At 62.9% G+C, this 55,661-nt stretch carries 56 protein-coding genes and 1 pseudogene (1 of these 57 cut by a window edge); 19 read left to right on the plus strand and 38 right to left on the minus strand.

The features are described from left to right. Positions 1 to 181, minus strand: partial view of a D-glycerate dehydrogenase gene (locus tag ASD63_RS07435; protein ID WP_034794191.1) — the 5' portion only. 794 nt of this gene lie to the left of the window's left edge; 181 of the gene's 975 nt are visible here — the first part of the coding sequence; it begins with the start codon at positions 179 to 181; its stop codon lies beyond the left edge, outside the window. Positions 182 to 321: 140 nt separating this feature from the next. After that, positions 322 to 1,313: pseudogene (locus ASD63_RS07440) on the minus strand (alpha/beta hydrolase). On the opposite strand from ASD63_RS07440, the gene ASD63_RS35410 reads away from it, so the two are divergent. Together ASD63_RS35410 and ASD63_RS07450 are read left to right on the plus strand one after the other, a co-directional pair. Further along, positions 1,237 to 1,593 (plus strand): hypothetical protein, encoded by a 357-nt coding sequence (locus ASD63_RS35410; protein ID WP_060528927.1) that lies wholly within the window; start codon positions 1,237 to 1,239, stop codon positions 1,591 to 1,593. The pseudogene ASD63_RS07440 and the gene ASD63_RS35410 overlap by 77 nt on opposite strands. A 12-nt stretch (positions 1,594 to 1,605) precedes the next feature. After that, on the plus strand, positions 1,606 to 2,058 hold the full coding sequence (locus ASD63_RS07450) for a MarR family transcriptional regulator (RefSeq protein ID WP_060528928.1): 453 nt from the start codon (positions 1,606 to 1,608) through the stop codon (positions 2,056 to 2,058). Between the two features lie 89 nt (positions 2,059 to 2,147). Here ASD63_RS07450 and ASD63_RS07455 read toward each other — a convergent pair whose 3' ends face one another. The 11 genes from ASD63_RS07455 to ASD63_RS07505 form a co-directional block, all read right to left on the minus strand. Continuing rightward, the gene (locus ASD63_RS07455; RefSeq protein WP_034798823.1) at positions 2,148 to 3,266 is read right to left on the minus strand and encodes a branched-chain amino acid ABC transporter substrate-binding protein; all 1,119 of its coding nucleotides are present in this window, start codon (positions 3,264 to 3,266) and stop codon (positions 2,148 to 2,150) included. Between the two features lie 114 nt (positions 3,267 to 3,380). Further along, positions 3,381 to 3,725, minus strand: coding sequence for a DUF6867 family protein (locus ASD63_RS07460; RefSeq protein WP_034798825.1), 345 nt, complete (start codon positions 3,723 to 3,725; stop codon positions 3,381 to 3,383). A gap of 24 nt (positions 3,726 to 3,749) precedes the next feature. Beyond that, the gene (locus tag ASD63_RS07465; protein WP_034798827.1) at positions 3,750 to 4,475 is read right to left on the minus strand and encodes an ABC transporter ATP-binding protein; all 726 of its coding nucleotides are present in this window, start codon (positions 4,473 to 4,475) and stop codon (positions 3,750 to 3,752) included. Beyond that, positions 4,475 to 5,359: an ABC transporter ATP-binding protein gene (locus ASD63_RS07470; RefSeq protein WP_034798829.1), complete on the minus strand. Its 885-nt coding sequence runs from the start codon at positions 5,357 to 5,359 to the stop codon at positions 4,475 to 4,477. The genes ASD63_RS07465 and ASD63_RS07470 overlap by 1 nt, the downstream gene beginning before the upstream one ends. After that, the gene (gene livM, locus ASD63_RS07475) at positions 5,359 to 6,744 is read right to left on the minus strand and encodes a high-affinity branched-chain amino acid ABC transporter permease LivM (RefSeq protein ID WP_034798831.1); all 1,386 of its coding nucleotides are present in this window, start codon (positions 6,742 to 6,744) and stop codon (positions 5,359 to 5,361) included. The genes ASD63_RS07470 and livM overlap by 1 nt, the downstream gene beginning before the upstream one ends. A gap of 4 nt (positions 6,745 to 6,748) precedes the next feature. Beyond that, on the minus strand, positions 6,749 to 7,651 hold the full coding sequence (locus tag ASD63_RS07480) for a branched-chain amino acid ABC transporter permease (RefSeq protein WP_034798833.1): 903 nt from the start codon (positions 7,649 to 7,651) through the stop codon (positions 6,749 to 6,751). 287 nt (positions 7,652 to 7,938) lie between these two features. Beyond that, entirely contained in the window at positions 7,939 to 10,365 is a 2,427-nt protein-coding gene (locus tag ASD63_RS07485; RefSeq protein ID WP_034798835.1) for an FAD-dependent oxidoreductase, read from the minus strand. A 253-nt stretch (positions 10,366 to 10,618) separates the two neighbouring features. Next, a complete protein-coding gene (locus ASD63_RS07490; RefSeq protein ID WP_060528929.1) occupies positions 10,619 to 11,173 on the minus strand; it encodes a sarcosine oxidase subunit gamma family protein in 555 nt (184 codons plus the stop codon). A gap of 10 nt (positions 11,174 to 11,183) precedes the next feature. Beyond that, entirely contained in the window at positions 11,184 to 14,141 is a 2,958-nt protein-coding gene (locus ASD63_RS07495) for a sarcosine oxidase subunit alpha family protein (RefSeq protein WP_034798840.1), read from the minus strand. After that, positions 14,138 to 14,416: a sarcosine oxidase subunit delta gene (locus tag ASD63_RS07500; protein WP_034798842.1), complete on the minus strand. Its 279-nt coding sequence runs from the start codon at positions 14,414 to 14,416 to the stop codon at positions 14,138 to 14,140. The genes ASD63_RS07495 and ASD63_RS07500 overlap by 4 nt, the downstream gene beginning before the upstream one ends. A gap of 74 nt (positions 14,417 to 14,490) precedes the next feature. Then, entirely contained in the window at positions 14,491 to 15,741 is a 1,251-nt protein-coding gene (locus ASD63_RS07505) for a sarcosine oxidase subunit beta family protein (RefSeq protein ID WP_034798844.1), read from the minus strand. A 214-nt stretch (positions 15,742 to 15,955) separates the two neighbouring features. On the opposite strand from ASD63_RS07505, the gene cysQ reads away from it, so the two are divergent. Then, positions 15,956 to 16,732, plus strand: coding sequence for a 3'(2'),5'-bisphosphate nucleotidase CysQ (cysQ, locus tag ASD63_RS07510; RefSeq protein WP_034798846.1), 777 nt, complete (start codon positions 15,956 to 15,958; stop codon positions 16,730 to 16,732). A 28-nt stretch (positions 16,733 to 16,760) separates the two neighbouring features. Here cysQ and ASD63_RS07515 read toward each other — a convergent pair whose 3' ends face one another. Beyond that, a complete protein-coding gene (locus tag ASD63_RS07515) occupies positions 16,761 to 17,147 on the minus strand; it encodes a response regulator (RefSeq protein ID WP_034798951.1) in 387 nt (128 codons plus the stop codon). 265 nt (positions 17,148 to 17,412) lie between these two features. Here ASD63_RS07515 and ASD63_RS07520 point away from each other — a divergent pair, with 265 nt between their 5' ends. Continuing rightward, positions 17,413 to 17,925, plus strand: a complete 513-nt coding sequence (locus tag ASD63_RS07520) for a DNA starvation/stationary phase protection protein (protein WP_034798847.1) — start codon at positions 17,413 to 17,415, stop codon at positions 17,923 to 17,925. 62 nt (positions 17,926 to 17,987) lie between these two features. On the opposite strand, the gene ASD63_RS07525 is transcribed toward ASD63_RS07520, so the two are convergent. Further along, on the minus strand, positions 17,988 to 18,743 hold the full coding sequence (locus ASD63_RS07525; protein WP_034798848.1) for a Crp/Fnr family transcriptional regulator: 756 nt from the start codon (positions 18,741 to 18,743) through the stop codon (positions 17,988 to 17,990). A 189-nt stretch (positions 18,744 to 18,932) separates the two neighbouring features. On the opposite strand from ASD63_RS07525, the gene ASD63_RS07530 reads away from it, so the two are divergent. Further along, on the plus strand, positions 18,933 to 19,790 hold the full coding sequence (locus ASD63_RS07530; RefSeq protein ID WP_034798849.1) for an SDR family NAD(P)-dependent oxidoreductase: 858 nt from the start codon (positions 18,933 to 18,935) through the stop codon (positions 19,788 to 19,790). A gap of 92 nt (positions 19,791 to 19,882) precedes the next feature. Next, on the plus strand, positions 19,883 to 21,439 hold the full coding sequence (locus ASD63_RS07535) for a VOC family protein (RefSeq protein WP_034798850.1): 1,557 nt from the start codon (positions 19,883 to 19,885) through the stop codon (positions 21,437 to 21,439). A gap of 148 nt (positions 21,440 to 21,587) precedes the next feature. On the opposite strand, the gene ASD63_RS07540 is transcribed toward ASD63_RS07535, so the two are convergent. The 11 genes from ASD63_RS07540 to speB all read right to left on the minus strand — a co-directional run bounded on the left by ASD63_RS07540 (position 21,588) and on the right by speB (position 31,504). Continuing rightward, a complete protein-coding gene (locus tag ASD63_RS07540; RefSeq protein ID WP_034798852.1) occupies positions 21,588 to 22,151 on the minus strand; it encodes an NADPH-dependent FMN reductase in 564 nt (187 codons plus the stop codon). Between the two features lie 182 nt (positions 22,152 to 22,333). Then, positions 22,334 to 23,287: a ring-cleaving dioxygenase gene (locus tag ASD63_RS07545; protein WP_034798853.1), complete on the minus strand. Its 954-nt coding sequence runs from the start codon at positions 23,285 to 23,287 to the stop codon at positions 22,334 to 22,336. 159 nt (positions 23,288 to 23,446) lie between these two features. Continuing rightward, positions 23,447 to 24,226 (minus strand): carbon-nitrogen hydrolase family protein, encoded by a 780-nt coding sequence (locus ASD63_RS07550; protein WP_034798855.1) that lies wholly within the window; start codon positions 24,224 to 24,226, stop codon positions 23,447 to 23,449. After that, the gene (locus ASD63_RS07555; protein ID WP_034798857.1) at positions 24,223 to 25,023 is read right to left on the minus strand and encodes an ABC transporter permease; all 801 of its coding nucleotides are present in this window, start codon (positions 25,021 to 25,023) and stop codon (positions 24,223 to 24,225) included. Before ASD63_RS07555 ends, ASD63_RS07550 begins: the two co-directional genes overlap by 4 nt. Beyond that, the gene (locus ASD63_RS07560; RefSeq protein WP_034798859.1) at positions 25,020 to 25,874 is read right to left on the minus strand and encodes an ABC transporter permease; all 855 of its coding nucleotides are present in this window, start codon (positions 25,872 to 25,874) and stop codon (positions 25,020 to 25,022) included. The genes ASD63_RS07555 and ASD63_RS07560 overlap by 4 nt, the downstream gene beginning before the upstream one ends. Next, positions 25,871 to 26,908 carry an ABC transporter ATP-binding protein gene (locus ASD63_RS07565; RefSeq protein WP_034798860.1) on the minus strand — a complete coding sequence of 346 codons (1,038 nt, stop codon included), beginning with the start codon at positions 26,906 to 26,908 and terminating at the stop codon, positions 25,871 to 25,873. Before ASD63_RS07565 ends, ASD63_RS07560 begins: the two co-directional genes overlap by 4 nt. A gap of 121 nt (positions 26,909 to 27,029) precedes the next feature. Continuing rightward, positions 27,030 to 28,109 carry an ABC transporter substrate-binding protein gene (locus ASD63_RS07570; protein WP_034798862.1) on the minus strand — a complete coding sequence of 360 codons (1,080 nt, stop codon included), beginning with the start codon at positions 28,107 to 28,109 and terminating at the stop codon, positions 27,030 to 27,032. A 73-nt stretch (positions 28,110 to 28,182) separates the two neighbouring features. Beyond that, the gene (locus ASD63_RS07575; RefSeq protein WP_034798864.1) at positions 28,183 to 28,830 is read right to left on the minus strand and encodes an amino acid ABC transporter permease; all 648 of its coding nucleotides are present in this window, start codon (positions 28,828 to 28,830) and stop codon (positions 28,183 to 28,185) included. Continuing rightward, positions 28,827 to 29,495: an amino acid ABC transporter permease gene (locus ASD63_RS07580; protein ID WP_060528930.1), complete on the minus strand. Its 669-nt coding sequence runs from the start codon at positions 29,493 to 29,495 to the stop codon at positions 28,827 to 28,829. The genes ASD63_RS07575 and ASD63_RS07580 overlap by 4 nt, the downstream gene beginning before the upstream one ends. 60 nt (positions 29,496 to 29,555) lie before the next feature. Continuing rightward, entirely contained in the window at positions 29,556 to 30,350 is a 795-nt protein-coding gene (locus tag ASD63_RS07585; RefSeq protein ID WP_034798868.1) for a transporter substrate-binding domain-containing protein, read from the minus strand. 92 nt (positions 30,351 to 30,442) lie between these two features. Continuing rightward, positions 30,443 to 31,504 carry an agmatinase gene (gene speB, locus ASD63_RS07590; protein WP_034798870.1) on the minus strand — a complete coding sequence of 354 codons (1,062 nt, stop codon included), beginning with the start codon at positions 31,502 to 31,504 and terminating at the stop codon, positions 30,443 to 30,445. Between the two features lie 224 nt (positions 31,505 to 31,728). On the opposite strand from speB, the gene ASD63_RS07595 reads away from it, so the two are divergent. Both ASD63_RS07595 and ASD63_RS07600 read left to right on the plus strand, forming a co-directional pair. Next, positions 31,729 to 32,775, plus strand: a complete 1,047-nt coding sequence (locus ASD63_RS07595) for a LysR substrate-binding domain-containing protein (RefSeq protein ID WP_034798872.1) — start codon at positions 31,729 to 31,731, stop codon at positions 32,773 to 32,775. 18 nt (positions 32,776 to 32,793) lie between these two features. Beyond that, positions 32,794 to 33,972 (plus strand): aminotransferase, encoded by a 1,179-nt coding sequence (locus ASD63_RS07600; RefSeq protein WP_060528931.1) that lies wholly within the window; start codon positions 32,794 to 32,796, stop codon positions 33,970 to 33,972. A 21-nt stretch (positions 33,973 to 33,993) separates the two neighbouring features. Here the strand turns inward: ASD63_RS07600 and ASD63_RS07605 are convergent, their stop codons facing one another. After that, a complete protein-coding gene (locus ASD63_RS07605) occupies positions 33,994 to 34,839 on the minus strand; it encodes a DMT family transporter (protein WP_082572801.1) in 846 nt (281 codons plus the stop codon). Between ASD63_RS07605 and ASD63_RS36570 the strand changes: the two genes are divergently transcribed. Further along, entirely contained in the window at positions 34,838 to 34,972 is a 135-nt protein-coding gene (locus ASD63_RS36570) for a hypothetical protein (protein ID WP_256385289.1), read from the plus strand. The genes ASD63_RS07605 and ASD63_RS36570 overlap by 2 nt on opposite strands. A gap of 58 nt (positions 34,973 to 35,030) precedes the next feature. Here the strand turns inward: ASD63_RS36570 and ASD63_RS07610 are convergent, their stop codons facing one another. From ASD63_RS07610 to ASD63_RS07635, 6 genes are all read right to left on the minus strand, one after another. After that, positions 35,031 to 36,464: an aldehyde dehydrogenase family protein gene (locus tag ASD63_RS07610; RefSeq protein ID WP_034798879.1), complete on the minus strand. Its 1,434-nt coding sequence runs from the start codon at positions 36,462 to 36,464 to the stop codon at positions 35,031 to 35,033. 16 nt (positions 36,465 to 36,480) lie between these two features. Next, the gene (locus ASD63_RS07615; RefSeq protein WP_034798954.1) at positions 36,481 to 37,215 is read right to left on the minus strand and encodes an MBL fold metallo-hydrolase; all 735 of its coding nucleotides are present in this window, start codon (positions 37,213 to 37,215) and stop codon (positions 36,481 to 36,483) included. A gap of 4 nt (positions 37,216 to 37,219) precedes the next feature. After that, on the minus strand, positions 37,220 to 38,320 hold the full coding sequence (locus ASD63_RS07620; RefSeq protein ID WP_034798880.1) for an ABC transporter ATP-binding protein: 1,101 nt from the start codon (positions 38,318 to 38,320) through the stop codon (positions 37,220 to 37,222). Next, positions 38,317 to 39,108: an ABC transporter permease gene (locus ASD63_RS07625; RefSeq protein ID WP_034798882.1), complete on the minus strand. Its 792-nt coding sequence runs from the start codon at positions 39,106 to 39,108 to the stop codon at positions 38,317 to 38,319. The genes ASD63_RS07620 and ASD63_RS07625 overlap by 4 nt, the downstream gene beginning before the upstream one ends. A 2-nt stretch (positions 39,109 to 39,110) precedes the next feature. Continuing rightward, a complete protein-coding gene (locus ASD63_RS07630) occupies positions 39,111 to 39,992 on the minus strand; it encodes an ABC transporter permease (protein ID WP_034798883.1) in 882 nt (293 codons plus the stop codon). 74 nt (positions 39,993 to 40,066) lie between these two features. Then, complete coding sequence (locus ASD63_RS07635) at positions 40,067 to 41,164, minus strand: extracellular solute-binding protein (RefSeq protein WP_177235715.1); 1,098 nt, start codon at positions 41,162 to 41,164, stop codon at positions 40,067 to 40,069. Between the two features lie 116 nt (positions 41,165 to 41,280). Between ASD63_RS07635 and ASD63_RS07640 the strand changes: the two genes are divergently transcribed. Then, positions 41,281 to 41,898 (plus strand): TetR/AcrR family transcriptional regulator, encoded by a 618-nt coding sequence (locus ASD63_RS07640; RefSeq protein WP_034798885.1) that lies wholly within the window; start codon positions 41,281 to 41,283, stop codon positions 41,896 to 41,898. Between the two features lie 51 nt (positions 41,899 to 41,949). Beyond that, positions 41,950 to 42,342, plus strand: a complete 393-nt coding sequence (locus ASD63_RS07645) for a nuclear transport factor 2 family protein (RefSeq protein ID WP_034798887.1) — start codon at positions 41,950 to 41,952, stop codon at positions 42,340 to 42,342. An 8-nt stretch (positions 42,343 to 42,350) separates the two neighbouring features. On the opposite strand, the gene ASD63_RS35610 is transcribed toward ASD63_RS07645, so the two are convergent. The 4 genes from ASD63_RS35610 to ASD63_RS07660 form a co-directional block, all read right to left on the minus strand. Next, a complete protein-coding gene (locus ASD63_RS35610; RefSeq protein ID WP_034798890.1) occupies positions 42,351 to 42,500 on the minus strand; it encodes a hypothetical protein in 150 nt (49 codons plus the stop codon). A gap of 134 nt (positions 42,501 to 42,634) precedes the next feature. Further along, positions 42,635 to 43,549: a transglutaminase family protein gene (locus ASD63_RS07650; protein WP_034798891.1), complete on the minus strand. Its 915-nt coding sequence runs from the start codon at positions 43,547 to 43,549 to the stop codon at positions 42,635 to 42,637. Between the two features lie 284 nt (positions 43,550 to 43,833). After that, on the minus strand, positions 43,834 to 45,147 hold the full coding sequence (locus ASD63_RS07655; RefSeq protein ID WP_034798961.1) for an FAD-binding oxidoreductase: 1,314 nt from the start codon (positions 45,145 to 45,147) through the stop codon (positions 43,834 to 43,836). Then, positions 45,144 to 46,511, minus strand: coding sequence for a glutamine synthetase family protein (locus tag ASD63_RS07660; protein WP_034798892.1), 1,368 nt, complete (start codon positions 46,509 to 46,511; stop codon positions 45,144 to 45,146). Before ASD63_RS07660 ends, ASD63_RS07655 begins: the two co-directional genes overlap by 4 nt. Positions 46,512 to 46,700: 189 nt before the next feature. Between ASD63_RS07660 and ASD63_RS07665 the strand changes: the two genes are divergently transcribed. After that, positions 46,701 to 47,393 carry a GntR family transcriptional regulator gene (locus tag ASD63_RS07665; RefSeq protein WP_034798895.1) on the plus strand — a complete coding sequence of 231 codons (693 nt, stop codon included), beginning with the start codon at positions 46,701 to 46,703 and terminating at the stop codon, positions 47,391 to 47,393. Positions 47,394 to 47,711: 318 nt separating this feature from the next. Further along, positions 47,712 to 48,815: an aminopeptidase P family protein gene (locus ASD63_RS07670; RefSeq protein ID WP_034798896.1), complete on the plus strand. Its 1,104-nt coding sequence runs from the start codon at positions 47,712 to 47,714 to the stop codon at positions 48,813 to 48,815. 59 nt (positions 48,816 to 48,874) lie between these two features. On the opposite strand, the gene ASD63_RS07675 is transcribed toward ASD63_RS07670, so the two are convergent. After that, positions 48,875 to 49,126: a hypothetical protein gene (locus tag ASD63_RS07675; protein WP_034798899.1), complete on the minus strand. Its 252-nt coding sequence runs from the start codon at positions 49,124 to 49,126 to the stop codon at positions 48,875 to 48,877. A 146-nt stretch (positions 49,127 to 49,272) separates the two neighbouring features. Here ASD63_RS07675 and ASD63_RS07680 point away from each other — a divergent pair, with 146 nt between their 5' ends. The 6 genes from ASD63_RS07680 to ugpC all read left to right on the plus strand — a co-directional run bounded on the left by ASD63_RS07680 (position 49,273) and on the right by ugpC (position 55,489). After that, positions 49,273 to 49,989 carry a FadR/GntR family transcriptional regulator gene (locus ASD63_RS07680; RefSeq protein ID WP_034798900.1) on the plus strand — a complete coding sequence of 239 codons (717 nt, stop codon included), beginning with the start codon at positions 49,273 to 49,275 and terminating at the stop codon, positions 49,987 to 49,989. After that, complete coding sequence (locus tag ASD63_RS07685) at positions 49,986 to 51,158, plus strand: PLP-dependent transferase (protein ID WP_034798903.1); 1,173 nt, start codon at positions 49,986 to 49,988, stop codon at positions 51,156 to 51,158. Before ASD63_RS07680 ends, ASD63_RS07685 begins: the two co-directional genes overlap by 4 nt. A 69-nt stretch (positions 51,159 to 51,227) precedes the next feature. After that, positions 51,228 to 52,490 (plus strand): sugar ABC transporter substrate-binding protein, encoded by a 1,263-nt coding sequence (locus ASD63_RS07690; RefSeq protein ID WP_034798905.1) that lies wholly within the window; start codon positions 51,228 to 51,230, stop codon positions 52,488 to 52,490. Between the two features lie 146 nt (positions 52,491 to 52,636). Beyond that, positions 52,637 to 53,572, plus strand: a complete 936-nt coding sequence (locus tag ASD63_RS07695) for a sugar ABC transporter permease (RefSeq protein WP_051659467.1) — start codon at positions 52,637 to 52,639, stop codon at positions 53,570 to 53,572. 4 nt (positions 53,573 to 53,576) lie between these two features. After that, complete coding sequence (locus ASD63_RS07700) at positions 53,577 to 54,410, plus strand: carbohydrate ABC transporter permease (RefSeq protein WP_034798907.1); 834 nt, start codon at positions 53,577 to 53,579, stop codon at positions 54,408 to 54,410. A gap of 11 nt (positions 54,411 to 54,421) precedes the next feature. Next, on the plus strand, positions 54,422 to 55,489 hold the full coding sequence (gene ugpC, locus ASD63_RS07705; RefSeq protein ID WP_034798909.1) for a sn-glycerol-3-phosphate ABC transporter ATP-binding protein UgpC: 1,068 nt from the start codon (positions 54,422 to 54,424) through the stop codon (positions 55,487 to 55,489). Positions 55,490 to 55,661 lie beyond the last annotated feature (172 nt).

Genomic DNA, 55,661 nt, shown 5'->3' on the forward strand with positions numbered 1-55,661 from the left:
CCGGAAGTCGATCAGAAACTGTCGGAAGAACGGCGTCATAGGTCCGGAGTGCTTCAGCCAGTTCTGCAGCCGTCAGAGGCACGTCCCCTTCGTTCAAGGTGACGTCGAAGCGTTCGGCAAGCACCTGCTCCACCGCCGCCGGCCAACGACGGGTGAGGAGAATGCGGGGTTTCGAGCTCATGCCTGCCTCCGGATCAGAATCGCTGCGAGATAGTGCACGAAACGGCGCGACGCGACAGCTATCTCGACAAGCGAAACACCTATCACGAAAAGCAAAAAAGAGGCGCCGTTGCGGGCGCCTCTTCTCGGGCTTCGGACATGTCAGGCCTTGGCGAAGGCGAGCAGGTCGGCGTTGAGCTGGTCCTTGTGGGTGTCGGTAATGCCGTGCGGTGCGCCGGCATAGACCTTGAGCTCCGCATGCGGCACCAGCGTCTTCGAGGCCCGTGCAGCCGCATCGATCGGCACGATCTGATCGTCGTCGCCATGGATGATCAAGGTCGGCACGTCGAACTTCTTCAGGTCCTCGGTAAAGTCGGTCTGCGAGAAGGCGACGATCGAGTCATAAGTGTTCTTGTGTCCCCCCATCATGCCCTGCAGCCAGAAACTGTCGATCATGCCCTGAGAGGCGATCGCGCCCGGGCGGTTGAAGCCGAAGAACGGACCGGACGCGATGTCGCGGTAGAGCTTCGAGCGATCCTTCAGGCTTGCCGCCTGCAGGCCGTCGAAGACTTCCTTCGGCAGGCCGCCGGGGTTCCTGTCGGTCTTGACCATCAGCGGCGGCACGGCCGAGATCAAACCGGCCCTGGCGATCCGGCTGGTGCCGTGGCGGCCGATATAGCGGCTGATTTCGCCGCCGCCAGTCGAAAACCCGGCAAGGAAGACACCCTTGAGATCGAGCGCGTTGATCAGATCCGCGAGGTCGTCGGCATAGTGGTCCATGTCGTTGCCGTCCCACGGCTGCGACGAGCGGCCGTGGCCGCGGCGGTCATGGGTGACGACGCGGAAGCCGTTGGCGGCAAGGTGGAAGGCCTGCGCCTCCCAGCTGTCGGACGACAGCGGCCAGCCGTGGCTGAGCACGACGACCGGGCCATCCTTCGGACCCCAGTCCTTGTAATAGATCTCGACGCCATCGCGGGTGATGATGCGCCGTGGCTGAGCACGACGACCGGGCCATCCTTCGGACCCCAGTCCTTGTAATAGATCTCGACGCCATCGCGGGTGATGATGCGGCTGCCCATGGTGTTTTCTCCCTTAGTGCCGGAGGCGCCGGCGGTTGCTGCGGTGGTGGATGCGGCCTTGGCCGACGTGTTCATGGCATTGACCGCGGCTGCGGTGGCGGCAGCGCCAAAGGCGGCCGAGAGAACCGTGCGGCGGGAGATGCCGTTGGCTTCGGTCTTGCTGATTGCCTTGCTCATGGAAACGCTCCTTCTTCCCTGCGGTCACACCGCTGTTAAATACTTAGCGTTTAAATCGTGCGCGACTTATGTGGATTTATGTCGCTACCGATTAGATCGTGCACAATATTTATACCGTAGCCGCGCTATAGTCAATGTCTTGCGATTATATCGTGAACGATTTATTTTGAGAGCATGACAGGAGAAAGCGATGATTGACACCGATCCCAAGGGCGATGAGGCAATGCTGGCGCTCGATAGTTTCCTGTGCTTTGCGGTCTATTCCGCAAACCACGCCTTCACGCGCATCTACAAGCCGCTGCTGGAAGAGCTCGATCTCACCTATCCGCAATATCTGGTGATGGTGCTGTTGTGGGAAAAGGACGACCAGACGGTCGGCAGCCTCGGCGAGCGGCTCTTCCTGGAATCGAGCACTTTGACCCCGATGCAGAAGCGCCTGGAGGCCGCCGGCTACATCGCCCGCGTGCGCGATAAGGCGGACGAGCGGCAGGTCCGGGTACAATTGACCGAGATGGGCAAGGCGCTGCGGCAGAAGGCAATCGACGTACCCCGCAACCTTGGCGAAGCGACAAAGCTCGGCCCCGACGATCTCGAGCGACTGCGCGCCGAAGTCTCGTCGCTCAGAGACACGCTATTGAAATAATAGACCGCTGCGCCGAGCATCACCAAAAGAAAAGCCCGGCGATTGCTCGCCGGGCCCCAACCACTCGGACACAAGGTCCGAAATCAGAACTACTCGTTCTGGAAGTAGTTGTACTTGCCGTCGTCACCCTTCTTCCAGGTGTACATGACGTAGTCCGGACGCGTGATGTCGCCCTTTTCGTCATAGCCGAGTTCGCCGATTGCGGTCTTGAACGGACCCTTTGCCTTGATGGCTTCGGCAACTGCCTGCGGGTCGTTGCCACCGGAAGCCTTGGCAGCTTCGGCGATGACCTGGAGAGCGGCGTAGGCGTAGAGCGTGTAGGCTTCCGGTTCGAAGCCGGCAGAGCGGAACTTCTCGACGAGGTCCTTGGCAGCCGGGTTCTTGCGCGGATCCGGAGCGAACGTCATCAGCGTGCCGTCAACGGCGTCGCCGGCGATCGAGGCCAGTTCGTTCGAAACGATACCGTCGCCCGACATCAGGGTAGCCTTGAGGCCCTGGTCCTTCATCTGGCGCATGATCAGGCCGGCTTCGGTGTGCAGACCGCCGTAGTAGACGATCGAAACGCCGGCTTCCTTCATCTTGGCGATCAGAGCCGAGAAGTCCTTGTCGCCGGTGTTGATGCCTTCATAGAGGGCTTCGGTGAGGCCGGCTTCGTTCATCGACTTCTTGGTTTCGTCGGCAAGGCCCTGACCATAGGGGGTCTTGTCGTGAATGACGGCGATCTTCGCGTCCTTGAAGTTGGCAGCGAGGTAGGCACCGGCAACCGCACCCTGCTGGTCGTCACGGCCGCAGGTACGGAACGTGTTCCAGAGACCGCGCTCGGTGAACTGCGGGTTGGTGGAGGCCGGGGTTACCTGCAGGATACCGTTTTCGGCGTAAACTTCAGAAGCCGGGATGGACACGCCCGAGTTGAAGTGACCGACAACGAACTTCACACCGTCAGCAACGAACTTGTTGGCGACCGAAACGCCCTGCTTGGCATCCGAAACGTCGTCGCCGAGCACAACCTTGATCTGTTCCCCATTGATACCGCCAGCGGCATTGATGTCAGCGGCGGCCTGCTCTGCACCTTTCTGGAGCTGTGCACCGAAAGCGGCGTTCGGGCCAGTCAGCGGGCCGGCGACACCAACGAGAATATCAGCCCAGGCGCTGCCGCTGAAGGCAACCATAGCCGTCAGCGCGACCGCCGACAGAAGAGACTTTTTCATCTTGTTACTCCCAATTATTCGAGCGGGTCTCGTTACCAACCTGCGCAATGCCCACCATAGTTGCGCCGGTGTTTCTTTCGCACCGGCCGCGGCGGCCGGCGCGCGCTGTTCCCTTTATTTGGCTTTCCAGGAGAAAGGCGAAGCCTTCTCATAGAGCCAATAGTAGTTATTGGTCATTTGCTTGGTCCGGTAGTACCGGAAACCTGCGGTAGCAAACAACAAAAGTACGATCGTGTCCACGATATAGTATTGCAGGCTGAACATGGTGCCTTCGAACAGCGCATGGTGGACGAAACGGATGCCCAGTCCCAGCAACGCCACGTAGAGGATGAGCCGCGGCATGCCTTCCCAGCTTTCAGCCACGCTCTTGCCCGTGCGCCAGGCGGTCCAGCCGCCGAGCACGCAGCTTATGAAAAGAAACTGCCAGATCGACACTTCTTCGTAGAGAATTCCCTGCATGTCACTTGCTCCAGATGCGGCCGGTCAATGACGGCCGCCTTCGAGATAGGCCGCGCGCACTTCCGGATTGGCGAGGAGTTCCTTGCCGGAACCGCTCATCGTCACCCGGCCGTTCACCATCACGTAGCCGCGGTCCGAAAGCTTGAGCGCGCCGAAGGCGTTCTGCTCGACGAGGAAGACCGTCAGCCCCTCCTCCTTGTTGAGTTTCTTGATCGCTTCGAAGATGCCCTTGACGATCAGCGGTGCGAGACCGAGCGACGGCTCGTCGAGAAGCAAAAGCTTCGGCCGGGCCATCAGCGCGCGGCCGATCGACAGCATCTGCTGCTCACCGCCCGAAAGCGTGCCGCCGCGCTGCGCCTGGCGCTCCTTCAGGCGCGGGAAAAGCGTAAACACCTTTTCCACGTCCTGGTCGAAGTGCTTCAGGTTGTCGAGGCTGGCGCCCATCTGCAGATTTTCGAACACGGTCATGCGCGGGAAGATGCGCCGACCCTCAGGCGATTGCGCAATGCGCAGCCGGGCGATCTCGTGCGTCGGCATGCGGGTGATGTCCTGGCCTTCGAAGAAGACCGAACCGGTGCGCGCCTGCGGGCTGCCGCAGATGGTCATCATCAGCGTCGACTTGCCGGCACCGTTGGCACCGATCAGGCAGACGATTTCACCACGGTGAACTTCGACATCGACCCCGCTGAGCGCCCGGATGTTGCCGTAGTAGGTCTCGACGGCTTTGACTTGGAGAAGTGGCGCCGTCATCAGTGGGTGCCCCCCTGCCCGCCTTCGATTTCCTCGATTTGTTCGATCACCTCTTCAACCTCTTCATCCTCGACACCCAGATAGGCCGCAATGACCCTCGGATCGTTCTTCACGAAATCCGGTGTGCCGTCGGAAATCTTCTGTCCATATTCCAGGACCACCACGTGGTCGGAGATCTCCATGACCACGGACATGTCGTGTTCGATCAAAAGAATCGACGTGCCGGTATCGGCGCGAATGCTTTTCAGCAATTCGTTGAGCGCCAGAGACTCGCGCGGATTGAGACCGGCGGCCGGCTCGTCCAGGCAGAGAAGCTCGGGCCCGGTGCACATGGCACGCGCGATCTCGAGACGGCGCTGGGCGCCATAGGAGAGATCGCCGGCCGGATCGTCCGCACGGTCGATCAGCGACGCCTTTTCCAGCCAGTGCTTGGCAAGTTCGATCGCCTCGTGCGACGCCTGGCGATAGGCCGGGAAGCCGAGCAGACCGAGGAAGGTGTAGCCGGATGCCTGCATCAGCTTGTTGTGCTGCGCGACGAGCAGGTTTTCGAGCACCGTCAGACCGGAGAACATCCGGATGTTCTGGAAGGTACGCGCTACCTTGGCGAGCTTGGTGATCTCGAAGTCGGGCAGACGCTCCAGCAGGTATTCCTTGCCGGCCTTCTGCTTCATCGTGATCATGCCCATCGTCGGCTTGTAGAAGCCGGTGATGCAGTTGAACACCGTGGTCTTGCCCGCTCCGTTCGGGCCGATCAGCGCGGTGATGTCACCGCGATAGGCTTCGAAGGAGAAGTCGTTGATGGCCATGAGACCGCCGAAGCGCATCGACAGGTGCTCAACCTTGAGAATGGGGTCTTTTGTCATTGTCGTTGTCTCGCGGGCCATCAACCGTGCCCTTCCTTGGTGAAGCTGCCGGAGACTGCCTTGCGTTCGTGCAGGAAGGCTGTCGGTTCGCGTGATCCGACGAAGCCGCGCGGCTTCCAGACCATGACGACGACCATGGCCAGGCCAAAGATCAGCATACGGTAGAGTTCAGGTGTGAAGTCCGGTCCGAAGACCATCTTCAGGAAGGAAAGCTCACGCAGGATTTCGGTGCCGCCGATCATGACGGCCGCAGCGACTGCGATGCCGGTAAGCGAGCCCATGCCGCCGAGAACCACGATCGCGAGAATGACCGCGGATTCCAGGAAGACGAAGGATTCGGGCGACACGAAGCCCTGGCGCACCGCGAAGAACGAGCCGGCGATACCGCCGAACATGGCGCCCGTCGCAAATGCGGTGAGCTTGGTCGTCACCGTGTTGATACCGAGCGAGCGGCAGGCGATCTCGTCCTCGCGCAACGCTTCCCAGGCGCGGCCGATCGGCATGCGGCGCAGCCGGATCGTCACATAAGCCGTGAGCAGCGCAAGTGCCAGGATCAGATAGAACAGGAAGATCTTGTAATAGGCCGACGACATCGGCAGGCCCATCATTGCTGCAAAACCGTCCTTCGAGGCATCGAACTTGATGCCGAACAGCGTCGCCTTGGCGATACCGGAGACGCCGAAGGTACCCTTCGTCACTTCGGTCCAGTTGATCAACACCAGTCGGATGATTTCACCGAAGGCGAGCGTCACGATCGCCAGATAGTCACCGCGAAGACGCAAGACCGGGAAGCCGAGAATCATGCCCCAGAAGGCGGCGAGAATGCCGGCGACCGGAAGAAGAACCCAGAAGGACAGGCCGAAATAGGTCGACAGCAGGGCGTAGGAATAGGCGCCGACCGCGTAGAAGGCGACGTAACCCAAGTCCAGCAGGCCAGCGAGGCCGACGACGATGTTGAGCCCCCAGGCCAGCATCACGTAGATCAGGATCTGGATGCCGAAATTGTCGACCCACTTCAGCGAGCCCTGGACGCCGAAGATCGCGACGACGAGCGGCGGATAGATGAGCAGGAACGCAATCGCGAGCTTGGAGAAGTTGCGGCTGAAGAAGGTCTCCTCCTTCACCGCATCGTCGGCCTCGGCCTTGGCGGCCTTGCGCCGAGCCATGGCCGGCTGGACATAGGCAACCATCAGGAAGCGGCCGACGGCAGCGACAATCACGAAGATCGCCAGCAGTCCCCAGCGCTGGTTGAGGATCAGCTCGTTGCGGATGTTCTGGTCGGACTTGAGACCGACGAACAGCACGAAAAGGCCGAGCGAAATCAGGCCCGCGAAGACAGCCTCGCGCAGGGCCCGCGCCGTCACGTCAGTGCCGGCGCTTGCAGTCGTAGAAGCAATGTTTGCCATGGAATTATACCTTCTCGACTTCCGGTCGTCCGAGAATGCCAGACGGCTTGAAGATCAGGACGATGGCGAGAATGGAGAAGGTCGCGACGTCCTTGTAGTCGATGGTGAAATAGGCCGACCAGAGGGACTCGATGAGCCCGATCAACAGTCCGCCGAGAACGGCGCCCGGCAGCGATCCGATGCCGCCGAGAACGGCCGCGGTGAACGCTTTGACGCCAGGCACGAAACCGTCGGTGAAGACGACGACGCCATAATACATCAGATACATCGTGCCGGCGACGGCAGCGAGTGCTGCGCCCATGATGAAGGTCACCGAGATGGTGCGGTCGACGTCAACACCCAGCAGCGCCGCCATCTTCCGGTCCTGTTCGGTCGCGCGCTGGGCGCGGCCGAGCGGCGTCTTGTTGACGATGTACCAGAAGATCGAAAGCAGAGCCGCCGTGATGACGATGATGATGATCTGCTTCAGCGAGATGGTGATGCCGAAGACTTCGTAGACCGAGGAGACGAGCGGCGGGATCGGCTTGTTGCGCGGGCCCTGCGTCACCTGGATGAAGTTCGACAACGCAATCGACATGCCGATCGCCGTGATCAGCGGCGCAAGCCGGAACGAACCGCGCAGCGGCCGATAGGCCACTTTCTCGATCGTCCAGTTCCAGAGACCTGCGGTCAGCATGCCGACGATCATCATCAGCAGGAGAGCAAGTACAACCGGGACGCCCCCGATGAATGTTGTGAGAATAAGAAAGACAATCAAAGCAGCAAAGCCGCCGAGCATGAAGATATCGCCGTGGGCGAAGTTGATCATGCCAATGATGCCGTAGACCATGGTATAACCGATTGCGATCATACCATAAATAGACCCAAGAGTCAGCCCGTTGACGAGCTGCTGGACGAAATACTCCATCAATCTTCCCCTGGACCAGATCCATTACGGTCCGGTCTCTTGTTTTTTGAGCTCATTGTTGAGCGCTGTGTTTGCTCGATTCCATACCTCTTTCAAACGAAAAGGAAAGCTAAAAAACGCGACTTCGCCAAAAACTTCCTCGATAAAATCGATTTGACGCTTTTACAGCCAGAAAAATCAAATCTTTCGCAGCTTTCGCCCGCGAAAGCATCAACTTTAGTCGTAAAAGCGTCGGGTATTCTATGAAGCTTCGACAGCCACTTCGGTCTGCATTACACCTCGAATGCTTAGGCGCGCATGCGCTGACCGTTCGAATCGAACAGCGGATGCGGCTGAAGACGGGCCGGCAGGATCTCACCCAAGAGTTCGATCGACCAGCCATCGCTTCGGTCGGCGATCTCCTTGGGCACGTAGCCCATGGCGACCGAAACCCCACTTGCATGCGCATAGCCGCCCGATGTCACCCAGCCGCGCACGACACCGTCGAGATAGATGGGCTCGTCGCCGATGACGTCCGCATCCCTCGCATCGAGCACGAAGGTCCGCAGCCGCATCGCGCCGCCATCCGCCTTCTCCTTCAAGGCCGCCGCCTTGCCAATGAAATCCGCATCCTTGCCGGTCGCGACGAAACGGCCGAGCCCAGCCTCGACCGGGCCATAGAGCGGACGATATTCGCGCGCCCAGCTGCCGAAGGATTTTTCGACGCGCAATGCATTCAGCGCCCTCAGGCCGAACAAACGGATCCCGGAAGCCGCCCCCTTCTCCATCAGCAGTTCGAAGAGATAACGCTGGTACTCCGGTTTCATCCAGATCTCGTAGCCGAGATCGCCGGTGTAGCTGACGCGGCCGACGAGCGCGGGCGCCATGCCGAGATCCATCCGGCGGATGTCCATGAACGGGAAATCGGCGTCGGAGACATCGAGATGGGTCAGGCTTTCAAGCACATCGCGCGCCTTCGGCCCGGCGATCGACAGGCCGGCCAGCTCCAGCTTCAACGCCTTCAGCGTCACCGAGCCGTCCGCCGGCAGATGCGCCTCGAACCAGCGCATGTGGTAGTCCTCGGCTATGCCGGATCCAACAAGCAGGAAATCCCCCTCTTCGAGCTTGGCAAGGGTGAAGTCGCCGATCAGCTTGCCGTCCTCCTTCAGCATCGGTGCCAATGCCATGCGCCCGACCTCAGGGATGCGGCAGGCAAGCATGCGGTCGAGCCAGGCTTCAGCGCCCTTGCCGGTGATCGCATATTTGGCAAAGCCCGATGTCTCCATCAGGCCGACGCCTTCGCGCACGGCCCGGGCCTCCGCGCCCACCGTCTCAAAGTCGGTCGAACGGCGCCACGAGAAGGCGTCCTTCACGCCTTCGGGTGCAAACCACAGCGGCGTTTCAAGCCCGTAGGACGCGCCGAAGACGGCGCCCGCAGCCTTCAGCCGGTCGTAGATCGGCGTCGTCAACAGAGGCCTTGCCGCCGGCAGCTCCTCGTTCGGATAACGGATCGAGAAGCGACGCGAGTAGTTCTCGCGCACCTTGGCATTGGTATAGGCAAGCGTGGCGAAATCGCCGTAGCGCGAAACGTCCATGGCAAAGACGTCGAAGCCGGGGTCGCCATGGATCATCCAGTTGGCAAGCGCCAGGCCGACGCCGCCACCCTGGCTGAATCCGGCCATGACGGCGCAGGCCGACCAGAAATTCCTCAAGCCCCGCACCGGGCCGACCAGCGGGTTACCGTCCGGCGAGAAGGTGAAAGGACCGTTGATGATCTTCTTGATGCCGGCCTTGTTGAAGGCCGGGAAGTGCCGGAAGCCGACCTCGAGTTCGGGCGAGATACGGTCGATGTCCTCGGCGAGAAGTTCATGGCCGAAGTCCCAGGGCGTCGTGACGGGCGACCACGGACGACACGCCTTCTCATAGGTGCCCATCAGCATGCCGTTCCGCTCCTGGCGGAGATAAATCTCGCCGTCGAAATCGACACAGTGCATCAGCTCCTTGCCGCGCGTCTGGTTGAACTCGATGACCTCGGGCATGTCCTCGGTGATGAGATACATGTGCTCCATAGCGAGCACAGGCAGCTCCAGCCCCACCATGCGCCCCACCTCGCGGGCCCAGAGGCCGGCGGCGTTGACGACGTGTTCGGCGACAATTTCGCCCTGGTTGGTGATCACCCGCCAGCAACCGTCGTCCCGCTGCACCAGGTCCTCGACCTTGGTGTGCAGATAGATCTCCGCACCGTTCTTCTTCGCCGATTTGGCATAGGCATGCGTCGTGCCATAGGGATCGAGATGCCCCTCGACCGGATCGAACACCGCGCCGACGAATTGGTCGGGATCGAGCAGCGGCATCAGGTCGTGCGCTTCCCTGGGTGTCAAAAGCTCGGCTTCGAGCCCCATGTAGCGGCCCTTGGCAAGGATCGATTTCATCCAGTCGAAACGTTCCTTGGTGGCGGCGAGCATCATGCCGGAGGTCATGTGCAGGCCGACATCGTGGCCGGAATACGCCTCGATCTCCTTGTAGAGCTCGACCGTATATTTCTGCAGCTTGGCGACGTTCGGGTCACCGTTGATCGTGTGCATGCCACCGGCCGCGTGCCAGGTGGAGCCGGAGGTGAGTTCCGATCGTTCGAGCAGCACGGCGTCGGTCCAGCCGAATTTCGTCAGGTGATAGAGCACCGAACAACCGACGACACCGCCTCCGATAACGACGACCTTGGCATGGCTTTTCATGCGTACACTCCGTCTCCCCATGCTCCTGTCGGAGGCATGGCCAAATTGTCAGGAAGAAACTCAGGCACGGCGACCGCTTGCTTCAGAGACAGAAGTGCAAGCGGCGAATGATGAAAGCCTAGTCAGAAAGACGGCGCCGATAAAGACACGGCTGCGAAGGACGCTTGTCCATTTCCGCCGTTTGTTGGTGGATGGGCGACCTGTTTGCGGCATTTCATGCCGCATTTGATTTCGACCTGTTGAAGGGGCCGTTTCAATCCGAGAAGGCGGCGGTGAGATCGAAGGCCCGCCCCATCTTCATCAGGTCATCGAAGAGCGATACCGCATAGCTCCGCGGCACGATCAGCTCGAACGTGTCCTCGTCCGTCCGGGCGAGATTGACCGGGATGTGACCGCACAGCGCATTGGTGCTGCCGCCAACCGTGAAGGCTGAGGGATGAAGATCAAGGCCGATGCCCTTGACGAGGATGCTGCGCACGTTCGGGCCGGCGATCCGGAAGACGACGCGCCCATCGCTTTGGTCGACAACATAGGCACCGCCGTCGCAAAGCTCTTCGAGCCAACGTACGAGCCCGCTCGGCGCTTCCACCTCGGAGACGACAAGCCATTCCCCCGGTGCCGAAAACCGCATGGACAAGTCGGACTGTGCGGCGATCGCCTCACGCACGGTCTCCTCCCGGCCGGCGCGCGCAAGAACCGTCGCCATCGTGCGCCAATGCCCGACCATCAGGTGGTCGGCCGCCGGCGACGTGGGTGCCGATCGAAGTTTCTGCTCCAGTGCGTGGCGGTTGTTGTAGTCGCGAACCATCACCGCCTCCTCAGGCCTTCAGCTTTGCATTTTGCGGATCGACGAAGACCGGGTCGCAGACCTCGGCGACGATCTCCTGATCACGCAGCTTGTCGAACACCACGACCTTCTCGCCATAGCGTTCGCGCCCGGATTTCAGGAAGGCGAGCGCGATGGCGTGCCCCAGGACCGGCGAGAAACCGGCCGAGCTGACCCAACCCTGATCGTTCAGCGTCGAGGGCTTGGTCCCCTCCTTCAGAAGATGCGCTCCGGCCCGCATGTCCTTGTCGGCATCGACGGGCTTCAGACCAACGAGCTGCATGCGATCCGCCGCCGTCAGGCCGTAGCGCGTCGACAGGCGCTTGCCGATGAAGTCGGTCTTCTGCATCGAGAGCATTCGGCCGAGGCCGGCATCGTCTGGCGTCACGCGACCGTCGAATTCGGCATGCGTCAGCAGACCCTTCTCCAGCCGCAGCACGTTCAAGGCTTCGACGCCATAGGCACAGATTTCATGCGGCCGGCCGGCCTCCATGATCTGGTCGGCCACCGCCTCGCCATAACCTGCCGGCACCGCCAGTTCGAAAGCCAGCTCCCCGGAGAAGGAAATGCGGAAGAGCCGCGCCGACACGCCGCTTTTCAGGACGATCTTGCGGGCGGACAGGAACGGAAACGCGCCATCGGAAATATCGCCATCGACGATCTGCTGCAGCACCGCGCGCGCTTTCGGACCAGCGATCGCCATCTGCGCCCATTGGTCGGTCGACGAGGTGAAGCGGACTTCGAGTTCCGGCCAGAGCGTCTGGGCGCAATATTCCAGGTGCGCCATGACGGGACCGGCCATCGCCGTCGTCGTGGTGACGAAGAAATGCTCCTCGTCGAAGCGGCTGACCGTACCGTCGTCGAAGACGAAACCGTCTTCGCGCAGCATCAGGCCGTAACGCGCCTTGCCGATCGGCAGCTTCAGGACCGGGTTGCAATAGAGACGGTTGAGGAACTCCGCAGCGTCGGGGCCTAAGACCTCGATCTTGCCGAGGGTCGAGACGTCACAGAGGCCGACATTGGCCCGCACGTTCAAGACTTCGCGATCGACGCTGTCGCGCCAGGTCTTTTCGCCGGCGCGCGGGAACCAGGCGGAACGATGCCAGAGCCCGGCCTCGACGAAGGTCGCGCCATTTTTCATCGCCCAGCCATGCAGCGGCGACTTGCGCGCCGGTGCTGCATGCTCATCGCGCGCCGTGCCGGCAAGTGCACCGAAGGAGACCGGGGTGTAGAACGGCCTGAAGGTGGTGGTGCCGACCTCTGCCGGGCTGACGCCGCGCATGCCGGCAAGGATGCCGACGGCATTGATGTTGGAAAGCTTGCCCTGATCGGTCGCCATGCCGCTGGTCGTGTAGCGCTTGGCGTGCTCGACATGGCCGAAACCTTCGCGCAGCGCCAGGCCGAGATCCTTCGCATGCACGTCGTTCTGGAAATCGACAAAGGCCTTCGATTTGGCGCCCGGCACATACCAGAGCGCTGAAAAGGACGTGGCCTCTTCGCCATCGACGACCGGTGCTGCGGCCGAGCTGGCGCTGAAACCGAGGTCGGCCGCAATCGCTGCGGCCTTCTCCGCACCATCGGACAGGCAGCCCGAGAGCGTGTAGACACCGTTTGCAGCGCCCACGGGACGCAGCCCGCCACCGACATCAGGTGCGACGAAGGCCTTCAATTCCTCCGACCAGACCGGTCTTGCGCCGCGCTGGCAGGCAAGATGCACGACCGGGCTCCAGCCACCGGACATCCCCAGCGCATCGCAGGCGATCAGTTCCTCGAAGCCGGAGCGTTCGACGACGATGCCCTTGAGGCGCTGCCTGCCCTTGGTGTCGACGACGGAAGCCGAGCGGATGACCCGGATGCCATCAGGCGCCTGATCGGCGGATTCCGCTCGGGCGTCGACGATCGCCGCGATGGCGACGCCCTTGGACGCAAGGGCCCGCGCCGTGCGGTACCCGGCGCTGCCGCTGGTAAAGATCGTGATCTGCTTGCCGGCGGCCACACCATAGCGCTCGGCATAGGTGGTCATGGCTCCCGCCATCATCACGCCGGGCCTATCATTGCCGCCGAACACCAGCGGGCGTTCCTCGGCACCGGTTGCCATCAGCGCGCGCTTGGCAACGATGCGCCAGACACGCTCGCTCACGAGCTTCGAAGACGGTTCAGCGACGTGTTTCTGCACGCGTTCAACCGCGCCGAAGACGTTGTCGTCATACCAGCCGAAGACAGTGGTGCGCGAAAGCAGCGTGACATTGGGCAGCGCTTGCAGTTCGGCGACGGTGCGGTCGGCAAAGACCGATGCCGGCGCGCCGTCGACGGTCTCGCCGGTCGCAAGCAGGGAGCCGCCGAGCCGGAAATCCTCGTCGGCGACGATGACCCGAAGGCCGGCGCGGCCGGCCGTCAGTGCTGCCATCAGGCCGGCGGGACCGGCACCGACGACGAGCAGGTCGCAGAACGCCCAGGACTTCTCGTAGCTCTCGGGGTCGCGCTCCAGCACCGCCCGGCCGAGGCCGGCGGCGCGGCGGATGAAGGGTTCGTAGACGCGCTCCCAGAACTGCTTCGGCCACATGAAGGTCTTGTAGTAGAAGCCGGCGCCGAGGAACGGCGAAAGGACGCCGTTGACCGCCCCGACATCGAAGCCGAGAGACGGCCAGCGGTTCTGGCTTTTGGCAGTCAGCCCGCCATAGAGCTCGGCGACGGTCGCCTTGGTGTTGGCATCGGTGCGAGCACCAGAGCCGAGGGTGACGAGCGCGTTGGGTTCGGAGGGCCCGGCGCTGACGATGCCGCGCGGCCGGTGGTATTTGAAGCTGCGGCCGACGAGCAGCTGGTCATTGGCAAGAAGTGCGGAGGCGAGCGTATCGCCGGAAAATCCGCGCAGCGGCCGGCCGTCGAAGGTGAAGCTCAACGTTTTGCTGCGATCGACGAGACCGCCGGAGGAAAGACGATAACTGGTCATCGCGCTGCCCTCCGCGCAAACTCGGCCGCATCGACGACGGAATAGACCTCGTGGGTGGCCGTATCGCGCTCGACCACCAGGAAGCGGCGACAGCCGGCGATGTGATGCCAATGCTCCAACGTGCGCCCACGCGGGTTGGCGCGCACATAGACGTAATCATGCCAGGCCTCGTCCGAATCCATCGGCTCGGGACGGCCGCGCGAGGCGTCGCCGCGGATCACGAATTCTTCCTTCGGTCGGACCCCGCAATGCGGGCAGGTAATCAGGCTTGCCATCGTCTTCCGTGTCCTGAAGCCGCACTCCGGCTTCCTGTTCATTCCATACGAGCCGGCGGGCCGGCCGTGTCCTGTCAGTGAAGGTTGGGCTGCGGGCCGGCGCCGGCCTCGTCGACGGCATAGCCGCGGGCGAAGCGATCGAGCCTCAAGGCGCGCGCCACCGGATGGGTGTCGTTCTTGGCGATCAGGTGGGCGAAGCAGTAGCCGGAAGCCGGCGTCGCCTTGAAACCGCCGTAGCACCAGCCGCAGTTCAAGTAGAGATTGTCGATCGAGGTGCGGTCGATGATCGGCGAGCCGTCCATGCTCATGTCCATGACGCCCCCCCAGGCGCGCAGCACCCGAACGCGCGACAGGCCGGGGATCATCGTCACCCCCTCCTCCATCACGTGCTCGGCGGTCGCCAGATTGCCGCGCTGGGCATAGGACGAATAGCCGTCGATCTCGGCGCCGAAGACGAGGCCGCCCTTGTCCGATTGCGAGATGTAGAAGTGGCCGCCACCATAGACGATCACGTGATCGATGCAGGGCTTCAGCCCCTCGGTCACGAAGGCCTGCAGCACATGGCTTTCCAGCGGCAGCTTCAGATCCGCCATTTCGCCGACGCGCGAGGTGTTGCCGGCCGCCGCCAGCGCCAGCTTGCCGCAGCCGATGAACCCCTTGGTCGTTTCGACGCCGGTGACGACACCGTTTTCGCGGCGAATGCCGGTCACTTCGCAATGCTCGATGATGTCGACACCATGCTGGTCGGCGCCGCGGGCATAGCCCCAAGCGACCGCATCATGCCGCGCGGTACCGGCGCGGCGCTGCAGCAGGCCACCGAGGATCGGATAGCGGGCGTGATCGTAGTTGAGGAAGGGGATCATCTTCTTCAACTGCTCACGCTCGATGAGCTCCGCTGCCACACCTTCCATCCACATGGCATTGCCGCGGCGCACATAGGCATCGCGCTGGCCGTCGCTGTGGTAGAGCATGATGACGCCGCGCTGCGACAGCATCACATTGTAGTTGAGATCCTGCTCCAGCCCCTCCCAGAGCTTCATCGAGAACTCGTAGAAGGGTTCGTTGCCGGGCAGCATGTAGTTGGAGCGCACGATCGTCGTGTTGCGGCCGACATTACCCGAGCCGAGATAGCCCTTTTCCAGGACCGCGACGTTCTTCACGCCGAATTCCTTGGCGAGATAATAGGCGGTCGAGAGCCCATGGCCGCCGCCGCCGACGATGATCACGTCATAGTGGGATTTCGGCTGTGGCTGGCGCCAATGCGGTTTCCAGTTCAGGTTTCCGGAAAGGGCGTTCCTGACAAGCGAGAAGGCGGAATAACGCATGAAGGCATCCAGTTCAGTTGCGCCGGCACATTTGCACAGCCGGAACGCGGAAGCAAAGACGCAAAGCCTCTCGCAATTGCAAAAAGCTTGAGATGCTCCGCCCCGCAGATCAGTTGCGACCACGCGTAAAGAGCCGCCTGCCATGTCAAAAGCATGGCTATAATCTTCCTCTCAATATGCTATGGGCCTGATGACGGACCGAAAGACAGGGCGAATGCTGGAGATACTGCAACAATCGGCAATAACGGCGGGTCGGGCCATTCTCGACATCTACAATGCCGGGCCGGAGGTCACGCACAAGCCTGACTGCTCGCCGGTCACCGATGCCGACACGACGGCCGAACGCATCATCCTGGCAGACCTCGCCTCCGCCTTTCCGGACATCCCCGTGGTCGCCGAGGAAGCGGTGTCCGCCGGCTTCGTGCCGGAGATTTCCGGCAAGTCGTTTTTCCTTGTCGATCCGCTCGACGGCACCAAGGAATTCATCAGCCGCAACGACGACTTCACCGTCAACATCGCGCTGATCGAAAACGGCGCGCCCGTCGCGGGCGTCGTCTACGCCCCGGCGCTTGGAATCCTCTATGCGGCACACCATGGCAAGGCGGTAAAGTCGGTTATTGATGGCAGCTTTCGCCTGACCGAAGAAACGATCATCGGCTGCCGCAGCTGCGGGGATCGCATGGTGGGGCTCGCCAGCCGCTGGCACAACAGCGCCGAGACGATCGACTACCTCGAAAAACACGGCATCGCCGATTACCGGACGGTCGGCTCGTCCTTGAAATTCTGCCTGCTCGCCGAAGGCGTGGCCGACGTCTATCCCCGCTTCAGCCGGACGATGGAATGGGACACCGCCGCTGGCGACGCGATCCTGAGGGCCGCCGGTGGCGAAACGCTGACGATGGATGGCACGCCGCTTACCTACGGCAAGCGCAACCAGAAGGACGACAGCGACTTCGCCAATCCCTGGTTCGTATCGCGCGGCAAGCCCTGAGCAGGTCGCGCAAGGGCTGAGCCGGTTCCTAAGCCTCTCTCGTCTGGATCCCAGCGGCGATCAGCTGGCCGATCGATTTCTCGTTAAAGGGTTTGTCGATCCGCGGAACGTGCCTGAGATAGGTCGGGAAGTGCTCGGCATCGCCGTAGCCGCTGGTGAAGCCGAACGGCATTCCGCGGGCAAGCATGGCATCGGCAACCACGAAACTCGTGTGATCGCCGAGATTGACGTCGAGGATCGCAAAATCGAAGGCCTGGAGCGCCAGCAGCTCCAATGCCTGGTTCGCATTTCCGGCGATCGTAACCTGCAATATTCCGAGAGAAGCGAGGATTTCCTCGACGTCCATGGCGATGATGAAGTTGTCCTCGAGAACGAGGACCGTCCGGACGGACGGTGAAAGCTCGGCCATGTCAATGCACTCCATTTTTCACGCACAGCGACGGCAGTCATCGTCGCTGCAGGCGCATTTCCAGGCGGAATGCCGTCCAGAGTCCCGGAACCTCCACTGAGGCAACGGCAACGACTGAGCTTAGGCTCCAATGGCCTGACCTGGCATTTAAAAAAGACATGTGAGCGTCATGACGGGATCGGGAACAACCCTTTCGTCGCGGCGTTCAGTTCATGCGGCGTGGCCTCGGCCGCCTCCGCTCGACATTCCAAGACAGAACTGGAGCAGAAGAATGAAACAGACTGCCGCCGTGCTGAAGCCCAAGGTCAGGGACGAAGAATTCGACATCGGCCTGACGAAGGCCTATCGCCAGCAGATGGCAACCGCGCTTTCCGATATCCTTGCCGATACCTACAAGCTGGTGATCAAGAGCCACATCTACCACTGGAACGTGGTCGGGCCCCTGTTCAAGCCGCTGCACGAACTGACCGAAGAGCACTACAACGCGCTGTTCAAGGCAACCGACATCATTGCCGAGCGCATTCGCGCCCTTGGCCACCTGGCGCCGGCGAAGCTCGCCGAAGCAAAAACCTTCGCCCCCAGCGCCGCCTCGGTCAACCACACGACGGCGGCCGAGATGGTGGCAGACCTGATCACCGATCACGAAGCGGCGGCGCGACGCATACGCGAGGCCGGCACCAAGGCCGATGAAAACGGCGACCTGGTCACGACGGACATGCTGACCGATCGCCTCAACTTCCATGAAAAGGCTCTGTGGATGCTGCGGGCGACCGTTGCCGCCTGATCTCCCCCACCTTGACATCGATGCGGCCCCGGCGCCGCATCGATCGGCTTCGACTGGGCACGTCAGATGAACGGCCGCTTGGGTTCGCGGAGCCCTTCCCAGCCTGAAACCGCAAGCAGGCCGTCGATGTCGCGGACATTGCAGCCCTTCTCCGCCCAGCGGATCAGGCCCCGTTCGGCAAGTTTCTTCAACGTCTTGTTGGTGTGAACGATCGAAAGGCCGAGCGTGTCGGCTACATGCTGCTGGCTGATCGGAATGGCGACGCGGCTGTTGCTGAAGAGGTCGAGTACCTCCGCGCGCTGATAGAGGAAGGCGATGAGATAGGCCGCCCGCTCCAGCGCGGATCGGCGGCCGATGCTCAAGAGGTTTTCATCCAGAATGCGCTCCTCGCGTGCAGCGATCCAGGTGAGATCATAGGCAAGCTCAGGGTAGTTCTCGAACAGGCGGTTGAGCTTGCCGCGCTCGAAGACGCACAGAGTGACGGGCGACAGCGCTTCGATCGAATGCTGCATCTCCCCCATCAGGCTGCCCTGCAGTCCGATCAGATCGCCGGGCATCACATAGTTGAGGATCTGGCGGCGGCCGTCATCGAGCATTTTGTAGCGGAAGCCCCAGCCGGAAAGCACGGTGAAAAGGTGCGCACTGTGCGCGCCTTCGACGAGTATGGTCGCGCCACCATCGACCGCCAGTTCGCCAGTCTTGAACTGCGAAACGAAGGCAAGTTCTTCGCCGGTAAAGGCACGAAAATGATCGAGCTTGCGCAAGGGACAGCTTTCGCAAGGGGTGCGCTTTTCGTTGCGGGCTGTCATTTCGTTCATCGTTCCATCCACCGCATGCGTTCGTTCAGGCTTTTGCGTCCAAAACTGCAAGTAGCGCCGGCATCGCAGGTGACAAGATACAACCCTGAAAACACTTGGTTTTCCGAAGCGCCATCGTTGCCATGATCATGGACAGCCAGCCCTTGGCGCCCTATCTCTTGCACTCGACCCCGCCACAGGAGCTTCACCATGTCCCACCCTGCCTTCGCCCCCGGCAATGTCGCCGTCGTTACCGGTGCTGCTTCCGGCATCGGCCTTGCGGCTGCCAGACACTTCGCGACGCTCGGCATGTACGTCGTGCTCACCGACCTCGCGGGCGACAAGCTGGAGAAGGCGGCCGCCGAAGTCGCAGCCGCCTCGCCCGGCGGGGCGCGGCACGTCACGGCCATCGCGACAGACGTCTCGCGGCTCGACACGCTGGAAGCGCTCGAGCGGGAGGTTCATCAGCGGCTCGGCGACGTGCATGTACTCATGAACAATGCCGGCATTCAGCCCGGCAGCGCGATCCTCGGCCCCATGGCCGCCTGGGAGGCGACGCTCGGGGTCAATCTCTGGGGCGTCATCAACGGTTCGCGCGTCTTTGCATCCCGGATGATCGCCCACGGCAAACCGGCCGTCATCATCAACACCGGCTCGAAACAGGGCATCACCACGCCGCCCGGCGACCCGGCTTACAACGTCTCCAAGGCGGCCGTGAAGGTCTTTACCGAGGCGCTGGAGCACGAGCTGCGCAACACCGCCGGAAGCCAGGTCCACGCGCACCTGCTGATCCCCGGTTTCGTCTACACCGGGCTGACGGCTGGCGGCCGCACGGAAAAGCCCGCCGGCGCCTGGACGTCGGAACAGACGGTCGGCTTCATGATGGAGAGCCTGGCGCGCGGGGATTTCTACATCCTCTGCCCTGATAACGACGTGTCACGCGCGACCGACGAACGGCGTATCCTGTGGGCCGCCGGCGACATCGTCGAGAACCGGCCGCCGCTGTCGCGCTGGCATCCGAAATATGCCGATGCCTTCAAGGCATTCCTCGACAAGGATGGCGATTGATCCTCCTACGTTGACGCTGCGTTCTCGGCGACCCTTCTGGTGCTGGCCGGACACATCGTGTTTTGTGGGACGACGATAATGAGGGACTAAGAATGACGAGCGGCATCCATCACATCACCCTGATTGCCCGGAAGGTCCAGGCAAACGTCGACTTCTATGTCGGCTTTCTTGGCTTGCGCCTGGTCAAGCGGACGGGCGGCTATGAGGACGCCAACCAGCTGCACCTTTTTTACGGCGACGCCGAGGGTTCGCCGGGTTCGCTCGTGACCTTCCTGATGTGGGAAGACGGCGGCCGCGGCCGCGTGGGCCATGGCCAGCCGAGCGAAATCGCGTTTGCCATCCGGCCGGAGAGTATCGGCTTCTGGCTGACCCGCGCGCTGCAGTTCAACATCGCCACATCAGGGCCAGCGCAGGAGTTCGGTGAGCCGGTGCTGCGGCTCAAGGATCCGGACGGTGTCATCGTCAAGCTCGTCGGCACCGAGACGGTTTCGGGTGCGGCCCCCTGGAGCACGCGCGATATCCCGGCGGAAGACGCCATCCGCCGCCTGCGTGGCGCCACGATCCTCACGGAAAAGCCGGAGGAATCCGTTCGCTTCCTGACGTCCCACTTCGGCTATACGGAAACTGGCGCAACCGACGCGATCCGTCGGCTCACCTCCGCCTCCGGCGACACCATCGACGTGCGCAATGCAAGCGGCTTCTGGACGTCTGCGCCCGGAACCGGAACGATCGATCACATCGCCTTCCGTGCACCCGACCGAGCCGCCGTGGAACGGGTGCACGAGGACCTGCAACGGGATGGCGCGGGCGCGATCAATGCGCATGACCGCAAATACTTCTATTCGCTCTACGTCCGCGAACCCGGTGGGTCGCTCTACGAACTGGCCAGCGACGTGCCCGGCTTCACCGTCGACGAACCGAAGGAAACACTCGGCACCGAACTCTTCGTACCGGCGCATTTCAGCGCCGCGCGCGAAGAAATGCTGCTGGCCATGCCGCAGTTCGCTCTGCCGGGAGAACCGCGGCTGACCGAGCGCGACCTGCCCTTCGTGCACCGCTTCTATCACCCTGACGTACTGGATGACCGCACCTTCATGCTCTTGCACGGCAGCGGCGCCAACGAAACGCAGCTTCTCCACCTCGCCCATCAGGTCGACAGGCAGGCGACGCTTGTCGGCATTCGCGGCCGGTCGAACGAGGAGGGAACGCCGCGCTGGTTCCGGCGCTATTCGCCGACGACCTTCGACCAGAAGGACGTGCGGTCGGAAGCCGAGGCCTTTGCTGCCTTCGTCGAGGGTGCCCGCGACGGCTACCGCATCGATCTGGAGAAGACGGTTTTCATCGGCTACTCCAACGGCGCCAATCTTCTGGTGGCCCTGATGCTGTTGCATCCGGGGCTCGTGCGCAATGTCGTACTGATGCGCTCGATGCTCGTCCTCGACGACGTGCCGCCGCCGGATCTCTCGGGTACGAAGGTGCTGCTCCTCACCGGCAAGCACGACAGCTACGGCGACTTCGCTCCACGCCTCAGAGAAGAGCTCGTCCGCACGCGCGCGGATCTGACTGCGGTCGACCTCGACATGGGCCACGAGATCGGCGCGCCAGATATCGCGGCTATCCAGCAATGGCTGCAGGATAAGGGCCTCTAAGCGTTCCCCAGGTCGTTTCGGCGAACGCTTTCGAGAAATCCAACAGCGCTCGCTCCCTCACCCTCATGCTCGGGCTTTGCCCGAGCATCCATACCCAGTCCTGTCCGCGATGTCCGGGGCAGCCTTAGCGCCTCACTGTGTCGGCAGCCTACCGCGCTCCCTCAGCGCCGGCAAAATCCGCAAATGCCTTGACGAAGGCGGCGAGCCGGTCGCGGGCGTCCGTATCCGTCAGCGTCCCCGCCTCATCGAAAAGCGTATCCGCCTTGGGCAGCATCAGGCGCTTGCCGGACCAGAGCTCGGCGCCGAGCGTGCGCATGACGGGCAGCCAGGCGTTCTGGCTAAGGATGGTGCCGAAATTGCCGGGCGAGCTGCCGGCAAGCGCAAAGGGCCGACCGCGAAACACCTTGGCGATATCGGCAGAAGGCCGGCTCATCCAGTCGATCGCGTTCTTGAACACGCCGGGGATGGAGTTGTTGTATTCCGGCGTGAACAGGATGACGCCGTCGGCAGCCATCACCTTTTGCTTCAGCGCCGTCACGGCGTCCGGAATGCCGCTCTCCTTTTCGACATCGCCGTCATAGAGCGGAATTCCGTGCAGCGTCGCGGTGTCGAATTCGACGCCACCAGGCAGGTTTTCCGCGGCCGCCCGCATCAGGCCGGTGTTGAACGACGCCTTGCGCAGGCTCCCGGAAATGCCGAGGATTTTTGTCATGAGGTCTGGTCCTTTTCCAAGTCCTTGCGGGCGCGCCTCGAAGCGCGAGGCGGGATGCCATCGACATAGGTAACGCAACAGCTGTCATGATGGGTCCGCGCGGAACCGATGTCCAACGGGATCAGAGGGATAGAGACAAAAAAGCCGGGGACGAGCCCCGGCTTTTCGTTGGGATCAGACCGTTAGACGAGCGGCTTCAGCCGGGCCTCGATCTGCGCGCGCTTCGGCTCCAGGAACGGCGGCAGAGACAGGCTCTCACCGAGCGTTTCCATCGGCTCGTCGACGGCAAAACCGGGACCATCGGTCGCGATCTCGAAGAGGACGCCGTTCGGCTCGCGGAAATAGAGCGAGCGGAAATAATAGCGTTCGACCTCGCCGCTCGACGGCAGACGGAAGCCGTTAAGCCGTTCCGTCCATTCCGTCAGCGCCGCATTATCAGGCGCCCGGAAGGCGACGTGGTGCACGGCACCGGCGCCCTGACGCGCGATCGGCAATCCCGGTTGGACGGCCACGTGCAGTTCGGCCGCAGGACCGCCCTCGCCCATGGTGAAGACGTTGACTTCCCCCTCGCCGTCCGGCGACGGATAGGTGCGGGCCTTGCTCATGTTCATCACATGCGTCAGGACGAGTTCGGTGTTCGTGATGTCAGGCACGCTGATGGTGATCGGTCCGAGGCCCTTGATCTGGCGCTCGGCCGGCACCGGGCTCTTTTCCCAGGGGTGCGAGGGCGCAAGCCCGCCGTCGTCGACCAGCCGGAAACGTTGGCCTTCGGCATCCTCGAAATCAAGCGCGGTGCGGCCATCGATCTCGGTGACCTCTCCACTCGTGACCTTGAGTTCGTCGAAGCGGTCCTTCCACCAGCGAACGGTTTCGGCGCTGCCGACCCTCAGACCCGTGCGCGAAATGCTGTGCGTGCCGCGCCCTTCCGGCCCGACCGGCCAGTCGAAGAAGGTCAAGTCCGTGCCGGGCGTGGCGCGCCCGTCGGCATAGAAGAGGTGATAGGCGGTGGTGTCGTCCTGGTTGACGGTTTTCTTGACCAGCCGCAGCCCGAGCGTCTCGGTGTAGAAGCGCAGGTTTTCCGGTGCGTTGGCGGTGATCGCCGTCAGGTGATGGATCCCAGTCAGTTGCAAGCTCATGATTGCCTCCAATGCGTTGGCATTGCTGTTGAGCCCAATATGGGATGCCGCATCGTTTCCGACAGTGGACCAATAGAGAACAGAACGTTCTCCTCAGGTAAACAACAAACGGCCCGTCCGCGCTGCCATCGCTGAGACGCAACAGCAATCAGCGCGCCCTCAGCGGCGATTGAGATCGCCGAGATAGGTGTTTTCAAGGCGGGAGATTGCGTAGGCCTTGGGGTCGATGTCGACGAGGAGCACGGCTTCCTGCCCAGACCCCGCCTTGGCGAGCAACTGCCCGTCGGGTGCTGCAATGCGCGACAGCCCGGCGAAGGAGAACAGCGGGTCCGAACCACAATGGTTGATGTAGGCGACGAACACCTGGTTCTCGAAGGCGCGCGTCTGGATCATGTGCTCGGCGATGAAATCGCCGGACCAGCCCGCCGGCAGCGCCGTCGGCACCAGCACGGCCTCGGCGCCGGCGAGCGCCAGCCGCCGCACATTCTCCGGAAACTCGACGTCGTAGCAGATCAGCATGCCGCAGGTGACGCCACGATGTGTGAAGAGCCGCGTCGACGGCTCCGGCGCGCGGAAAATCGAACGCTCATAGTCGCCGTAGAGATGGGACTTGCGGTAGACGACCGGCGCGGCATCGCCATCGACATAGACGGCGCTGTTATAGACGTCGTCGCCGTCGCGCTCGGCAAAGCCGGCGATGAGCGCAATGCCCGTCTCAGCGGAAATCGCCTTGAGGCGCTGAACGATCGCGCCATCCGGCGCCTCGGCGAGCGCTGTCAACGCCTCGCCGGCGCCATAGCCGGTGACGCCGAGTTCGGGCGTCAAAAGCAGCGTCGCCCCTTGTCCTGCAGCTTCCGCCGCGGCACGGGCAATGCGGTCAAGATTGGCGGCGACGTCACCCGCCGCCGATTGCATCTGGAGGGCGGCGAGCTTCATCATTTTCCATCCGACGACATGGCGCCAAGCAGCTTCGGCAGGTCGCCGAAACGGGCAACGAGGCTGAAGATCACCGCGGCGGTCGTGACGAAGAGTACCGTCACCGACGCCATGGTCGGCGTATAGCCGTAGCGCAGCGCATTGAAGATCTTGATCGGCAGCGTTTCCACCGTGAAGCCGACCGTCATGTAGGCAACGATGTATTCGTTGAGCGACAGCACGAAGGCGAAGGCGTAGCCCGACACGATATAGGGCAGGATCAGCGGCAGCACGACGGTGCGGAAGATCGTGCGCTCATCCGCCCCCATGGTCGAGGCGGCCTCGACCAGCGAGCGGTCGATCGAGGTGAAACCGAGCGACAACGTCACCAGCGGCAGCGTCACGAAGAAGATTGCGTGGCTGACGACGGCCGTCCACGGCTGGCCGTAGAAGCCCACGGTCGCCCAGAAGGTGAGCATGCCGAGCGCGGTGATGACAGGCGGCAGCGTGAACGGCGCGACACCGAGAAGCTGGAAAATGTTCGCCCAGGGTGCAATGCGCCGCCACAGGAACCAGGAGAGCGGCAGAGCGATCGCCACCGCAAGCGCTGCCGAAAGCACCGCCAGCGTCACCGAGGCAAAGAGCGCGTTGCGCCATTCCGGATTGAGGAAGATCTCGCCATACCAGGAGAGCGAAAAGCCCTGCGGCGGGAAGGCGAGCGTCTGCTTCTGGTTGACCGAGACGCCGGCAACGACGATCAGCGGCAGCGACAGGAACAGGCCGATCAGGAAGAAGTAGGCCTTGCGGAAGATCGAGGTCATGCCGCTTCTCCCTTGCGTCCGGCAATCACGGTGAGCGCCACGAGGCCGAGCGTGACCAGCACGAGGAACACGGCCATGGCGGCGGCGAACGGCATGTTCGACTGGTAGATCGCCTGGTCGGTGATCAGCACCGACAGCGTCCAGTGCTGCGGCCGGCCGAGCAGCTGCGGCAACAGATAGGAGCCGAGCGCGAAGATGAAGACCATGATCAAGGTGGCGGTGATGGTGTTGCGCAGCGCCGGCACGACCACGGTGAAGAAGGCCTTGAGCGGTGATGCGCCGAGCGTGCGGGCGGCTTCCGTCAGCGTCGGATCGAGGCGCACGAGCGCCGGGAAAAGCACCAGCACCGTATAGGGGAAGGCCTGATAGACCATACCGGTCAAGACCGCGCCGAAGCTCGGCGTCAAGGCCTTGGCCTGCTCCATGATGCCGAGCGCAACGAGGATGTTGGTGATCCCTGCGGTGCGCGAAAACAGCGTCGACCAGGCAAAGCCGATGATGACTTCCGAGAGCGACAGGATCGACAGCAGCGCCACCAGCCACACGACCTGTACCTTCCGCGCCATGCGCGTCAGCATGTAGGTGAAGGGCAAGGCGAGCACGACGCAGCAGATCGCCACGATGACGGCGAGCATCAGCGAAAAGCCGAGCACACCGCCGAAAAAGACCGAGAGGAAGCGGGCGTAATTGTCGAAGACGAAGGCCGGCGTGTAGAAGCCGCCCTGCTGGCGCTGGAAGAAGCTGACGGCGATCATCGTGCCGAAGGGCACGACGAAGAAGATCGTCAGCATGGCCGCCGGAAAGAGGAGCGGCAGGTAGTCGCCAAGGGTTTGGGGCGGTTCGCGTCTCATTTCTTCAGCACCACGCAGACATCCGGAGTGAGCGCGATGCCGACTTCCTGGCCGACGGAAACGTCGGGCCGGGCGCGCGGCGTCGAGACGGCGACAATCTGGTGTCCCGCGATATCGACGAAGGTTTCGATCGTGCCGCCGAGATCGCGCACGAAGGTGACCTTGCCGGTGAGCGCCCCGGCGCCGGGCGCCGTCAGGTGCACGTCTTCCGGGCGAACCGACAGCGTGCCCTTGTTGGCGCCCGCAGGCAGGGCGAGGCCGGGGACGACATGACCGAGGACTTCCGCGCGGCCGGCGCTGTCGGCCTGTACCTCGAGCAGGTTGGTCTGGCCGATGAAGTCGGCGACAAAGCTGTCGGCCGGGCGGCGATAGATTTCGATCGGCGACGCAGCCTGGCGGATCTCGCCGCCGCTCATGACGACGACGGTGTCGGCCATGGTCATCGCTTCGCGCTGGTCGTGGGTAACGACGATGGTGGTGATGCCCAGCTTCTGCTGCAGCTGGCGCAGTTCTACCTGCATCGCCTCGCGCAGCTTCGCGTCGAGTGCCGAAAGCGGTTCGTCGAGCAGGAACAGTTTCGGCGAGATCGACAGGGCGCGGGCGATCGCCACGCGCTGGCGCTGGCCGCCGGACAGCTTGGCGACCGGCCGGTCGGCATAGCCCGAGAGATGGATCATCGACAGAAGCTCGTCGACGCGCTTCTTCTGGTCTTCTTTTGCCGCACCGCGGATGCGCAGGGGGTAGGCGATGTTTTCGCCGACGGTCAGGTGCGGAAACAGCGCCAGCGACTGGAACACCATGCCGAGGTTGCGCTTGTGCGTAGGAACCCGGGTGATGTCCTCGCCGTCGAGCCGGATCGCGCCGCCGGTCGGCAGATCAAGCCCGGCGATCATGCGCAGCAGCGTGGTCTTGCCGCAGCCAGATGGTCCGAGCATGCAGACGAAGGTGCCGTGCGGCACCGTCAGATCGACATTGTTGACGGCCCTGAAGGCTCCGAATTCCTTGACGACGTTTTGAAGGGCAAGTCCGGACATTGTTTCTCCGCGAGGATGGTCCCCTCCGCCTCATGGGAGGGTTTCAGGCGGGGAGCGGCTGCAAGGCCCCTCCCCGTCGTTATGCTTGTGGCTCSCCCCGGAGGCCGGGGAGCTGGCCGGATCAGCCGACGATCAGCTCGGTCCACTTCTGGTTCAGCCAATCCGACTTGGTCTGGTAGAGATCGTAGCGCGGAATGATCGGCTCGATATCCGACGAGACGGCTGCGAATTCCTTGTCGGTCAGATCCGTAACCTCGCGCTTGACGGTCGGGGACGTTCCGACCTTGCGCGACAGCGTCGCCTGGATCGAGGGTTGGCACATGTAGTCGATGAAGATATGGGCTTCCTCGGACTTCTGCGAGGCACGCGACAGTGCCCAGCAACCGGAATCCTGAATGCCGCCTTCCTTCGGGAAGGTGGAGCGGACCGGGTGACCGTCGGCAGCAGCAAGGCCGGTGACGTCGTGATAGTACTGGCCCATCGGGATTTCGCCCGACTTCAGCGACTGCTCGAACTGCGCCTCGTCGCGGTACCACAGGCGAACGTTGGGCTTCACTTCGGCAAGCTTGTCGAACGCCTTGAGAAGGCCTTCTTCGGTGTCGAGCGCATTGGTGCCGCCGAAGAACGTCTTGGCCGTCACTTCGAGCAGGAACGAGTTGGAGACGAGCGCGAGCAGGCCGAGCTTGTCGGCGTTCGCCGGATCCCAGAAGGCGGTCCAGGAGGTCGGCGCTTCCTTGTAGACGTCGGTGTTGGTCACCAGCGTGATGTACCAGGAAACCGCGCCGATGCCGGCAATGCGTCCGTCCGGATACTTGTTGACGAAGCGATCAAGCAGGTTCGAGGCATTCTTGATCTTGGCGGTATCGAGCGGCGTCCAGAGATCGGTCGACTGGCCCTTCAGCATCGCGACCTGCGACATCATCGAAACGTCGGCTGGGGCCTGGCCGGCGCGGGCGGCCTGTTCGAGCTGGACGAGCCAGGCTTCACCGGTCGGTTCCGCGATCGACTCGACGGCAATGCCGGTCGCTTTGGTGAATTCCGGGAAGATGTTCTTGTCGAACGAATCCTTGAAGTAGCCGCCATAGACGCCGACCTTCAGCGACTTGTCCTGCGCGCGCAGGATCGACGGCATCGCCAACATGGAGGCACCGGCAAGGCCGGCGCCGAGCAGCGTGCGGCGCTTGATGGAAGTGGTGATCATTCGCGTTCTCCTTTGTTTCGGCGGTGATCCGCCTTGTTCCCTGTTCTGTTTGATTTCTTGCACATTTTCAGTCTCAGTGCGCGGCTGTTTTGCGCTCCAGCATGCGCGAATATTGTGTCAGCGGATAACACAGCACGAAGAAGATCACCGCGACCAGCCCATAGACCGTGAAAGGTTCGAAGGTTGCATTATTGATCGCATTCGCGGTTCTGAGAAGCTCTTCGAAGCCGATGATCGAGGTCAGCGCCGTGCTCTTGATGAGCTGCACGAGGAAGCCGACGGCGGCCGGCCGGGTGATGGCGAAGGCCTGCGGCAGGATGACGAGCCGCAGTTCCTGCAACCGGTGCAGCCCGAGGCTCGCGCCGGCATCCCACTGCCCGCGCGGCAGTGCCTCGACCCCGCCACGCCAGATCTCGGCGAGATAGGCACTGGCATAGAAGGTCAATCCGAGGGCTGCCGCCGTCCACGGCTCGATGCGGAAACCGAGCATCGGCAGGCCGAAGAACATCAGGAACAGCTGCATCAGGAGCGGTGTTCCCTGGAAGAGCGCGATGTAGCCGGAGCCGAAGCGCCGCGCCCAACGGCGCTCGGAAATGCGCGCTGCAAGGACGGCAAGCCCCACTGCTGCGCCGCCGGCAAAAGCGACGATCGACAGCAGGATCGTCCACCGCGTAGCGAAGATCAGGTTGCGCAGGATGTCCCAGAAGGTGAACTCGATCATGACACGCCCGCTCCAAGCACGCGGCGCCCGCCGGCGACGAACAGCCGCCGAAGCGCCATCGACAGGCCGAGATAGATCAGCGTGACGACGAAATAGGTCTCGAATGAGCGGAAAGTGCGCGCCTGCAGCAGCTCCGCCTCATGCGCCAACTCCCGCACCGCGATCTGCGAGACGACCGCCGATTCCAGCATCATGATGATCACCTGGCTGGTGAGCGCCGGGAAAATCACCTTCAGCGCCTGCGGCAGGATGATCTTGACGAAGACCTGGCGGGGCTTAAGCCCGAGCGCAAACGCCGCCTCGCTCTGCCCCTTCGGCACAGCATCGAGACCCGCACCGACGATCTCGGTCGTATAGGCCGCCATATTCAGCGTCATGGCGACGATTGCCGCGACGATCGGGTCGAGCCGGATGCCGAGGCTCGGCAGGCCGAAATAGATGAAGAACAGCTGCACCAGGAACGGCGTGTTCCTGACGACTTCGACATAGACGGCCACCGCCTTGCGCAAGACGCCATAGCGGCTGCGGCGGGCGGCGGCGAAGAGAATGCTGATCAGGATGCCGAGCACCGTGGTGCAGGCGATCAGGAACACGGTCATGGCCGCGCCATGGGCGATTGCGCCCGCGGCGTCCTTGAGCCAACCGAAGCTGAGGCCGTAGCCCATCGTCGCAACCTTTCCTCAAGCGGGCCGCGAGGGGATTGCCCCCCGCGGCCACCGAGCTTGTTAGTCCTTGAGGTTGTCGGGGTTGAGCGGCGTCTTCAGCCAGGCCTCCGAGCTCGCGTTCAACTTGCCGTCCGAGAGCATTTTGGCAACGGAGTCGTTGACCGCCTTCTTCAGGCCTTCCTCGCTCTTGTTGAGACCGATATGCGACGGCGAGGTCAGAAGCTGGAACTTCTGCTCCGGTTTCAACGCTTCCTGGCGGGCCAGCACCTGGGCGCCGACGTCGTTGCCGACGACCATCAGTTGCGTCTGGCCGGAGATGAAGGCCTGGATCACAGCATTGTAGTTGTCGAAGCGCTGGATGTCGGCATTGGCCGGGGCCGCCTCGGTAAGCGAGGTGTCTTCCAGCGTGCCGCGATTGACGGCGATGGTCTTCTCGGCAAGGTCTTCCTTGCCGGCAACCTTCAGTTCCGCCGGGCCGATGACGGCGATGTAGTAAGGCGCGTAAGCCGCGGCAAAATCGATCACCTCGGCGCGCTCCTTGGAGAAGCCGACGCTCATCAGGATGTCGACGCGCTTGTCGTTGAGATAAGGAATGCGGTTCTGCCCTGTGACGCTGACGAGGTTGAGCTTGACGCCGAGATCATCGGCGATCTGCTGCGCGACGTCGACGTCATAGCCCTTGATGCTCATGTCGGCGCTGGCCGAGGAGAACGGCGGGAAGTCGGAGAAGATGCCGACATTGATCTGGCCGGCGGACTTGATATCGGCAAGCGCGTCGGCCTTGGCGATGCCGGCGGCGGCCCCGAGCATCAGGGCGGCGGCGAAGGCTGTCTTCAGTTTTGCATGGATCGTCATGGTAATTCCCCTACCCGGAAGCTTTGTGATTGTGCAGTCTGGTGGTCGGCCGCCGTTTCCGGTCCGGCAGCCGACGAACCCTTAGTCAGGCCTCAGGCGGACTTGCCCGTGATCGCCGGGCTGAAGACCATGAGGCTCAGGATTTCGAAGAGCACCTGCGCGCCCGCATGGGCCGTGTTGGTGGTCGAGTCATATTGCGGCGCCACTTCGACGACGTCGCCGCCGACGAGGTTGATGCCCTTGAGGCCACGGATCAATTCCAGCACTTCGCGGGTCGTCAGACCGCCGACTTCCGGCGTGCCGGTACCCGGCGCGAAGGATGGATCGAGGCTGTCGATGTCGAAGGACAGATAGGTCGGGCCGTCGCCGACGATCTTCTTCGCTTTCTCGATGATCGCGGGAATGCCGAGACCGGTCACTTCCTCCGCATGGATGACGGTCATGCCGGACTCGTAGGAGAACTCCCAGAGATATTCGGCCGAACCGCGGATGCCGATCTGCACGACGCGGGTCGGGTCGAGCACGCCGTCGAGCACCGCGTTGCGGAACGGACCGCCATGGTGGAACTTGGTGAGGTCGTAGGCGCCGCCGGTGTCGCAATGCGCGTCGATGTGGATCATACCGACCGGGCGCTTTTTGCCGACCGCTTTCAGGATCGGGTGGGTGATCGAGTGGTCGCCGCCGACCGACAGCGGCAGCACGCCGGCATCGACGATCTGGTTGATGCGCTTCTCGATGTCCTCATGGCTGAGTTCCAGCCGGTAGCGGCTCTGGAACGGCACGTCGCCGATATCCGCGACGCGGAGTTCTTGAACCGGCGTGCAGCCGAGCACGTGGTTATAAGGGCCGATACGCTCGATCGAGCGCAGCGCCCGCGGTCCAAAGCGCGAGCCCGGACGGTTGGTGACGCCAAGATCCATGGGAATGCCGACGATCGCCACCTGCAGATTGCCGAAATCCGGGTTCTCCGCGTCAACAGGCATGTGCGGCGCCGTCAGGAAAGTCGGGATGCCGGAATAGGGCGCGAGACGTGTGCCGCTCTTGTTGAAGATCTTGTCGGCGACCTTGCGGAAGGTCGGGTCGAACAGCTCGCCGCCATGGCTTTCGCCATACTTTGCCTTCAGTTCGGCAAGCTTGTTGTCGTTCCAGGCCATCGATTCAATCCTCCGTCTTCCATAGCCTGAGGCATGCGCGCGAAGGCGCCACAGATATCTGTCTGCGGAAGGGGCCGGCTCGTCCGGCGCGTTCATGTTCCCCAGGCGTTTTCGCCTTTGTTGATGAATATTAGGCGGCAATTCCCCTAGAAAATCAATTGACATTGTTATAGCGTTTCGTGTGAGAAAAATTCACATCACAGCAACCGCCGGAACGCCCCGATTTGTCCAGCCGCCTGCCTCCCCTCAACCCCTTGCGCGCCTTCGAAGCGACAGCGCGGCGGGGCTCCGTTTCGGCCGCGGCGCGTGAACTCAACGTCACCCACGGTGCGATCAGCCATCAGATCCGCGCGCTCGAACTTTCGGTCAAGGCGGCGCTGTTCGAGCGCGGCGGCAAGCGGCTGAAGCTGACGCCGCAGGGGGCATTGCTGCTGCCGGCCGTCACCCACGCCTTTGCCGAAATCGCCGCGGCGACCGCAGCGATGACGCGGCCGACGACGAGCGGCGAACTGCGCATCACCTGCGTCCCGGCGCTGCTTTCCTTCTGGCTGATCCCGCGGCTGCATCTTTTCACCGAGCAGTATCCGGACGTGCGTCTGACGCTGATCGCCTCTAACGACGAGGCGTATCTCCACTCGCCCGACGTCGACGTCTGCCTGATCTATGGCGACGGCAACTGGTCCGGCGCCTGGGCCAAGCTCTGGAGCCGTCTCGAACTTTTCCCTGTCGTCAGCCCGACCCTGCTCAACATGCGGCCACTGCGCTCGGTTCGCGACCTGCGCGACCACGTCATGCTGCATGGCGACGATGGCCGCGAATGGAACACCTGGCTTGCGGCGGCGGATGCCAGCGACCTGCAGCGCGGCCAGCAGCATTTCATGAGTGACGCACGGCTTTCGACCGAGGCGGCCCTGCACAACCAGGGCGTCGCGCTCGGCGATACGATTACCGCCGGCAGCCTGATCGCGCGCGGCGAACTGATCGCCCCTTTCGACCTGACGGTGCCCGCCAACGACGCCTTCTTCGTCGCCTGCCGCAACGAGGTGCTGGCGGCACCGATCGTGCGCATCTTCATCGACTGGATGTTCGAAACACTCGAAAGCGACCCGATGCCGGAACTGCAGACATCGGCGCGCACGATTATTCGCAGCCGCACCTCGAAATCCGAGCCGACAGATCGTAAATCGGAGAAGAACGGTTTTCAGCCGGTTTCGGCGCCGAGCCGTGCTCGCCGCACCGATCGTCCGCAGAAACGCAAAGCCAAGGCCTAACCCACAGGAACACCCATCATGCCGCATTTCAACCCGCTCGTCGAAAAGCTCTCGCCGCCGCCCGTGCCCTCGGTGCTGGCCTGGGCGAAATCCTACGACGGCTCCCGTGGCCCGCTGATCGACCTGTCGCAGGCAGTGCCCGGCTATCCCGCCCATCCGGACATGCTGGCCTGGCTCGGTGAGGCTGCAGCCTCAACCGCTTACACCGGCTACGGCGCGATCGAGGGCGAAGCGGAGCTGCGTGAGGCCTATGCGGCGCATGTCGCCGGCCTCTATGGTGCCGCGGTCACCGCGGACAACATCCACATCACCTCGGGCTGCAACCAGGCCTTCATCTGCACGGCAATGGCCATTGCCGGCGCGGGCGATACGATCCTGATGACCAACCCCTATTACTTCAACCAGGAAACGACGCTGTCGATGCTCGGCATCAATGTCGAGCTCGTACCTTGCGATGCCGGCGCCGGCTTCCTGCCGGAGGTCGATGCAATTGCCGCGGCACTTCACCCCGGCATCCGGGCGCTCGCGCTGGTCTCGCCCAACAATCCGACCGGCGCCGTCTACCCGCCGGAGCTGCTCGCCCGTATCTACGAGGCCTGCCGTGCCAAGGGCGTCTGGCTGATCCTCGACGAAACCTATCGCGACTTCCTGCCCGATGCCTCCGCAGCGCCCCATGGCCTGCTGGCCACCGAAGGCTGGCAGGATAGCTTCATCGGCCTCTACAGCTTTTCCAAGTCTTTCTGCATCCCGGGCCATCGCCTGGGCGCGATCACCGCCGGCCCTGCCGTCATCGAGCAGGTGACGAAGATCATGGACAACCTGCAGATCTGCGCGCCGCGCTCAGCCCAGGCCGCGGTCGCGAAGGCAATTCCGGCTCTTGCCGACTGGCGTCAGACGAACCGCGCCGAAATCGCGGCACGAGCCGATGCGCTGCGCGACGTCATGAGCCGCCTGCCGAAGTGGAAGCTGCAGGCGGTCGGCGCCTATTTCGCCTATGTCCGCCACCCCTACCCGGATATCGATTCGCAGTTCATCGCCGAGAAGCTGGCCAAGCTCGCCGGCGTCGTCTGCCTGCCCGGCGACTATTTCGGCGAAGGCCAGGAGAACTACCTGCGCTTTGCCTTCGCCAATGCCGACGCCGAAACGATCCGCAAGCTTGAAGAGCGGCTGGGGAACTTCACGCCACCCGGTCTCTGATCGCAACGTAATCGCGCGGCGTTATCCGCGCCGCGCGATCAAAATGCCGACAAGCACGATCGCCCCGCCGATCGCCTGCATCAGCCCGACCGGCTCGGCAAGCAGGAGCCAGGCGAGGATCGCCGCCACGACCGGCTGCAACAGCAGGGTCAGCGACGAAAATGCGGGCGGCAGATAGGCGAGTGCGTAGGTGATCGCCACCTGCCCGCCGGCATGGCTGACGAAGGCGAGCCCGAAAAGCATCGCCCAGCCGAAGGCGGTCGGCGGCAACAGCGACGGCTCGAACAGGACGGCCATCGGCAGCATGCAGATCGCAGCCGAAGCCGTGCTCCAGATCATGATGCGCACGGTGCTGAACAGGCTGCGCAGCTGCCCGATCGCCAGAATATAGCCGGCGTAGAACATCGCCGCGACGACGGCCACGCCATCGCCGAGCAGATTGCCGTCACCCAGCGCCATCGGGCCGCCCTTGAGGATCACCACGCCCGCGACTGCCGTTGCGAGGCCGAGGGCGAAGACGGCGCTGACGCGCGAGCGAAACAAAAGCCAGCTCGTGAGCGTCACGAAGACGGGCGCGAGATTGGCAAGCAGCGTGGCGTTGGCGACCGATGTCTTGGTCAACGCATAGTGCCAGGCACCGAGATCGATCGCGAGAAACACGCCCGGCAGGACCAGAAGCGCATATTCCGAGAGCTTTTCCGGTCGCCGCCCCCCGGCGCCCTCGGGACGAAACCAGGTCCAGGCGAGAAGCGGGATCAAGGCCAGCGCCACGCGCCAGAAGGCGGTCGCCATCGGCCCGACTTCCGATAGCCGCACGAAGATCGGCGAGCCGCCGATCGCAGCGCCGCCAATGAGAAGGGCAGCCATGGCAACGCGATTATGGGAATGGGAAGCTTGGGTCACGGGAGGCATCCGGAAGGGCGCGGTCGTCTGGGGCGGTAAGCCGACGAGCTACCAGATGCGGACGACCGGTGACAGCCCTGCAAGCGCCGAAGCCTGAAAGAAAAAACGGCCGCCGCAGATTGCGACGGCCGTCGTTCAAGGACGTAGCGCTGTATTCAGGCAGCGTCGGGAACGTGAACGGTCTTCACTTCGAGGAAGTCCTCAAGGCCGAACATGCCGCCTTCGCGACCGTTGCCGGACTGCTTGTAGCCGCCGAACGGGCTGCCGTAGCGGTGCGGCCCGCCATTGATGTGCACCATGCCGGCGCGCAGGCGTCCGGCGACGCGCTCGGCCCGCTCCGGGTTGCCCGTCTGCACATAGGCGGCAAGGCCGTAGTTGGTGTCGTTGGCAATCGCGATCGCCTCCTCCTCGGTGTCGAAGGGAATGATCGCCAGCACCGGACCGAAGACTTCCTCGCGGGCGATGCGCATCTCGTTGTTGACGTCGGCAAAGATCGTCGGCTTGACGAAGTAGCCGGTCTCGAAGCCCTCCGGCTTGCCGGCACCGCCGACGAGCAGCCGCGCGCCGTCGGCAATGCCTGCTTCGATCAGCGCCTGCACCCGGCCGAACTGGATGTGGCTGACGAGCGGTCCGATATGGCCGCCCTCTTGCGTCGGGTCTCCGACTTTCGCCTCGCGGCCGACGCGCTTGGCGATCTCAACCACCTGATCATAGACGCTACGCTCCACCAGCATGCGGGTCGGCGCGTCGCAGGACTGGCCGGAATTGTTGAAGCATTCGAGCACGCTGCCGGTGACGCGGTCTTCGAGATCGGCGTCGGCAAAGACGATGTTCGGCGACTTGCCACCGAGCTCCAGCGTCACGCGCTTGACCGTTTCGGCGGCATCCTTGCTGACGGCGATGCCGGCGCGGGTCGAGCCGGTGAACGACATCATGTCAATGTCGGGATGCTTCGACAGCGCGGCACCGGCGTTGATGCCGTCGCCGTTGACGAGGTTGAAGACGCCGGCCGGGAAGCCCGCCTCATGCACCATTTCAGCGTAAAGCATGGCATTGAGCGGCGTGAACTCGCTCGGCTTCAATACGCAGGTCGAGCCGGTCGCGAGCGCCGGCACCACCTTCAGCGCGATCTGGTTGATCGGCCAGTTCCAGGGCGTGATCAGGCCGCAGACGCCGATCGGCTCGCGCAGGATCACGTCGCCGTTCGGCAGCCGGTCGCGGGTCTTCAGGCGCTTCAGCGCATCGATGAAGCCCTGCAGGTGGCCGACGCCGACATCGGCCTGCTGCTCACGGGTCATAGTCTTCGGCGCGCCGAGTTCCATGGTGATGGTGTCGACCATCTCGTCATAGCGGCGCTTGTAGACGGCAAGCAGCTTTTCAAGCAGCACCAGGCGCTCCTCGACGCTCGTCCGGCTATAGGTCGCAAAGGCCTTCTTGGCCGCAGCAACGGCCCGGTCGATGTCCGCGGCCGTACCCATGGAGATCACCGCAACCGGCTTTTCCGTTGCCGGGTTCAGGACCTCGAGGTCGTTGGCGACGATGGGATCCACCCAGCTGCCGTTGATGTAGAACTTGCGTTTGTCGAGCATTCGCTCCTCCTTCCCGTCAGTTTGTCTTTTGTTTTTCAGCAAGCCATTCAAGGATTAGCGCTCGGTAACGCTCACCCGAAAAGCTCGGAAAATGTCCGCCGTGAACGATACGCGCGGGTATCTTCAGCAGCCGTTCCATCGACGCCAGATAGTCGTCGGCGTTGGAATGATAAGTGTCCTCGATCAGCGGGCCATCGTAGAGGATGTCGCCGGAGAACAGGATCCCGGTCTTCGCCTCGAAGAGCGCAATCCCGCCGGGCGAATGGCCGGGCGTGTGGATCACCTCGAAGACGCGGTCGCCGAGATCGATATGGTCGCCGTCTTCGAGCAGCCGCGTCGCCGGCGCCGCCTTCACCGCATAGGTGGTGGAGGCGTAGGGCTCGGGCGGCAGCGCGTCGAAGATCTCGTCGGCGACGTAGGGGTCGGCGAGCGTGTTCTTGCGCGTCGGATGCGCCAGAAGTTCCGCCTCGGCCGAATGCACGCAGCGGCACTCGAACTCGTGATGGCAGCCGATATGGTCGAAGTGGGTGTGGCTGGCGACGGCGTCCAAGGCGCGTTCGGTGACGACGGGCACCCATTGCCGGAGCGACACGACACCCATGCCGCTATCGACGAGCATATCGCGGTCGCGGCCGCGCACATGCCAGATGTTGCAGCGGTAGAATTCCTGGATATAGGGCTCATCGATAGCGGTGACGCCGTCGTCGAGCCGCCTCGCCCGGTACCAGTCCTGAGGTGCAATTCTCTGCATCATGCTACGCATGTCCACCCGTGGCGGGCAAGGCTACGACGTCGGCGGTGCGCACGGCAAGCGGCACAATCTCGCCCTCGCGCACGCTTGCCGATTGCGGCAGGTGCGCGACCAGCGCCCTCGTATCCGCCGCACAGGGCTGCAGGTGGCAGCGGTAATGCGTGCCGAAGAAAGCGCTGCCGGCAACCCGCGCCTCACCAAGCGCCACTGTCGGACCCTCTGCCTTGTCGTCAGCGCGGAAGTGTTCCGGCCGGATGGTGAGCGTAATCCGGTCGCCGGCCTTCGGCGACGATGCGGTAAAGTTGCCGGTCGGCAGCGCCAGGCTGCCGAGCGGGGTTTCGACACGGGCGGAGCTGGCGTCCGCCGCCGCCACACGGCCGGAAACGAAATTGACCTCGCCCATGAAGCCCGCCGAAAACAGCGAGCGCGGGCGCATATAGATCTCCGATGGCGGGCCAAAATCCTCGATACGGCCCTGGTTCATCACCACGATCCGGTCGGCGATCGCCATCGCCTCTTCCTGGTCGTGGGTGACGTGCACGAAGGTCGTGCCGACGCGCTTTTGGATCGCCTTCAGCTCGTCCTGCATCTGGCGGCGCAGTTTCAGGTCGAGCGCGCCGAGCGGTTCGTCGAGAAGCAGCACATCCGGGTCGACGGCAAGCGCGCGGGCGAGCGCCACGCGCTGGCGCTGGCCGCCCGAGAGCTCGTGCGGCCGCTTGCCGGCGGAAGCCTTCAGACCGACGAGATCGAGGAAACCGAGCGCCTTTTCGTCCCGCTCGGCCTTGGCAAGGCCGCGCATCCTGAGGCCAAAACCGACATTGTCGACAAGGCGCATGTGTGGAAACAGCGCATAGTCCTGGAACATCGTCGTCGTCGGACGCTTGGCCGGCGCCACATAGGTCATGTCCTGCCCGGCGATCGTCACGCGCCCCGCGCTTGGCGACTGAAAGCCACCAAGGAGCGACAGAAGCGTGGTCTTGCCGCAGCCGGACGGCCCGAGCAGCACGATGAACTCGCCAGCCCGGATATCGAGGGAAACGTTATCCAGGGCCGTGAAGGCACCGAAGATCTTGCTGACGTTTTCGATCGAGACAGGAGCGGTCATTGTTTTTTCGTCCTTCCGAACAGGGAAAGCTCAAGGATGAGGAGCACGGCGACAGAGGCTAAGAACACCAGCGAGCCGATGGCATTGGTCTTGGGGTTGAGGCCGGAGCGCAGCATGCTCCAGATCTCGACGGGCAGCGTCACGTCGAAGCGCGACAGCAGGAAGGCGATGATGAACTCGTCCCAGCTGAAGGTGACGGAAAGGAAGAAGGCAGCAAGGATCGACGGCATCAGCATCGGCGCCGTCACCAGCGCCATCACTTTGAAATCGTTGGCGCCGAGATCGCGCGCAGCCCGCTCGATGTTGATGTGATGATCCCCCATCGAGGCATAGATGATGGCAAAGCAGAGCGGCAGGTTGATCACCACATGGCCGATGCCGACCGTCATCAGCGACAGCGGGATATGCAGCGCGTTCATGAGCGACAAAAGGCCAAGCGCGATGATCAGGTAGCTGACCGTCATCGGCGCGATCAGCAGTCCCCTTTGCAGCGCCGAGCCGGGCAGCTTGTAGCGCGCGAGCGCATAGGCTGCGAGAAAGCCGAGCAGCACGGAGATGACCGAGGAGACGAGCGCCACGACCATCGAGTTACCAAGCGCTGCCATCAGCTTGCGGTCGGCGAAAACCGCCTCGTACCATTGCAGCGAAAAGCCGTTGAACGGCGGCACCGGCAGGCGACCATCCTGGAACGAGAACAGCACCAATACGGCAACCGGCAGGAAGATGAAGGCATAGACGAGGACGAGATAGGTCCAGGAGAGCACGCTTGCGGAGATCTGGCGCAGCATCGTCAGGCCCTCTCGATCTTCAGCCAGCGAGCGCAGGCGAGATAGGCGACGGTGACGGCGAGCATCAGCACGATCGACAGCGCCGCTGCCATCGGGAAATCCGCCCGGCGCCCGAGCTGCAGCATGATGATCTGCGGCAGCACCAGCTCGTTGTTGCCGCCGAGGATCTGCGGCGTGACATAGTCGCCGATGCAAAGCACGAAGGTAAGGAAGGCGCCGGTCATGATACCGGGCAGCGTCAAGGGCAGCACCACATGCCAGAAGGTCTGGAAGGCATTGGCGCCGAGGTCTGCGGCCGCGCGGCGGTAGTTTGGCGAAAGCTGGATCAGGTTGGAATAGATCGTCAGCGTCAAAAGCATGACGAAGAAGTGCACGAAACCGATGACCGTGGCCGTGCGCGTGCTCGCCAGCTCCAGCGGCTCGGAGATAAGGCCGATGCTCATGAAGACCTGATTGATTACACCGTTCTTCGATAACACCAGCAGCCAGGAATAGGAGCGCACCACATAGGAGGTCCAGAACGGCAGGATCGCCAGGATCAGCGCCATGCGCTGCAGCCGCTTCGGCACGCGCTCGGCGATGATCCAGGCGAGCGGATAGGCGAGCAGCACCGAGATCACCGTGACGATAACGGTGATCTCGAGCGAGTTGACGAGCCCCCGGAACAGCGCGTTTTCGGAGAAGAAGCGGACGTAGTTGTCGAAGTTCCAGGCATGGACGATGTCCCGCCCTTCCCGCTTCCAGAGGCTCATCGCCGCCATGAAGGCGAAGGGCACGACGAAGAAGGCGACGGTCCACAGAAGCGCTGGAGCAACGAAGCCCCAGGCCTTGCGCCGGTCGGCGTCTTCAAGCGCTGTCGCTGATGTCAAAGCGGTGTCTGCCATTACCGTCCCAGATCAAAGGATTTCGGCGAGCGAAGAAGAAGGGCGAGCGCGACACATCGCGCCCGCTGCTTTCATTACTGCTGCAGCATTTCCGTCCAGGCGTCCTGGAACTGCTGGTCGAGCTCGGCCGACGGGATCGGATAGAGCTGCGTCTTCTTCAGATATTCGGCCTGCTCATTGAAGCGCAGTGCCGCCTTCTGCTGGTCGGTCAGGTGTTCACCCGCCTTGGCATTGGCCGGCATCGCCCAATAGCAGGATGAGGTCGCAAGCCGCGCCTGGCCCTCGGGGCTCACGATGTACTGTACGAACTTCAGCGCCAGATCCTGCTTGGTCGAATCCTTCATCACGCCGATCGACTGCGCCCAGCGCACAGCGCCCTGCTCGGGGATGGTCCAGTCGAGGCTGGGCTTGTCGGCCGAGAGAACAGCGGTGATCCATTCGCCGCCGCCGACGAGAATGTCGACTTCGCCGGTCGCAAGCGCGGTCTGCGAGGAGACGACGTCGCTCACCTGCTTGGAAACGGCCCGCATTGCCGCGAGCTTTTCCTTGATCGCCGGCATGTCCGCGTCACTCAGATCGGCGGTCTTCTTGCCGAGGCCAAGCCCGACGAGACCGATCATCGGCAGATAGTAGTCGTAGAGCGCTATGCGGCCCTTGTATTTATCCGACCAGATAACCGAAAGGTCCTGCATGTCCTTCGGGTCGACCTTGGTCTTGTCGTAGGAAATCGTGTTGTAGCCGAACTTCTCGGTGACGGCGTAGGTCTTGCCGTCCTTGGTGTTGTTGGCCTCCATGCGCACTTCCGGGAAGATGTCGGCGGTCGGCAACGCATCGGCCGGCATTTCGGCAAGCAGATCGAGGTCGATGGCCCGGTGCACGTCGACGCCGTCGATCACGAGCACGTCCCAGTCGCCCGGTTGCGACTGGTCGAGGATCGAGAGCCCTGCCCCGGTACCCTCATAAACCTTGACGTTGACCTTCACGTCATTGGCCTTCTCGAACGGCTCAAGAAGCGCCGGATCGGTGTGGTCGCACCAGACGAGCGCATTGAGCTCTTCCTGGGCAAAGACCGGCGCGGGGGCCGCGACCGTCGACAGAGCGGCGATCGCGATTGCGGCCGTGGAGGAGAAAAAACGGCGCAGGCGCGCACCGTCACGAACTGACTGCATCATGCTGTTGCCCTCTTGTTTTGACGCTCGTTTCGGCGTCTTCAAAAAAAGATTGAATGAGTTCATTTTTTAAGTCAATCTCAATTTTGAACCAATTCATAATTCGGGGAAACACTGGAATGACAGGGCTGCGCGCACGGCAAAAGGCGGATCGCAACAGGCGAATTCTCGACGCCGCCGCCGCGCTTTTTCGCGAAGTCGGCTACGACAGCGCACGCATCGAGGACATTGCCGAGCGCGCTGAAATTTCGGTCGGAACCTTCTACAACTACTATGAAAACAAGGGCGACATCCTGCTCGCCACCGTATCGATGGAAGTCGAGGAGGTGCTCGCCGGCGGCGGATCGATCGTCGACAACCCGCCCGCCTCCGTCATGGGCGCACTCGATGCGCTGATCGGCGAATACTACGATCACTCGCTCCACTATCTCAGCAAGGAGATGTGGCGCACCGCCATGGCGATCGCCATCCAGCAGCCGGAGAGCCCGTTCAGCAAGCGCTACACCGAACTCGATCGTCGGCTATGCGAGCAGGTTTCGACGCTGATCCGCAAACTTCAGGCCAAGGGCGTCGTCGCACTTGATGTCGATGCCGAGGCGGTCGGCGAGATGTTCTTCAACAATCTCAACATGATGTTCACCGAGTTCGCGAAGCGCGAAACCATGTCGCTCGACGATCTCAAAGCGCGCGTCTCACGGCAGAACCGCCCGCTGGCGACGCTCATTGCAGTGCGCTGACCATCACGAAGACCACCGGAGCAGTCTGCTTCCGGATAAAGAGGGAACCCCATGAAAAATCTCGAACAGTCGGTGCTTCAGGCCGCCGACCGGCTGGTTGCCGCTTTCGCCAGGCATGACCGGACAGCCTATTTCTCCGCGTTCGCGCCGGATGCGACCTTCATCTTCCACACGCTCGACCGACCGCTGAAAAGCAGGGCGGAGTACGAGGCCGAGTGGTCGCTTTGGGAGGAACGGGACGGTTTTCGCGTGCGCGCCTGCCGGTCGAGCGAGCGAAATGTGCAGACGGTGGGCAATGTCGCGGTCTTCACCCACCGGGTCGAGACCGAACTGGAATTCAATGGAGAGCCCGCAACCGCGGACGAACGGGAAACGATCGTGTTCGAGCGGAAATCGTCAGGAGAGTGGCTTGCCGTGCACGAGCATCTGTCACGGCAAAGCTGAGGCTGCCGTCAGAAGGCGCCGACCACGACGGCGCTGACGAAAGAGAAGGCGGCAACGATGGCAATTGCGTGCGGAACGAGATGAACATGTGAGCGGCGTTGCGGTGTGGTCCCGTAGAGTGCGTAGCGGGACTGGATCATCGGTTTCGCTGCGTTCATCGCGTCTCTCCGTTCCTGCGAGGGCCACGGCCCATCGACTGTCTTGTTCTCCTATATTTTCCATTGAGTTTGTAGATATTAAATTCCGCAAATCGCATAAATCGTAAAAAATCGGTTCGCCGCCATCGCGCTCATCAATGGCGGTTGCGGTCGCGGTCCTGAAGATGCTTCGCCCAGGTTTCGCTGAACCATGGGGTGAGCAGCGAAACGTCGGAGGCGCGATGCGAGCCTTTGAGCGCGCTATCCGTTTCGACGCAGGTCCAGACGGTGAAAGCGGTGAGCTCATGTTTGCCGAAGGTCTGGATCAGCGGAATGTCGGCGGCATCACGGCCGCGGGCAACCGCGATGCGCCCCGCCCGCCGCTGGTTGTTCTTGGCGTCGAACGTATGCCAGCGATCGCCGAGATAGACCTCGAACCAGGCATTGAAATCCATCGGCGCAGGATGTTCGCTCGCGGGGATATCGGCCATATAGCCGTTCACGTAGCGCGCCGGCATGTTCATGCAGCGACAGAGGGTGATCGCCAGATGGGCGTAGTCGCGGCTGACACCGACGCGATCCTCATGCGCCTCGAGTGCCGTGCGCATCGCCTGCGCATAGCCGTAGCTGAAAACGAGGCGTTCATGGACATAATCGCAAATCGCCTGGACGCGCTCCCAGCCGGCTGGCACATCGCCGAACAGACGCCAGGCAAGCGCGCCAAGCCGGTCCGTTTCGCAGTAGCGGCTGGCTGCAAGATAAGGCAGCCACTCGGCGGGCAGGTTCTCGACCGGCACCGCATCCGCCAATGGGTCCGTGGCGTCGAGCCTGCCGTCATCCTCTATCACCGCATCATAGCAGAGCTTGAAATCGCCCTCGGGCACAGTCATCCGGAAGCAGGTGTTGCCATGCGGATCAGTGATCTGCTCCATCTTCACGATCGGCGAAGAGACTGGACCATGCTCGCGCCGCAGGCATGAGCGCCGTTCCGGCACGACGGAAAGATAGGTCATCATCGGGGTCGGCTGCGGGCAACGAATGCCGATTTCATAGCCAAAGCGCACGAACATCGCGAGGTCTCCCAGGAAATCAATCGGGAGCGATAGGCTCCCCGTTTGCTTGCCCGCAGCGACAGGCGGGCGATCCTTGGTGACCGATTCAGCAAGCGCCAGATGCGGGCGGTCACAGGGCAGAGACGCAAAGGCCCACTTTGAGATGGCGGACCCCTGCCGCAGAAGGTCGATACTATCGCATCGCTAATCAGGACGGAAACACATTCGACGCGAGATCGACCGCTGACCGCCGCCGAGACGGCGGTCCGCCCGGCCAAAACGCCGCTGCGCGCGGATTGTTCCTAGAGCCCGGCCGCGTCCTTGAACTGGTACCACCAGGAACCGATGGTGGAATACTGCGCCCGGAACATGCGCCCGCCCGGGAACGGATACCAGGGCAGCTTCTCGAAGACGTCATAACGCGTGGTGTCGCCGTCGATCGCCTCGGCGAGCGTGCGGCCGAAGAGGTGCGAACCGGTAACGCCGTGGCCGCTATAGCCATGGGCGAAATAGGTGTTGCTGCCGATCCGGCCCATCTGCGGCACGCGGGTGAAGGAGAGCGCGAAATTGCCGCTCCAGGCATAGTCGATCTTCACGCCCTTGAGCGCGGGGAACACCTTTTCGAGATTGGGCTTCAGCTTGGCGACGACATCGGCCGGATCGGTTCCGCCATAGACGGTACCGCCACCGAAGATCATGCGCTTGTCGGCCGAGAGCCTGAAGTAGTCGAGGATGTAGCGCACGTCCTCGACGCACATGTCGCTCGGGATCAGCGAATGGGCAAGCTCTTCGCCGAGCGGTGCCGTGGTGATCATCTGCGTCGAAACCGGCATGACGCGCGAGACGAGCTTCGGCACGGCGTCGCCGAGATAGGCATTGCCGCAGAGAACGACGATGCGCGCCGAAACCTCGCCGCCTTCAGTATAGACGGTCGGCCGCGCCGCCTCGTGGTCGACACGTGTCACCGGCGACTGTTCGTAGATCGTGCCGCCAATGCTTTCGAAGGCACGGGCCTCGCCGAGTACCAAATTGAGCGGATGCATGTGGCCGCCGGTCGTGTCCAGCATGCCGCCGCAATAGGCATCCGACTTGACGAGCTTGGCGAGCGCGTCACGGTCGAGCAACTGGTGATCGTCCATGCCATATTTGCGCCAGAGCGCCTGCTTGGCTTCGAGCTCCTTCATATGCGCCGGCGTATAGGCGGCGTAGATATTGCCCGGCTTCAGGTCGCATTCGATCTGGTACTGGCTGACGAGGCGGCGGATGATCTTGCCGCCCTCCTGCACCAGCCCGCCGATGAAGCGCGCCGCATCCTCGCCGTAGCGGCGCTGGATGGTCGCGAGACTGGCATTGAGGCCGTTGACCACCTGACCGCCGTTGCGGCCCGAAGCGCCCCAGCCGACCTGCGCGCCCTCGATGACGACGACCTTGTAGCCTTTTTCGGCAAGGTGGATCGCCGTCGACATACCGGAATAGCCGGCGCCGACGACGCAGACATCGGCCTCGACCCGGCCCTGCAGCCGGACCGGCGTGCGGATGATGTTGCGGGAGGCGGCGTAGTAGCTGGTCGGGTAGCTGCCGTCACCGGCATAGGATTTCTGTTTGGTAAGCATCAGACGATTTCCAGATAGGCGCTGAATTCGTAGTCCGTGACCTGCTCGGCAAAGCCCGCGATTTCCTGGCGTTTGCAGGCGATCAGCATCGAGCGCAGCACGGGATCGAAGATTTCGGCGGCAATCGGTCCTGCCTCGAAGCTGTCGACCGCTTGCCCCCATTCCGAGGGAATTTTGGGCAATTTCTCCGCTGCATAGGCCCGACCCGAAACCGGCGCCGGCGGCTTCCATTTGTTGCGGATGCCGACCAGGGCAGCACCGAGGATCGCGGCGATGACGAGATAAGGATTGGAGTCGGCACCGGCGACGCGGTGCTCGATACGCCGCGCGGCAGGATTGCCGCCGGGAATACGGATGGCCGAGGTGCGGTTCTCGTAACCCCAGCAGACGGCGGTTGGCGCGTGCGTATCCGGCCGCAGTCGCCGGTAGGAATTGAAATGCGGCGCAAACAGCAGCGTCGTCTCGGCCATGCCGCGCAGTAGACCGGCGACGGCGTTCTTCAGCATCGGCGAGCCCTCGTCGCTGCCGTCGTTGAAGACGTTGTTGCCCTCCTCGTCGAGCAGGCTGAAATGGATATGCATGCCATTGCCGGAACGGGTGCCATAGGGCTTGGCCATGAAGGTCGCGGCGAGCCCATGCTTGCGCGCCACGCCCTTGACAATGCGCTTGAAGAAGATCGCGTCGTCGGCCGCCTTCAGCGGGTCGTCGGTGTGGAGCAGGTTGATTTCGAACTGGCCGATGCCGTTCTCGGCGATCGCCGCATCCGCCGGCACGTTCTGCCGGGCGCATTCCTTGTAGACGTCGGAAAAGAACTCGCCGAAATCGTCGAGTTCGTCGATTGAGAGGATCGCATCGGAATCGAGACGCTTGCCGGTATAGGGCGAGATCGGCGGCACTGCGCTGTCCGGCTCCGGGTCGATCAGGTAAAACTCCAACTCGGTCGCGACGACGGGGCGAAGGCCGAGCTCCTTGTACTCCCGCACGACCGCCGCAAGGGCCTGGCGCGGATCGGCGAGAAACGGCTTGCCGTCCTCAAGCTGCAGCCAGAGCGGCACCAGCGCGCTCGGCCGCGAGGTCCAGTTCACCGGCAGCGCGCCGCGGCCGGTGACACCGCAGATGCCGTCGCGGTCGCCGCTCGCAAACACCTGCTCGCTGTTGATGATGTCCTCGCCCCATACGTCGACACCGACAATCGAGAGCGGCATGCGGATGCCGCCGCCGAGCACCTTGCCCGCCTGCTCCACCGGCACGCGTTTGCCTCGCATGATGCCGTTGAGGTCGCAGACGACGGCCTGGATGCTTTCGATCGGCCCGTTCTGCTCGAGCCATGCCTTGAATGCGCTGGGATCTTCCGCGTCGAGCGACATATCGCAAATCTCTTTTTGTGATCACATTTTCAGAAAGTTGACATAATTCGGGAATTGGAGTCAAGCAGCGGCAGTGCTATCAGGCGTTTGACGTAGAGCGGGACGCGGAAAAGTGTATGCAGGCGTTTGCCAAACACCGCTCTCGCTGATGAGAAAGCCATCGCAATTCGGGCAAAAGGACATGCGCACTTGAAACCCCTTGTCTTACCGCCACTTGCGCGCCCCGACGGCATGACCACGCATGACTATGCCTTTCACCGGCTGCGCCAGGCGATCATGGTCGGCGCGTTCCGACCCGGCACCTCCGTCACCATCCGCGGCCTGGCCGAGGCGCTTGAAAGCAGCCCGACCCCGGTGCGCGAGGCGCTTAGACAGCTGACCTCGATCGGCGCGCTGCAGTTCCTCGAAAACCGCCGCATCGTGGTTCCGCACATCACGCCCGCCCGCTTCGAAGAACTGATCTCGTTGCGCATTGCGCTCGAAAGCCATGCGGCTCGCCGGGCCGTCGCTCATCTTTCCGAACGTCAGATCGAGAAGATCACGGCGATCGACGACAGCATCGAGACGGAGATCCGTCGGGGTGACAAGGTGGCGGCGCTGATCGCCAACCAGGCGTTTCACCGGATGATCTACACGGCCAATCCCGATGCGGTCGCCGTGCCGCTGATCGAGAGCGTCTGGCTACAGCTCGGCCCGATCCTCGGCATCGCCATGGAACACGTGACCGAACTTTACGTGGTCGACCGCCACCGCGAGGCAATCGAGGCGCTGAGGCGCCGCGATGAGAACGCTGCTGCCGACGCGGTCGCTGCCGACATCCGTGAGGGTATCGGCGGCTTCGACCAGCAGGCGGTTGCACGGTTGCTGCGATTGGCTGCCTGAGGCGATGCCGTCATAAATTTTAGTGTGACTAAAATTCCATATTGACAACGCTCAGCCACAGCACCAAAGTCGTGCAAATACAGACGCATAGCGACGGGAAGCGACCAGCCTCCCGGCCTCATGTTCGTGCATTCGAGGGGGGAGGTGTCCGCTTGAAGAGCCAAAGATCCAAGTCCCGCCGCAAGACAGGCGCGGGCCTCAAGCATTCCCCGTAGCCGACGACGCGCCGATCTCCGGTGCTCCTTTCCCCCTCACCTTCGGCCACGGCCGCATGACCGGCTGTGGCATCTGATTTCTCAAGCCAGAATTGGAAACACCATGAAGGAACTCACCAAGAGCCGTTTTGCAGCACTCCGCCGCACGATGGCCGAAAGCAATGTCGGCCTCGTCGCGTTGGCGCCGGGATCGCATATGGATTGGCTGATCGGCTACCATCCGCATCCCGACGAACGCCCGTGCCTACTGCTCATCGGCCCGGAGAAGGAAGCGTTCCTGATGCCGGCGCTCAACGCCGAAGGCACGCGCGAGCACACCGACATCGCCTTCCACAACTGGGCCGATGACGTTGGCCCGAGCGACGCCCTGACCGCAGCGCTTGCCGATGTCGGCGCCGCAAAGCCCGGTCGCGTCGTGCTCGACGAAACCATGCGCGCCGATTTTGCGCTGCTGCTGATCGATGCGCTGCCCGCCGATACCGCGCGCGAATTCACCCCGGCGACGCTCGGCGCACTCCGCATGCGCAAGGACAAGAGCGAGTACGCGCTTCTGAAGATGAATGCCGGCATCGCCGATCGCGCCATGCAGGCGGCATTCTCCAAGATCCGCCCGGGCATGACCGAGAAGGAACTGGCCGCCGAGATCCGCGGGCACTTCGCCTCGGAAGGTGCCGCACCGGCCTTCTGGATCGTCGGCGCCGGCGGCAACGGCGCCTTCCCGCATCACTCCGCCAGCGAGCGGGTGATCGAGGAAGGCGATGCCGTCGTTATCGACATCGGCGGCCGCAAGCAGGGCTTCCCGAGCGACATTACGCGCATGGCGATCGTCGGCCGCGCGCCCGAAGGCTACGGGCAGATCCACACGATCGTCGAAAGGGCCGTCCAGGCGGCACTGAAGGCGGCTCGCCCGGGCGTGCTCGCCAAGGAGGTTGATGCTGCTGCCCGCAAGGTGATTTCGGACGCCGGTTATGGCGAGTACTTCGTCCACCGCACCGGCCACGGCATGGGCATCGACGGCCACGAGCCGCCCTATATCACCGCGACCTCGGAAACCGTGCTCGAAGAAGGCATGGTCTTCTCGATCGAGCCTGGCATCTATCTCCCCGGCCGCTTCGGCATCCGGCTCGAGGATATCGTTATCCTCCGGGAGGATGGGCCGGAGGTTCTCTCCTCACTCCCCCGCGACGTTCACGTCGCGAAGGCCTGATCAAAGTTGCGGCGCTCCAGGGCGCCGCTTCTCTTTGCGCTCTTCGTCGGGCCCTGCGGCTATAGAACCGGCCGCTTGCGCGGCTTCGCGAGCTCGCTCCCCTTCTTGCCGGGTTGCTTCTTGTAGACGGGCTGCTGCTGCTCGACTGGTGGCCAGATCCAGTAATAGCCATAGGGCCTGCGCTGGATCCCCTCGTAATACTCGCCCTTCCGCGTCCGCATCTGAGCCTCGGCATCCCCCGCAGCCGCCACCATGACGAAGAACGCGCCGAGCACGGCTGCGACCACGAACTGATATTCCGATTTCATCATCACCAGAGCTCCTTGCCTCCCTTGTCTACGCCTGAGGCGGGCGGGGTCAACAGTTGTGCGTCTATCAGTTCTTGCTTGACGACCCCAACTGGCTTGATCATATTGGTGAGATGTCAGACCAATTTGGCCTCTGGGGAGGGAGCCGAATGAATGAACCGGCAAGAGCGGCACTGATGCCCCTGCCCCCGGCCGACCGGGCTCAGCAGGTGATTGCCGCGTTGGCTGACTACATCGAACAATCGGGCCTGAAACCCGGCGAACGCCTGCCGGCCGAGCGCGAGCTGATGACGGCGCTGGCCGTCGGCCGCTCCACGATCCGTGAGGTCATTCGCCACTTCCAGGCACTCGGCGTCGTCGAGGCGCGCAAGGGCAGCGGCACCTATCTCTTGCGCACGATCTCCGGCGCGACCGTCCATATGCCGCTCACGCTCGACGCGGCGCACCTGCGCGACGTGCTGTTGATGACGCTCGAAGTGCGCCGCGGCATCGAAGTCGAAGCCAACATGGTCGCCGCCCGCCGGCGCACCGAAGACGACCTGAAGGTCATCGAAATCAGGCTCAACGAAATGGAGCGCGTGCATATCGCCAAGGGCACGTCGGGGCCGGAAGACCTGGCCTTTCATCTGGCGATCTACGACGCCACCCACAATCCGCTCTTTCGCCAGCTGCTCGAACAAATGCGCGAGGCCTTCGAGCGCTTTTGGGACCATCCTTTCGACCGAACGGATTTTGCCCGTCGCTCCTTCCCGTTCCACCGCACCCTCTTCAACGCGATCGCTGCTCAGGACCCTGAGACCGCGCGCGAAGAAACGCTGAAAATCCTCGCGATCGTCGAGGAAGACATCAAGGAAATGTCCAAATGACCAACGGCCTCGATCCGTTCGACCACGCCTCGCTGATCGTCGCGCATGACGAAGGCCACGCCTTCGACGCCGTCGTGCCGCCGATCGTGCAGACCTCGCTCTTCACCTTCAAGGACTATGACGACATGGTCGCCTCCTACCGGGGCGAGCGCGTGCGGCCGATCTATACCCGCGGCCTCAACCCGACTGTGCGCATGTTCGAGGAGATGCTGGCGAAACTCGAAGGCGGCGAGGACGCGATCGGTTTTGCGAGCGGCATGTCGGCGATCTCCTCGACCGTGCTTTCCTTCGTCGAGCCGGGCGACCGGATCGTTGCCGTCAACCATGTCTATCCCGATGCCTTCCGCCTGTTCGGCACGCATCTGAAGCGCATGAAGATCGAAGTGACCTATGTCGACGGCCGCGACGAGGAAGCGGTCGCCAAGGCGCTGCCCGGCGCCAAGCTCTTCTACATGGAAAGCCCGACGAGTTGGGTAATGGACACCCACGACGTCGCTTCCCTTGCCCGCCTGGCGAAGGACCAGGGCATCATCACCGCGATCGACAACAGCTGGGCGAGCCCGATCTTCCAGCAGCCGATCTCGCTCGGCGTCGATCTCGTCATCCATTCGGCCTCGAAATATCTCGGCGGCCACTCGGACGTCGTCGCCGGCGTCGTCACCGGATCAAAGGAACTGATCGGCCGCATCCGTTCCGAAGCCTATCCCTATCTCGGCGGCAAGCTTTCGCCCTTCGACGCCTGGCTCTTGATCCGCGGTCTGCGTACCTTGCCGATCCGGATGAAGTCGCACGAGCGCTCGGCGCTTGAAGTCGCGCGCCGCCTGCAGGCTCACCCGCTGGTCGAGACCGTCTGCCACCCCGGCCTTGGCAACACATTGCCGCCGGGCCTTTCCGGCACCTCCGGCCTCTTCTCCTTCATCTTCCGCGAGGGCGTCGACGTCAGGCGCTTCGCGGACCATCTCGAACTCTTCAAGCTCGGCGTGTCCTGGGGCGGGCATGAAAGCCTCATCGTGCCGGGCGAAGTCGTGCTGTCGCAGAAAGCCCAGCCCAATTCCGCGGCCGCCTTCGGCATCTCGCCGCGATCGGTACGGCTCCATGTCGGTCTGGAGGGAACGGAGGCCCTCTGGAGCGATCTCGAAGCGGCGCTCGCCGTCGCTTCGACTGACTGACTGGAGCGGGATCAGGATCCCGGTCCGCCCACTTTGAACCAAAACCAACGAAGAAAAGAGGGAACAGAAATGAAGAAACTGATCACTGCCACGCTTCTCGCCAGCCTCATGGCCGGAAGCGCGCTCGCCGACACCAAACTGAAGCTCGTCGAGGTCATCACCAGCCCCGAGCGCACCGAGACGCTGAAGTCGATCGTCGCCAAGTTCGAGGCCGCCAACCCCGGCACGACGGTCGAGATCATCTCCCTGCCCTGGGGCGAAGCCTTCCAGAAGTTCGCGACCATGGTTTCGGCCGGCGAACTGCCTGACGTGATGGAAATGCCCGACACCTGGCTGTCGCTCTATGCCAACAACGGCATGCTCGAAAGCCTCGAGCCCTACCTCGCCAAGTGGGAACACACCGGCGGCCTGACGGAACGCGCGCTCGAACTCGGCCGCGACGTCAACGACACCGCCTACATGCTGCCCTACGGCTTCTACCTGCGCGCCATGTTCTACAACAAGAAGCTCTTGTCGGAAGCCGGCGTCAACGAGCCGCCAAAGACCATGGACGATTTCGTCAAGGCGTCGGAAGCCGTCTCGAAGCTTCCGGGCAAGTCCGGCTACTGCCTGCGCGGCGGCCCGGGTGGACTCAACGGCTGGGTGATGTTCGGCGCCACCATGGCCGGCAGCAACACCTTCTTCAATGAGGACGGCACCTCGACCATGAACAGCGAAGGCTGGGTCAAGGGCCTCACCTGGGTGATCGATCTCTACAAGAAGGGGCTGGCGCCGAAGGACAGCGTCAACTGGGGCTTCAATGAAATCGTCGCCGGTTTCTACAGCGGCACCTGCGCCTTCCTCGACCAGGACCCGGATGCTCTGATCGCGATTGCCGAGCGCATGAAATCGGAAGACTTCGGCGTCACCACCATGCCGAAGGGCCCGAGCGGCAAGGCTTTCACAACCATCGGCTTTGCCGGCTGGTCGATGCTGTCGGCAAGCCAGAACAAGGACCTCTCCTGGAAGCTGATCGAGACGCTCGAAGGGCCGGAAGGCAACATCGAGTGGAACAAACGCACTGGGGCGCTTCCGGTACACAAGTCGGCCGAGAAGGATCCCTTCTATGCCAGCGCGCAGTTCAAGGGCTGGTTCGACGAACTTGCCGACAAGGACGTCGTCCTGACTGTGATGCCGACCTACCTCGAGGAATTCGCCTTCTTCAAGGACTCGCTTGCCATCAAGACGACCCAGGAAGCCTTGCTCGGCGATATCACGCCGCAGCAACTCGCCGACCAGTGGGCCGACTACCTCACCAAGGCACAGCAGAAGTTCCTCGCCAGCAAGAAGTAAGCTTTTGGCCGGCGGCGGTTCGCCGCCGCCGGCCCTCATAACTCTTTGAGCGGAATGAAGTGTGCGCGGTCTCCGCCCTTCCCGCTCCGACCTAGAATCGAGGCACGCCCGAAAAACCGGCGGCCGCACAGGGGAAATTTCGATCGATGGCCTATGTCGCCCGCCAAAGCGGCCTGCCGGCAAGCAGGACGCCGCTGAAGAAGCGCATCGCCGATGGCGCCGCACCCTATCTCTATAGCGCGCCGGCGCTGATCCTGATCGTCACCGTGATGCTGGTGCCGCTGGTGCTCGGCGTCTCCTACGCCTTCCGCGATATCCAGCTCCTGAACCCGTTCTCCGGCGCCTATATCGGTCTTGATCATTTCCGGGCGCTGTCCGAGGACCAGGCCTTCTATCGGGCGTTGCGCAATACGCTCTGGTGGACCGGTGCCTCGGTCTTCTTCCAGTTCGTTTTCGGTCTGATCCTCGCATTGCTGCTCGACAAGCCCTTCTACGGCCGCGGCCTCGCCCAGGCGCTCGTCTTCCTCCCGTGGGCGGTGCCGAGTTTCCTCGCCGGCCTCAACTGGGCCTGGCTGTTCAATCCGGTCGTCGGCCCCCTGCCGCACTGGCTCTTCGGCCTCGGCATCATGAGCGAGCCGAACAACATCCTGTCCGACCCGCAGCTTGCCATGTGGGGGCCGATCATCGCCAATGTCTGGTGGGGCATACCCTTCTTCGCGATCACGCTTCTGGCCGCCCTTCAGGCGATCCCCCGCGACCTCTACGAGGCCGCCAGCATCGACGGCGCCGGCCCAGTGCAACGTTTCCTGTCGATCACCCTCCCCTTCCTTGCACCGACGATCGCCATCACCATCCTCTTGCGCACCGTCTGGATCTCCAACTTCGCCGATCTCATCATCGTCATGACCAATGGCGGACCGGCCGACCGCACCCAGATCGTCGCCAGCTACATCTTCACCCAGGCCTTCAAGCGGCTGGATTTCGGTTACGCCTCGGCGATCGCGCTCGTGCTCCTGGCGCTGCTGCTCGCCTATTCGATGCTGATCGTCATCCTGCGGCAATGGCTCCTGAGCAAGGATTGAACCGATGCGCGTCAAACCTCTTTTCCTCATGATCGCGCACCGGCTGGCAATCCTTGCCTATATCGCGTTTGCGCTCTTCCCGCTCTACTGGCTGCTGAAGGTCGCCGTCACGCCCAACGATCTGCTCTACTCCGAAGGCATTCGAATGTGGCCGTCGCGCGCCAGTCTTGAGCACTTCGATTTCGTGCTCCGCCACAGCGCCTTTCCGGTGTTCTTCAAGAACAGCCTGATCGTCTCGGGTTCCACCGCCGTCATCGTCACCATCCTCGCCTCGCTCTCGGGCTACGCCCTGTCGCGCTTCAATTTCCGCGGCAAGTACTGGCTGGTGGCGCTGATGCTCCTGACGCAGATGTTCCCGCTGGTGATGCTGGTGGCGCCGATCTTCAAGATCCTCTCGCCGCTCGGGCTGACCAACAGCCTGACCGGGCTCGTCATCGTCTACACCGCCTTCAACGTGCCGTTTGCCACCTTCCTGATGCAGTCCTTCTTCGACGGCATCCCGAAGGATCTGGAGGAGGCCGCGATGATCGACGGCGCCACTCAATTCGTCGCCTTCCGCCAGATCATCCTGCCGCTGACGCTGCCCGGCATTGCCGCAACGCTCGGCTTCGTCTTCACCGCAGCGTGGAGCGAGCTACTGTTCTCGCTGATGCTGATCTCCGGCAACGATCAGGCGACGTTCCCCGTCGGGCTTCTGTCCTTCGTGTCGAAGTTCTCCGTCGACTTCGGGCAGATGATGGCCGCCGGCGTGCTCGCGCTCATCCCCGCCTGCCTCTTCTTCCTGCTCATTCAACGCTATCTCGTCCAGGGCCTCACGGCCGGCGCGGTCAAAGGCTGAGGATTGTTCTCATGGCTTCCATCGATATCGCCAATATCCAGAAATCCTACGGCATCCACCCGGTCCTGCACGATGTCGACCTGAAGATCGGCGACGGCGAATTCGTCGTGCTCGTCGGCCCGTCAGGCTGCGGCAAGTCCACGCTTCTGCGCATGATCGCCGGGCTCGAAAGCGTGACCTCGGGCGAAATCCGCATCGCCGGAAAACGCGTCAACGAACTGGCCCCGAAGGACCGCGACATCGCCATGGTGTTTCAGTCCTACGCGCTCTATCCGCACATGTCGGTCGCCAAGAATATGAGCTACAGCCTGAGGCTGAGGAAGGTCGCCAAGGAAAAGATCGCAAGCGTCGTCTCGGGCGCTGCCGCCAAGCTCGGTCTCGACCCGCTGCTCGAACGCCGCCCCCGTGCACTTTCGGGCGGACAGCGCCAGCGCGTCGCCATGGGCCGGGCCATCGTGCGCGAACCCAAGGCGTTTCTCTTCGATGAGCCGCTCTCCAACCTCGACGCGCGCCTCCGCGAACAGATGCGCGCCGAGATCAAGAAGCTGCACAAGGACTTGGGCGCCACCTCGATTTACGTCACCCACGACCAGATCGAGGCGATGACGCTCGCCGACCGGATCGTCGCCATGAACGGCGGCTTCGTCCAGCAGGTCGGAAGCCCTCTTGATCTCTATGACCGCCCGGCCAATCTCTTCGTGGCCGGCTTCATTGGGTCGCCAGGGATGAACTTCTTCGAGGGAACCTATCGCAACGGCACCGCCCCGCGCTTCGAGACCGAAGGCGGCATCATCGTTCCGGCCCAGCCGCATCCTGCCTTGACGGACGGCGCCAGGGCGACGCTCGGCATCCGGCCGGAGCATGTCGAGATCGGCGTCGAAGGCCCGGATGCGCTGAAAGCCAATGTCGACCTGGTCGAACCGACGGGCTTCGGCATCATCCTGCACCTCTCCTTCGGCCGTGCCGGCTTCAAGGCGTTTACCAACGACCGCCGGTTCCTCAACGTTTCCGGCTCGCTGCCCGTACGCCTGCCGGTCGAGCGGCTGCACTTCTTCAACGCCGACGGCAATCGCGTCTGAGCGCCGGCAGCGACATGGCGAAAATTTAGGCGCATCCGGCAAACCGGCCGGCTGCGCCGGTTGACTTCCACAAAGCGAGGCGTACCGTCGTCGTGTCGCAAGTATCAACCGCCGTGGCGCCAACTTAAGAGAAGCAAGCACCGCCAAAACGACAGATTGACGATAGCCTTCC

This window comes from Ensifer sp. Root558 (assembly GCF_001427045.1).
Classification (GTDB): Bacteria; Pseudomonadota; Alphaproteobacteria; order Rhizobiales; family Rhizobiaceae; genus Ensifer; species Ensifer adhaerens.

Coding starts and splice junctions, on each gene's coding strand:
- ASD63_RS35410 (WP_060528927.1), top strand. CDS start 1,237: ATGGTGTTTTCTCCCTTAGTGCCGGAGGCGCCGGCGGTTGCTGCGGTG.
- ASD63_RS07450 (WP_060528928.1), top strand. CDS start 1,606: ATGATTGACACCGATCCCAAGGGCGATGAGGCAATGCTGGCGCTCGAT.
- ASD63_RS07455 (WP_034798823.1), bottom strand. CDS start 3,266: ATGAAAAAGTCTCTTCTGTCGGCGGTCGCGCTGACGGCTATGGTTGCC.
- ASD63_RS07460 (WP_034798825.1), bottom strand. CDS start 3,725: ATGCAGGGAATTCTCTACGAAGAAGTGTCGATCTGGCAGTTTCTTTTC.
- ASD63_RS07465 (WP_034798827.1), bottom strand. CDS start 4,475: ATGACGGCGCCACTTCTCCAAGTCAAAGCCGTCGAGACCTACTACGGC.
- ASD63_RS07470 (WP_034798829.1), bottom strand. CDS start 5,359: ATGGCCCGCGAGACAACGACAATGACAAAAGACCCCATTCTCAAGGTT.
- livM (WP_034798831.1), bottom strand. CDS start 6,744: ATGGCAAACATTGCTTCTACGACTGCAAGCGCCGGCACTGACGTGACG.
- ASD63_RS07480 (WP_034798833.1), bottom strand. CDS start 7,651: ATGGAGTATTTCGTCCAGCAGCTCGTCAACGGGCTGACTCTTGGGTCT.
- ASD63_RS07485 (WP_034798835.1), bottom strand. CDS start 10,365: ATGAAAAGCCATGCCAAGGTCGTCGTTATCGGAGGCGGTGTCGTCGGT.
- ASD63_RS07490 (WP_060528929.1), bottom strand. CDS start 11,173: ATGGTTCGCGACTACAACAACCGCCACGCACTGGAGCAGAAACTTCGA.
- ASD63_RS07495 (WP_034798840.1), bottom strand. CDS start 14,141: ATGACCAGTTATCGTCTTTCCTCCGGCGGTCTCGTCGATCGCAGCAAA.
- ASD63_RS07500 (WP_034798842.1), bottom strand. CDS start 14,416: ATGGCAAGCCTGATTACCTGCCCGCATTGCGGGGTCCGACCGAAGGAA.
- ASD63_RS07505 (WP_034798844.1), bottom strand. CDS start 15,741: ATGCGTTATTCCGCCTTCTCGCTTGTCAGGAACGCCCTTTCCGGAAAC.
- cysQ (WP_034798846.1), top strand. CDS start 15,956: ATGCTGGAGATACTGCAACAATCGGCAATAACGGCGGGTCGGGCCATT.
- ASD63_RS07520 (WP_034798847.1), top strand. CDS start 17,413: ATGAAACAGACTGCCGCCGTGCTGAAGCCCAAGGTCAGGGACGAAGAA.
- ASD63_RS07525 (WP_034798848.1), bottom strand. CDS start 18,743: ATGAACGAAATGACAGCCCGCAACGAAAAGCGCACCCCTTGCGAAAGC.
- ASD63_RS07530 (WP_034798849.1), top strand. CDS start 18,933: ATGTCCCACCCTGCCTTCGCCCCCGGCAATGTCGCCGTCGTTACCGGT.
- ASD63_RS07535 (WP_034798850.1), top strand. CDS start 19,883: ATGACGAGCGGCATCCATCACATCACCCTGATTGCCCGGAAGGTCCAG.
- ASD63_RS07540 (WP_034798852.1), bottom strand. CDS start 22,151: ATGACAAAAATCCTCGGCATTTCCGGGAGCCTGCGCAAGGCGTCGTTC.
- ASD63_RS07545 (WP_034798853.1), bottom strand. CDS start 23,287: ATGAGCTTGCAACTGACTGGGATCCATCACCTGACGGCGATCACCGCC.
- ASD63_RS07550 (WP_034798855.1), bottom strand. CDS start 24,226: ATGATGAAGCTCGCCGCCCTCCAGATGCAATCGGCGGCGGGTGACGTC.
- ASD63_RS07555 (WP_034798857.1), bottom strand. CDS start 25,023: ATGACCTCGATCTTCCGCAAGGCCTACTTCTTCCTGATCGGCCTGTTC.
- ASD63_RS07560 (WP_034798859.1), bottom strand. CDS start 25,874: ATGAGACGCGAACCGCCCCAAACCCTTGGCGACTACCTGCCGCTCCTC.
- ASD63_RS07565 (WP_034798860.1), bottom strand. CDS start 26,908: ATGTCCGGACTTGCCCTTCAAAACGTCGTCAAGGAATTCGGAGCCTTC.
- ASD63_RS07570 (WP_034798862.1), bottom strand. CDS start 28,109: ATGATCACCACTTCCATCAAGCGCCGCACGCTGCTCGGCGCCGGCCTT.
- ASD63_RS07575 (WP_034798864.1), bottom strand. CDS start 28,830: ATGATCGAGTTCACCTTCTGGGACATCCTGCGCAACCTGATCTTCGCT.
- ASD63_RS07580 (WP_060528930.1), bottom strand. CDS start 29,495: ATGGGCTACGGCCTCAGCTTCGGTTGGCTCAAGGACGCCGCGGGCGCA.
- ASD63_RS07585 (WP_034798868.1), bottom strand. CDS start 30,350: ATGACGATCCATGCAAAACTGAAGACAGCCTTCGCCGCCGCCCTGATG.
- speB (WP_034798870.1), bottom strand. CDS start 31,504: ATGGCCTGGAACGACAACAAGCTTGCCGAACTGAAGGCAAAGTATGGC.
- ASD63_RS07600 (WP_060528931.1), top strand. CDS start 32,794: ATGCCGCATTTCAACCCGCTCGTCGAAAAGCTCTCGCCGCCGCCCGTG.
- ASD63_RS36570 (WP_256385289.1), top strand. CDS start 34,838: ATGGCAACGCGATTATGGGAATGGGAAGCTTGGGTCACGGGAGGCATC.
- ASD63_RS07605 (WP_082572801.1), bottom strand. CDS start 34,839: ATGGCTGCCCTTCTCATTGGCGGCGCTGCGATCGGCGGCTCGCCGATC.
- ASD63_RS07610 (WP_034798879.1), bottom strand. CDS start 36,464: ATGCTCGACAAACGCAAGTTCTACATCAACGGCAGCTGGGTGGATCCC.
- ASD63_RS07615 (WP_034798954.1), bottom strand. CDS start 37,215: ATGCAGAGAATTGCACCTCAGGACTGGTACCGGGCGAGGCGGCTCGAC.
- ASD63_RS07620 (WP_034798880.1), bottom strand. CDS start 38,320: ATGACCGCTCCTGTCTCGATCGAAAACGTCAGCAAGATCTTCGGTGCC.
- ASD63_RS07625 (WP_034798882.1), bottom strand. CDS start 39,108: ATGCTGCGCCAGATCTCCGCAAGCGTGCTCTCCTGGACCTATCTCGTC.
- ASD63_RS07630 (WP_034798883.1), bottom strand. CDS start 39,992: ATGGCAGACACCGCTTTGACATCAGCGACAGCGCTTGAAGACGCCGAC.
- ASD63_RS07635 (WP_177235715.1), bottom strand. CDS start 41,164: ATGATGCAGTCAGTTCGTGACGGTGCGCGCCTGCGCCGTTTTTTCTCC.
- ASD63_RS07640 (WP_034798885.1), top strand. CDS start 41,281: ATGACAGGGCTGCGCGCACGGCAAAAGGCGGATCGCAACAGGCGAATT.
- ASD63_RS07645 (WP_034798887.1), top strand. CDS start 41,950: ATGAAAAATCTCGAACAGTCGGTGCTTCAGGCCGCCGACCGGCTGGTT.
- ASD63_RS35610 (WP_034798890.1), bottom strand. CDS start 42,500: ATGAACGCAGCGAAACCGATGATCCAGTCCCGCTACGCACTCTACGGG.
- ASD63_RS07650 (WP_034798891.1), bottom strand. CDS start 43,549: ATGTTCGTGCGCTTTGGCTATGAAATCGGCATTCGTTGCCCGCAGCCG.
- ASD63_RS07660 (WP_034798892.1), bottom strand. CDS start 46,511: ATGTCGCTCGACGCGGAAGATCCCAGCGCATTCAAGGCATGGCTCGAG.
- ASD63_RS07670 (WP_034798896.1), top strand. CDS start 47,712: ATGAAGGAACTCACCAAGAGCCGTTTTGCAGCACTCCGCCGCACGATG.
- ASD63_RS07675 (WP_034798899.1), bottom strand. CDS start 49,126: ATGATGAAATCGGAATATCAGTTCGTGGTCGCAGCCGTGCTCGGCGCG.
- ASD63_RS07680 (WP_034798900.1), top strand. CDS start 49,273: ATGAATGAACCGGCAAGAGCGGCACTGATGCCCCTGCCCCCGGCCGAC.
- ASD63_RS07685 (WP_034798903.1), top strand. CDS start 49,986: ATGACCAACGGCCTCGATCCGTTCGACCACGCCTCGCTGATCGTCGCG.
- ASD63_RS07690 (WP_034798905.1), top strand. CDS start 51,228: ATGAAGAAACTGATCACTGCCACGCTTCTCGCCAGCCTCATGGCCGGA.
- ASD63_RS07695 (WP_051659467.1), top strand. CDS start 52,637: ATGGCCTATGTCGCCCGCCAAAGCGGCCTGCCGGCAAGCAGGACGCCG.
- ASD63_RS07700 (WP_034798907.1), top strand. CDS start 53,577: ATGCGCGTCAAACCTCTTTTCCTCATGATCGCGCACCGGCTGGCAATC.
- ugpC (WP_034798909.1), top strand. CDS start 54,422: ATGGCTTCCATCGATATCGCCAATATCCAGAAATCCTACGGCATCCAC.